51 protein-coding genes and 4 tRNA genes (2 of these 55 only partly in view) are annotated in these 57671 nt (G+C 53.3%); 21 read left to right on the top strand and 34 right to left on the bottom strand.

The annotated features are described in order from the left end of the window. The 3 genes from LPB67_RS03865 to LPB67_RS03855 form a co-directional block, all read left to right on the top strand. Positions 1-4992: the 3' portion of an RHS repeat-associated core domain-containing protein gene (locus tag LPB67_RS03865; RefSeq protein WP_262835738.1), read on the top strand. 243 nt of this gene lie to the left of the window's left edge; the window shows 4992 of its 5235 coding nt (coding positions 244-5235); its start codon lies beyond the left edge, outside the window; its stop codon occupies positions 4990-4992. Between the two features lie 3 nt (positions 4993-4995). Then, on the top strand, positions 4996-5424 hold the full coding sequence (locus LPB67_RS03860) for a hypothetical protein (protein WP_262835737.1): 429 nt from the start codon (positions 4996-4998) through the stop codon (positions 5422-5424). Positions 5425-5611: 187 nt separating this feature from the next. Beyond that, positions 5612-6325, top strand: coding sequence for a type VI secretion system Vgr family protein (locus LPB67_RS03855; protein ID WP_262835736.1), 714 nt, complete (start codon positions 5612-5614; stop codon positions 6323-6325). Positions 6326-6391: 66 nt separating this feature from the next. Here the strand turns inward: LPB67_RS03855 and LPB67_RS03850 are convergent. The 14 genes from LPB67_RS03850 to LPB67_RS03785 form a co-directional block, all read right to left on the bottom strand. After that, positions 6392-6467: transfer RNA gene (locus tag LPB67_RS03850), tRNA-Glu, on the bottom strand. 148 nt (positions 6468-6615) lie between these two features. Next, a tRNA-Ala gene (locus LPB67_RS03845) sits at positions 6616-6691 on the bottom strand. Positions 6692-6774: 83 nt separating this feature from the next. After that, positions 6775-8214 (bottom strand): glutamate--tRNA ligase, encoded by a 1440-nt coding sequence (gene gltX / locus LPB67_RS03840; RefSeq protein WP_410482694.1) that lies wholly within the window; start codon positions 8212-8214, stop codon positions 6775-6777. 291 nt (positions 8215-8505) lie between these two features. Next, positions 8506-9363: a formate dehydrogenase accessory sulfurtransferase FdhD gene (locus LPB67_RS03835; protein WP_262835734.1), complete on the bottom strand. Its 858-nt coding sequence runs from the start codon at positions 9361-9363 to the stop codon at positions 8506-8508. A 124-nt stretch (positions 9364-9487) separates the two neighbouring features. Beyond that, positions 9488-9826, bottom strand: a complete 339-nt coding sequence (locus tag LPB67_RS03830) for a hypothetical protein (protein ID WP_262835733.1) — start codon at positions 9824-9826, stop codon at positions 9488-9490. Between the two features lie 11 nt (positions 9827-9837). Further along, positions 9838-11016 (bottom strand): formate dehydrogenase subunit gamma, encoded by a 1179-nt coding sequence (locus LPB67_RS03825; RefSeq protein ID WP_262835732.1) that lies wholly within the window; start codon positions 11014-11016, stop codon positions 9838-9840. Positions 11017-11026: 10 nt separating this feature from the next. Continuing rightward, on the bottom strand, positions 11027-11257 hold the full coding sequence (locus LPB67_RS03820; RefSeq protein WP_262835731.1) for a hypothetical protein: 231 nt from the start codon (positions 11255-11257) through the stop codon (positions 11027-11029). Beyond that, on the bottom strand, positions 11257-11895 hold the full coding sequence (gene fdh3B, locus LPB67_RS03815; RefSeq protein ID WP_262835730.1) for a formate dehydrogenase FDH3 subunit beta: 639 nt from the start codon (positions 11893-11895) through the stop codon (positions 11257-11259). Before fdh3B ends, LPB67_RS03820 begins: the two co-directional genes overlap by 1 nt. An 18-nt stretch (positions 11896-11913) precedes the next feature. Next, the gene (locus tag LPB67_RS03810; RefSeq protein ID WP_262835729.1) at positions 11914-14874 is read right to left on the bottom strand and encodes a formate dehydrogenase subunit alpha; all 2961 of its coding nucleotides are present in this window, start codon (positions 14872-14874) and stop codon (positions 11914-11916) included. 15 nt (positions 14875-14889) lie between these two features. Then, on the bottom strand, positions 14890-15084 hold the full coding sequence (locus LPB67_RS03805) for a hypothetical protein (RefSeq protein WP_262835728.1): 195 nt from the start codon (positions 15082-15084) through the stop codon (positions 14890-14892). Positions 15085-15392: 308 nt separating this feature from the next. Further along, a complete protein-coding gene (locus LPB67_RS03800) occupies positions 15393-16007 on the bottom strand; it encodes a molecular chaperone (RefSeq protein ID WP_262835727.1) in 615 nt (204 codons plus the stop codon). 14 nt (positions 16008-16021) lie between these two features. Beyond that, positions 16022-18106 carry a 4Fe-4S binding protein gene (locus tag LPB67_RS03795; RefSeq protein WP_262835726.1) on the bottom strand — a complete coding sequence of 695 codons (2085 nt, stop codon included), beginning with the start codon at positions 18104-18106 and terminating at the stop codon, positions 16022-16024. After that, positions 18103-18750: a DUF3306 domain-containing protein gene (locus LPB67_RS03790; RefSeq protein WP_262835725.1), complete on the bottom strand. Its 648-nt coding sequence runs from the start codon at positions 18748-18750 to the stop codon at positions 18103-18105. Before LPB67_RS03790 ends, LPB67_RS03795 begins: the two co-directional genes overlap by 4 nt. Beyond that, positions 18751-19272, bottom strand: a complete 522-nt coding sequence (locus LPB67_RS03785) for a DUF3305 domain-containing protein (RefSeq protein WP_262835724.1) — start codon at positions 19270-19272, stop codon at positions 18751-18753. A 53-nt stretch (positions 19273-19325) separates the two neighbouring features. Here LPB67_RS03785 and LPB67_RS03780 point away from each other — a divergent pair, with 53 nt between their 5' ends. From LPB67_RS03780 to LPB67_RS03765, 4 genes are all read left to right on the top strand, one after another. Continuing rightward, entirely contained in the window at positions 19326-20228 is a 903-nt protein-coding gene (locus LPB67_RS03780) for a pseudouridine synthase (RefSeq protein ID WP_262835723.1), read from the top strand. Positions 20229-20338: 110 nt separating this feature from the next. After that, a tRNA-Pro gene (locus tag LPB67_RS03775) sits at positions 20339-20415 on the top strand. Between the two features lie 117 nt (positions 20416-20532). Continuing rightward, positions 20533-20609, top strand: a tRNA-Pro gene (locus LPB67_RS03770). Between the two features lie 82 nt (positions 20610-20691). Next, positions 20692-21369: a hypothetical protein gene (locus LPB67_RS03765; RefSeq protein WP_262835722.1), complete on the top strand. Its 678-nt coding sequence runs from the start codon at positions 20692-20694 to the stop codon at positions 21367-21369. 12 nt (positions 21370-21381) lie between these two features. Here the strand turns inward: LPB67_RS03765 and ribD are convergent, their stop codons facing one another. After that, positions 21382-22482: a bifunctional diaminohydroxyphosphoribosylaminopyrimidine deaminase/5-amino-6-(5-phosphoribosylamino)uracil reductase RibD gene (gene ribD, locus LPB67_RS03760; RefSeq protein ID WP_262835721.1), complete on the bottom strand. Its 1101-nt coding sequence runs from the start codon at positions 22480-22482 to the stop codon at positions 21382-21384. 16 nt (positions 22483-22498) lie between these two features. After that, positions 22499-23587, bottom strand: coding sequence for an iron-sulfur cluster carrier protein ApbC (gene apbC, locus LPB67_RS03755; RefSeq protein ID WP_262835720.1), 1089 nt, complete (start codon positions 23585-23587; stop codon positions 22499-22501). Between the two features lie 323 nt (positions 23588-23910). Here apbC and metG point away from each other — a divergent pair, with 323 nt between their 5' ends. The 3 genes from metG to LPB67_RS03740 all read left to right on the top strand — a co-directional run bounded on the left by metG (position 23911) and on the right by LPB67_RS03740 (position 28518). After that, positions 23911-25989 carry a methionine--tRNA ligase gene (gene metG / locus LPB67_RS03750; RefSeq protein WP_262835719.1) on the top strand — a complete coding sequence of 693 codons (2079 nt, stop codon included), beginning with the start codon at positions 23911-23913 and terminating at the stop codon, positions 25987-25989. A 6-nt stretch (positions 25990-25995) separates the two neighbouring features. Next, positions 25996-26475 carry a GNAT family N-acetyltransferase gene (locus LPB67_RS03745; RefSeq protein WP_262835718.1) on the top strand — a complete coding sequence of 160 codons (480 nt, stop codon included), beginning with the start codon at positions 25996-25998 and terminating at the stop codon, positions 26473-26475. Between the two features lie 219 nt (positions 26476-26694). Then, on the top strand, positions 26695-28518 hold the full coding sequence (locus tag LPB67_RS03740) for an aminopeptidase P family protein (protein ID WP_262835717.1): 1824 nt from the start codon (positions 26695-26697) through the stop codon (positions 28516-28518). 328 nt (positions 28519-28846) lie between these two features. Here the strand turns inward: LPB67_RS03740 and LPB67_RS03735 are convergent, their stop codons facing one another. Both LPB67_RS03735 and LPB67_RS03730 read right to left on the bottom strand, forming a co-directional pair. Beyond that, positions 28847-30151: an ATP-binding protein gene (locus LPB67_RS03735; RefSeq protein WP_262835716.1), complete on the bottom strand. Its 1305-nt coding sequence runs from the start codon at positions 30149-30151 to the stop codon at positions 28847-28849. Positions 30152-30210: 59 nt separating this feature from the next. Next, positions 30211-30906 (bottom strand): response regulator, encoded by a 696-nt coding sequence (locus tag LPB67_RS03730; RefSeq protein WP_262835715.1) that lies wholly within the window; start codon positions 30904-30906, stop codon positions 30211-30213. Positions 30907-31118: 212 nt separating this feature from the next. Here LPB67_RS03730 and LPB67_RS03725 point away from each other — a divergent pair, with 212 nt between their 5' ends. From LPB67_RS03725 to LPB67_RS03715, 3 genes are all read left to right on the top strand, one after another. Continuing rightward, positions 31119-32393, top strand: a complete 1275-nt coding sequence (locus LPB67_RS03725; protein ID WP_262835714.1) for a hypothetical protein — start codon at positions 31119-31121, stop codon at positions 32391-32393. 130 nt (positions 32394-32523) lie between these two features. Further along, complete coding sequence (locus tag LPB67_RS03720) at positions 32524-33324, top strand: MipA/OmpV family protein (RefSeq protein ID WP_262835713.1); 801 nt, start codon at positions 32524-32526, stop codon at positions 33322-33324. Positions 33325-33333: 9 nt separating this feature from the next. Then, positions 33334-34068 (top strand): hypothetical protein, encoded by a 735-nt coding sequence (locus LPB67_RS03715; protein WP_262835712.1) that lies wholly within the window; start codon positions 33334-33336, stop codon positions 34066-34068. A 122-nt stretch (positions 34069-34190) separates the two neighbouring features. Here LPB67_RS03715 and LPB67_RS03710 read toward each other — a convergent pair whose 3' ends face one another. From LPB67_RS03710 to LPB67_RS03700, 3 genes are all read right to left on the bottom strand, one after another. Beyond that, positions 34191-34583 carry a VOC family protein gene (locus tag LPB67_RS03710; RefSeq protein ID WP_262835711.1) on the bottom strand — a complete coding sequence of 131 codons (393 nt, stop codon included), beginning with the start codon at positions 34581-34583 and terminating at the stop codon, positions 34191-34193. A gap of 69 nt (positions 34584-34652) precedes the next feature. Then, on the bottom strand, positions 34653-36767 hold the full coding sequence (locus LPB67_RS03705; RefSeq protein WP_316685079.1) for a sensor histidine kinase: 2115 nt from the start codon (positions 36765-36767) through the stop codon (positions 34653-34655). Continuing rightward, positions 36716-37420 (bottom strand): response regulator transcription factor, encoded by a 705-nt coding sequence (locus tag LPB67_RS03700; protein WP_262835710.1) that lies wholly within the window; start codon positions 37418-37420, stop codon positions 36716-36718. Before LPB67_RS03700 ends, LPB67_RS03705 begins: the two co-directional genes overlap by 52 nt. 259 nt (positions 37421-37679) lie before the next feature. Here LPB67_RS03700 and LPB67_RS03695 point away from each other — a divergent pair, with 259 nt between their 5' ends. Together LPB67_RS03695 and LPB67_RS03690 are read left to right on the top strand one after the other, a co-directional pair. Further along, positions 37680-38987 carry an SPFH domain-containing protein gene (locus LPB67_RS03695; RefSeq protein WP_262835709.1) on the top strand — a complete coding sequence of 436 codons (1308 nt, stop codon included), beginning with the start codon at positions 37680-37682 and terminating at the stop codon, positions 38985-38987. A 2-nt stretch (positions 38988-38989) separates the two neighbouring features. Beyond that, complete coding sequence (locus LPB67_RS03690) at positions 38990-40420, top strand: hypothetical protein (protein ID WP_262835708.1); 1431 nt, start codon at positions 38990-38992, stop codon at positions 40418-40420. Between the two features lie 164 nt (positions 40421-40584). On the opposite strand, the gene phoR is transcribed toward LPB67_RS03690, so the two are convergent. From phoR to pstS (LPB67_RS03655), 7 genes are all read right to left on the bottom strand, one after another. Then, positions 40585-41889, bottom strand: a complete 1305-nt coding sequence (gene phoR, locus LPB67_RS03685; RefSeq protein ID WP_262835707.1) for a phosphate regulon sensor histidine kinase PhoR — start codon at positions 41887-41889, stop codon at positions 40585-40587. A 165-nt stretch (positions 41890-42054) separates the two neighbouring features. Then, complete coding sequence (gene phoB / locus LPB67_RS03680) at positions 42055-42744, bottom strand: phosphate regulon transcriptional regulator PhoB (protein WP_262836156.1); 690 nt, start codon at positions 42742-42744, stop codon at positions 42055-42057. 11 nt (positions 42745-42755) lie between these two features. Further along, complete coding sequence (gene phoU / locus LPB67_RS03675) at positions 42756-43466, bottom strand: phosphate signaling complex protein PhoU (RefSeq protein ID WP_262835706.1); 711 nt, start codon at positions 43464-43466, stop codon at positions 42756-42758. A gap of 193 nt (positions 43467-43659) precedes the next feature. Further along, positions 43660-44457, bottom strand: coding sequence for a phosphate ABC transporter ATP-binding protein PstB (gene pstB, locus LPB67_RS03670; RefSeq protein WP_410482693.1), 798 nt, complete (start codon positions 44455-44457; stop codon positions 43660-43662). Positions 44458-44473: 16 nt separating this feature from the next. Then, positions 44474-45370 carry a phosphate ABC transporter permease PstA gene (pstA, locus tag LPB67_RS03665; protein WP_262835705.1) on the bottom strand — a complete coding sequence of 299 codons (897 nt, stop codon included), beginning with the start codon at positions 45368-45370 and terminating at the stop codon, positions 44474-44476. Next, positions 45367-46311: a phosphate ABC transporter permease subunit PstC gene (gene pstC / locus LPB67_RS03660; protein WP_262836154.1), complete on the bottom strand. Its 945-nt coding sequence runs from the start codon at positions 46309-46311 to the stop codon at positions 45367-45369. The genes pstA and pstC overlap by 4 nt, the downstream gene beginning before the upstream one ends. Before the next feature lie 265 nt (positions 46312-46576). After that, positions 46577-47593: a phosphate ABC transporter substrate-binding protein PstS gene (gene pstS / locus LPB67_RS03655; RefSeq protein WP_262835704.1), complete on the bottom strand. Its 1017-nt coding sequence runs from the start codon at positions 47591-47593 to the stop codon at positions 46577-46579. A gap of 380 nt (positions 47594-47973) precedes the next feature. Between pstS (LPB67_RS03655) and ppk1 the strand changes: the two genes are divergently transcribed. From ppk1 to LPB67_RS03630, 5 genes are read left to right on the top strand one after another with little or no spacing between them, the layout of a single operon-like run. Beyond that, entirely contained in the window at positions 47974-50064 is a 2091-nt protein-coding gene (ppk1, locus tag LPB67_RS03650; RefSeq protein ID WP_262836153.1) for a polyphosphate kinase 1, read from the top strand. Between the two features lies 1 nt (position 50065). Continuing rightward, on the top strand, positions 50066-50548 hold the full coding sequence (gene sixA, locus LPB67_RS03645) for a phosphohistidine phosphatase SixA (RefSeq protein ID WP_262835703.1): 483 nt from the start codon (positions 50066-50068) through the stop codon (positions 50546-50548). An 8-nt stretch (positions 50549-50556) separates the two neighbouring features. Beyond that, on the top strand, positions 50557-50748 hold the full coding sequence (locus LPB67_RS03640) for a hypothetical protein (RefSeq protein WP_262835702.1): 192 nt from the start codon (positions 50557-50559) through the stop codon (positions 50746-50748). 33 nt (positions 50749-50781) lie between these two features. Then, entirely contained in the window at positions 50782-51150 is a 369-nt protein-coding gene (locus LPB67_RS03635; RefSeq protein ID WP_262835701.1) for a VOC family protein, read from the top strand. A gap of 33 nt (positions 51151-51183) precedes the next feature. Continuing rightward, positions 51184-51501 (top strand): hypothetical protein, encoded by a 318-nt coding sequence (locus tag LPB67_RS03630; protein WP_262835700.1) that lies wholly within the window; start codon positions 51184-51186, stop codon positions 51499-51501. Between the two features lie 90 nt (positions 51502-51591). Here the strand turns inward: LPB67_RS03630 and LPB67_RS03625 are convergent, their stop codons facing one another. From LPB67_RS03625 to LPB67_RS03615, 3 genes are all read right to left on the bottom strand, one after another. Beyond that, positions 51592-52434 carry a UDP-2,3-diacylglucosamine diphosphatase gene (locus LPB67_RS03625; protein ID WP_262835699.1) on the bottom strand — a complete coding sequence of 281 codons (843 nt, stop codon included), beginning with the start codon at positions 52432-52434 and terminating at the stop codon, positions 51592-51594. Continuing rightward, positions 52431-53198 (bottom strand): GNAT family N-acetyltransferase, encoded by a 768-nt coding sequence (locus tag LPB67_RS03620; RefSeq protein ID WP_262835698.1) that lies wholly within the window; start codon positions 53196-53198, stop codon positions 52431-52433. Before LPB67_RS03620 ends, LPB67_RS03625 begins: the two co-directional genes overlap by 4 nt. A 158-nt stretch (positions 53199-53356) precedes the next feature. Next, positions 53357-53869 (bottom strand): hypothetical protein, encoded by a 513-nt coding sequence (locus tag LPB67_RS03615; protein WP_262835697.1) that lies wholly within the window; start codon positions 53867-53869, stop codon positions 53357-53359. 201 nt (positions 53870-54070) lie between these two features. Between LPB67_RS03615 and pstS (LPB67_RS03610) the strand changes: the two genes are divergently transcribed. Beyond that, positions 54071-55123 (top strand): phosphate ABC transporter substrate-binding protein PstS, encoded by a 1053-nt coding sequence (gene pstS / locus LPB67_RS03610; protein ID WP_262835696.1) that lies wholly within the window; start codon positions 54071-54073, stop codon positions 55121-55123. Positions 55124-55149: 26 nt separating this feature from the next. Here the strand turns inward: pstS (LPB67_RS03610) and LPB67_RS03605 are convergent, their stop codons facing one another. The 3 genes in view from LPB67_RS03605 to LPB67_RS03595 are tightly spaced (at most 8 nt apart) and all read right to left on the bottom strand, a layout consistent with a single transcriptional unit that may run on beyond the window. Beyond that, complete coding sequence (locus tag LPB67_RS03605; RefSeq protein ID WP_262835695.1) at positions 55150-56505, bottom strand: MFS transporter; 1356 nt, start codon at positions 56503-56505, stop codon at positions 55150-55152. After that, positions 56502-57485 carry a PfkB family carbohydrate kinase gene (locus LPB67_RS03600; protein WP_262835694.1) on the bottom strand — a complete coding sequence of 328 codons (984 nt, stop codon included), beginning with the start codon at positions 57483-57485 and terminating at the stop codon, positions 56502-56504. The genes LPB67_RS03605 and LPB67_RS03600 overlap by 4 nt, the downstream gene beginning before the upstream one ends. A gap of 8 nt (positions 57486-57493) precedes the next feature. Next, positions 57494-57671 carry the 3' portion of an alpha-amylase family glycosyl hydrolase gene (locus tag LPB67_RS03595; RefSeq protein ID WP_262835693.1) on the bottom strand. 1808 nt of this gene lie beyond the right edge of the window, so only the last 178 of its 1986 coding nucleotides appear in the window; its start codon lies off the right edge, out of view — the gene reads right to left on this strand; it ends in the stop codon at positions 57494-57496.

Raw genomic sequence — 57671 nt, 5'->3', positions numbered from 1 at the left:
AGTGGCACCGTGGGCAAACGTGTAGAGACCAAAGAGGCCAGCTCTACCAAGGGGGCAAACGGCTCAAAAACTATACAGGAATCTCGCATTGTCTGGGCAAATGATAAAAATACCATCGCACGCATATTTGAACGTAAAGTGCAGGCGGCACGAACTCGACTTGAAACAATCGCTGATGAAACACGAGCGGAATTAAAAAACAGCGCACAACATTACAAAGACAATATATCGGCAGATCTTCACGCAGCGAGCGGCAAAGCCGTGGATACTGGTGGAAAAATCATGGCAGGCAGTGCGACGCTGGGTGTCGCCGGAGGTGCAGTCGCCTTGACGGGCGTCGGAGCACCTGTTGCCGCTGGCATGGAAGCGGTAGCAGCGACGGGCGGTACGATCGGAACTGGCGTGACTGCCGCCGGTGCAATCGGTGAAACAACAGCCACCGTACTCGATCAGGCATCGGATTACGTCCTCACCGGCAAAGTTCCGGACCTCGTCGTAGCTGCCACAGAAATGACCGTGAATCTAGTCGAGAATATCGTTTTAAAAAAAACACAAATTGGCTTCACTTTTTTGAAACGCTTCCTTGGAAAAAAAGCACAACCGGGCAAACCACCAACTCCCAAAAAACCGCCAGAGAAAAAAACCGATCATCACGGGAATGATAAGGACGGCAAAGACGGTGGCAAAACAAAGAAACCCAAAGAAGAGAAAGCCGATAAACCCTCAGATTGCTGCCCTAAAAATGCAGCGCCTGGTGGGAAGCCTAGCAAAAGCAGTCGCCCTGTACATTTTGGTACGGGTGAAGAGATTTTGTCGCAAACTGACTTTGTTATTGAGTCAGAAATACCCATCGTTTGGACACGTACCTATCGCTCAGGCGCAGAGGCAGAAGACTGGGGTCTCTTAGGTACGCGTTGGGCAACACCGTTTACGTCTAGCTTATCGGTATCGACGCAAGGCATTGTCTTTCATGAAGATACAGGACGTGCGCTGCGTTTGCCGCTAATAGTAGCAGGACAAGAACACGATAGTCGGTCAGAAGGCTTCACTTTACGGCGCGACAGCGACACGCAATTTACCCTCATCTGGCGCGATGGCAGCACCGATACGTTTATACTTGGCCTAGATAGTTGGTTACCGCACGGTTACGACGGTATCAATGCGATGCTAGTAGCGCGTGCGCCGTTGGCGACCAAGCGCTATTACCTCAGTCGTAGTGCTGCGCGCAACGGCAAAGGGATTAGTATAGAACGCTACCATGATGCCAAACCGGGAGAGGTCGTATTACGTCTGCGCAGTGATGCAGGCCACGTCGTTGAGGCGTTATGTGAGAACGATCTTGATACCCGCGAACCAGCCGTCAGCAGCACGCCAAATCTAACTGAACAAGTTGCGCAAGTCACACGAGTCCCCCGTATTGGTCGCATAGAAGAAGTACGAATAGACGGTTCACGTCTCTGCCACGTCACTTATCGCTATGAAGCAGAGTCTGCCCCTGCCCTAGATGAACCAACATCGGCATGCACAGCAGTGCAGACACCTGCACAGTCAGCCTTCGCCCAATTACCACGACGTACTAATCTCGTGGCGCAAACCAATCTTTTAGGTCAATCACGCAGCTACACCTACCAGCACCACCTACTGGTGCAATACACTAATTACAATGGTTTTACCCACAGTTTGGTATGGATCAGCCTTCGCGCCTTGCGCGAGCGGTGGGCTGGTAATCCGCTCAATGATGAACAACTCGCCCAACGTTTCCCGATCACCCTAGACAATAGTTATCAAGCACGTGCCATTGCTACCACGACGGCGGATGGCAAAGACCAGGTGCAAATTGCTTATCTCGATAACGATACCACGAGGGTGACCGAGGCCGATGGTGGCATACTCGAATACACCTTTAATTCAAAATGGTTAGCTACCGATGTGCGCCGCGTCTCAGCCACCAGTTCCCGCTCATTAGGTCGGCGTGAATGGGATGCCGACGGTATGCTGACCGCCGATATCGATGCACAAGGTAATGCCACCCGCTACAGCTATGACACCGCAGGCAATCTGATTACCGTCACCGATGCCCGCCGCCATCTCACCCGCATCGAGTACGACCAACACAACCAAGCGATTGCAGTAACCGATGCGCTCGGCCACACCACCCGCCGTCGCTTTGATGAAGCTGGGCGGATTGTAGAGAGCACCGATGCACTGGGCCACAGCACTAAATACCATTACGATCAACGAGGGCGTTTAGCTACTTTAACCGACGCCAATGGCGGCGCTAAGCAACTGACCTACGATGCCGCTGGCCGCCTTACCGCGTATAGCGACTGCTCCAACTACACTAGCCATTATCGATACGATACCTATGGCCGTTTAATTGGTAGCATTGATGCCTTAGGCAATATCAGTCACTATCACTATGATGCTTTAGGTCGCGTCACCAGCATCACCCATCCTGACAAGAGTACCGAAACTAACAGCTTCGATGCAGAAGGCAATCTCACCGCGCATACGGATTCTAAAGGGCAGATTACGCGCTACCGCTACAACGGTCATGGACTACCTATCGAGCGGATTGATCCCAAAGGCCAAACCCTAGAATACCGTTACGACCAAGCCCTGCGCTTAATCGAATTAATCAATAGCAATAATGAATCCTATCTGTTTAGTTACGATGCCGAAGGCAGGCTTATTAGCGAAACCGGCTTCGATGGCAAACTCACTAGCTACACTTACGACAGTACCGGGCAGCTCATCGCCAGCGATTGCAATGGTCAACATACTGATTATTTACGTGACAGCCTGGGTCTGTTGCAAGCGAAGAGCAACCTTGAAGGCAGTGTGCGCTACGCCTACGATGCACTGGGCAGACTCACTGCGGTGGTATCCAGCCAAGCGCAGCAACGCTTCATTTATGATGCGGTCGGCCAATTAATTGAAGAGCGCAGCACCTATAACCTGCTTGCCCCTCACCTACTCTTGACTCCGGCAGATTCGGCACAAGCTGAGACCGCGATATCAGGAACGGCCTTTACGCTGACGCATAGTTATGATCCATTGGGCAATCGCCTGCAAACTACGCTACCGAATGGACGCACAGTTGACACCCAGCGTTACGGCTCAGGTCATTGGCACGGCACTCTATGGCAAGGTAATGCGATCGTCGATCTGGAACGTGATCACCTGCACCGTGAGACAACAAGGCAACTCGGAAAAAGTAATGGCCAGAGTGGTTTAAGCAGCACGCGCACTTACGATCCGCAATCCCGCCTGAGCAGTATCACGCTGAAGCGCGGGCAACAAAGCCTGCGCGAACGTCAGTATACCTATGACCTCACTGGTAACCTGACGCAAATCACGGACACCCAACGTGGCAACACCCTGTATCGCTATGACCCATTGGGGCAGTTGCTATCCGCCGTGCAGCCTAGCTTATCCGAGAAGTTTGCCTTTGATCCGGCAGGTAACTTACTCGATACAGCATCGCTAGAACAAAACAATGCAACGGCGAATCCTCAATTCAATCCAAGTGATAACCTTAATACACACGCCGCGCAACTCACAGAACAACCCGCCCCTGGCGTCAGCAGAAAACCGCCACAACTCGCTAAGGTCACCCACAATCTGCTCAAAAACTATCTGGGCACTACCTACGAATACGACGTACAAGGCAATACTGTCGTCAAGCGTATGTGTGCCATTCCAAGTGCCAATCAAGCGGCCACGTTGGAGCTGGAATACGATGCAGAAAACCGTTTAATTTTAGCCACGCGCTCGTGGGACCAGACGAGGCAAATAGCGCACTACCATTACGACACCTTCGGTCGGCGTATTGCCAAGCAAGTGACAGAGCTCCCTCAAGATACCGAACAATCCAATAATGCTAATACAGCCGCAACCGCAGCTACGACTAGCACGACCTTCTTCGTGTGGGATGGTGATGTTTTAGTTCAGGAAATCGGGACGAATAAAACCATCACCTATCTGTACGAACCAGCGAGCTTTGTGCCGTTGGCGCGAATAGAATCCAACGACGATGTACATAGCTATAAGGTAGACACTACGCATCTGCGTCATGAAACTCAGTGGGATTTGCCGCTAGATAAACATGATCCGGCTGAGCACATCAAGGCCTTTCAATCGCATCAAGAACAAGAGAAAGAACAGCGTTATCAACTACAACGGCAACAGCGACTGGCACAGGCCAATGAAGATGCGATTAACGACCATATTTATTACTATCACTGCGATCATCTCGGTACGCCATTAGAACTCAGTGATACCGATGGCAAAATTGTCTGGTCAGCCCGCTATAAGGCATGGGGACGTATCCTGCGTTATGACGTCAAAGACGTCGCGCAACCGCTGCGGTTTCAGGGGCAGTATGAGGATGAAGAAACGGGACTGTATTACAATCGGCATCGATACTATGATCCTGATGCGGCGCGGTTTATTACGCAAGATCCGATTGGGTTGTTGGGTGGTGAGAATCTGTATGCTTATGCTCCTAATCCTACGGCGTGGATTGATCCGTTAGGACTAGCTAAAAGTAAAGGTGGTTGCGATCCTTGTTGCGGGAAGAACCCGGCGGCCACAGCGCGTTCATGGCAAGGTACAAAACCTTACGATGGAGTTGATTCATACTCAAATATGGTAGTAAAAAAGGGAACCGTTCTGTACACACTTTACCCGCATGGAAATGCACCAGGTAATTATTTGGTCAAAGGTTCAACCGTAATTGGTTCTGCATCAGCACGGGACTACAATGACGCTCTTCAAGTTGCTCACAAAGATAACTGGGACAGCCCAAACGCAAGAGATATGCGAACAAAAGTACATGCGTACGTATTAAATAAAGATACATGTATGGCTGTTGGTTCCACAGAAAAAAATCCCCATTTAGGATCAGGAGGGGGAGTTCAATATTTCATTGAGAATAGTGATAAAGGCAATTTGATCGATACTGGAAAAATTATTAGTTTTAAAAGGTAATTTATGAACATTAAATTTGATTTTTCCGATGGTAGTGTATTTATTGAGTCACAAAAAATTAATGTAGACAGCCTTGGAAAATCATCTTTCCCTGTATCTGAATCGAGATCAATTTCAAATTCTATGAAAGGAAATGAAAAGGAGTGGCATTTCAATCAGGCATTCACTACCTTGAGCACTACTGGATCACTTGTCGTCAGGGGTACACAAGAAAAAATCTCTTCTATTTGTTTTCTATTTGATGAGATAAATTTTTTTGAGAGCAGTATTTTGGAATCAAAAATCATTAAAAGATTCGAAAATAAATATGACATTAAGGTCATAAGTTCACATCCTAGTATTGCTGAAATTGGGTCCTTTTATTGGGGAAAAGCTTGGTTTTCGTATGATCCAAAACAAGGTGACATAAATCTGTGCATTACATATATTTAGCCATGTAGGGTGAGCACGGTGTGGTTCCCTCTCTAATTAGTTCACCAACACGTGAATATCAGGCAGCTGTTACCCGATCCTAGTTCGGGGCAATGGTGTTCAGAAACGCAACCGACAAATTTTTTTTACAGGCTCCGCATCTGACAAATCCGTTGCCACTCAAACCACTGCCCCCTATTTAAATCCTATGAATCCATTCCTAGACCTTCTCAGCAACCGGCAAACCAATCGCTTGTTACGCTTGTCGTTTCCCAACCAGGATGGTCCCGACGATGCACAACTCTTGCCGCAGGTGTTGAATGCCAGCGAACATGTTTCTAAGGATTTTGATTTTTTAGTCGAGCTGATTTCCGACAATGCGGAGCTCGAATTAAAACAGCTCATCGGTAAAATGGTCACCATTGAACTGGTACGGGAAGACGGTACGCTGCGCTACTTCAATGGCTATGTGTTTCGTTTCAGCCTGGATCATGTGGACGGCAGTCTGGCGTATTACAAAATGCAGCTCTGCCCCTGGTTAGCCTATCTCAGCCAGCGACATGATAACTATCTGTTCCACGGCAAGTCTTTACAAGACCAGACCGAAGACATCTTCGCAGACTACCCGATCAGGGACAGTGAACTCAGGATTCAAGGCGCAGACCCCGTCATGATCGATGCCTGCCAGTTTGCCGAGAGCGATTACAGCTATCTGCATCGGCGCGCCAAATCGAACGCTACGAATCTGAATGAAATGCAGTTGAAAAAACTAGCAAACATAGAAATACAAACCGCACAAGCGAAAGCCATTAGCCGATTGAAGGAAAAAGATATACGTAACGTGACCGAAAAAATATTCGATCGATTGAAACTAGATAGGGGAAATTTGAAAGAGCTTCTGCGGAAGCTTGTTGACACATGAATCCTTAACCCAACCGATTTAACATGCAGCCTTAACTGCACATTAATATCGACCGGGTGGATAAGCTGGCGTCCCCAAGGGGATTCGAACCCCTGTACTCACCGTGAAAGGGTGATGTCCTAGGCCTCTAGACGATGGGGACAGTGATCTGTCCGTGTTACTGACCTGTGTTTCTTTACTGCTTGATTCACTGTTTCGCAATCAAGCAAGACCGAGATTATATACTGCTTTTCGTATTATTGGCAAGTGCATTTCTTCACATTAACCAACTTGCTGCAACAACCGATTACTGGTGGAGGTGAGCGGAATCGAACCGCTGACCTCTTGCATGCCATGCAAGCGCTCTACCAACTGAGCTACACCCCCCAGAACAGAAACGAGATTATAGGGGCAAGGCCGTACTATGTAAAGCCCCTTTGATTTCCTTCTTTAATTTTCCTCTTTGAATTTTACCGGGCAACGGAACTCAAACGCTGAAGCACGACATCGCGACCGAATAACTCGACAACGGCATCGATCGACGGCGTTTGCAATTGACCGGTGAGCAGCAGGCGTAAAGGCATGGCGAGTTGCGGCATCTTCAAGGAAAACTGCGCCAGGGTTTCTTTCATCAATGCGGACAAGGCTGCTTTATTCCACTCAACTGTTTTACAGGCTGCTGCGTAATGCGCGAGTGCTGGCAAGACAGCGTCCGTGATGTGCTGCTGGCGCAGTTCTGCGTCGGCATTTGGCTGGCGATAGAACAGCATCGCTGCTTGTGCCAATTCATTCGTGGTGTTGGTGCGTTCTTTCATCAGACCAATGACCGCTGCCAGTTCAGGTGCATTGGCAAACTGGGCGCCGTCTTTTGCCATTTGCATGCGAACCAAGTCCGCCAGCCGGTGATTGTCAGCCGCCTTGATGTAATGATTATTGATCCAGGCAAGTTTTTCCGGATTGAATTGGGCTGGCGAACTGGATAAATGAGTCAGATCGAACCAGTTACACATCTGCTCCATCGAAAAAATCTCGTCGTCGCCATGACTCCAGCCCAGGCGTGCGAGGTAATTCAACATCGCCTCAGGCAAATAGCCTTTATCCAGATAATCCATGACACTGACTGCATCACGCCGCTTGGAGAGTTTTTGCCCATCGGTGCCGAGTATCATCGGTACGTGGCCGTAATGCGGCAAGCTCGCGCCTAATGCATTCAGGATATTGATTTGACGCGGCGTATTGTTCACATGGTCGTCACCGCGGATCACATGGGTAATTTGCATATCCCAATCATCGACCGCAACGCAAAAATTATACGTCGGCGTACCATCCGGCCTAGCGATCACCAGATCATCGAGTTCGCGGTTACCGATGGTGATTTGTCCTTTAACGACGTCCAGCCAACTGACCTCGCCATCCAAAGGATTTTTGAAACGGATCACTGGCTTGCGATCGGCCGGGATTGCTGGCAAGGTCTTGCCAGGCTCGGGACGCCAGGTGCCGTCGTAACGCGGCTTCTCGCCACTAGCGCGCTGACGCTCGCGCATCGCTTCGACTTCTTCCGGTGATGAGTAGCAATGGTAGGCAGTGCCCTCTGCCAGCATTTTTGCCAGCACTTCGCGATAGCGGTCCATTCTTTGCATCTGATAAAACGGACCTTCGTCGTGTTGTAAACCTAACCAGTTCATGCCATCCAAAATTGCCTGCACCGCCTCGGGCGTCGACCGCTCCAGATCGGTGTCTTCAATACGCAAGACAAAAACGCCACCAAAATGGCGGGCAAACGCCCAGCTGAATAAGGCAGTACGGGCACCGCCTACATGCAGATAGCCAGTTGGACTAGGTGCGAAACGGGTACGGACAGGCTGAGAGGATGCGGATGCGGTTGAGGTAGTTGACACAGGGGTACTCATTAGGTGATGCGTTTGCCATGCACAAAAAACTCATGGCAAAACGGTAAAAGTTAAAACCAGCATTTTACCGCCTTCGCTGCATGCTTGATACCGTCACGATGAAGGTAACTTCTAAAAACCCCATACGCGAGCGCATCGCGTCGTTTTGTCGCGAAATCTCAAAGCCCCGCATACGATGGTATGGCTGCACCTAGAGTGGGCAACTCTGCCTGGCGCTGCATCGCGATTAAAGGGGTTTTAGAAGTCCCCTGAATTGCGTCTGGCTAACGCCAGCCTTTGCTCAAACTTTGCTCAGGCTTTGACCAGTTGCGCCTCGTTGGCGGGCTCAGCAAAATCCAACTGAAACACCAGCCTTTGCGGATGGGTCAGCAATAAAAAATGTCGCCCGGTACAACGGGAAAACAAACTCATGCCGACTTGCTCGGCGACTCTGTGCCCCATTTCGGTAGTACCAGAGCGAGATAGCAGAATTGGGATGCCCATCTGTGCGCCCTTGATCACCATTTCAGAGGTCAGACGTCCGGTGGTATAAAACACCTTATCGCCGCCCGCCATGCCGTCCAGCCACATTTTTCCGGCGATTGCGTCAACCGCATTGTGACGTCCGACGTCCTCGACGAAATACAGCAAATCGCCCTGCGCGGAGAACAGCGCGCAACCATGCACAGAACCGGCTTTTTTATAAATCGACGGATGCACCCGTATGGTGTCGACAATCCGATATAAAGCCGACTGACTAAGCCTGGCATCGACGGGTAAATGGATCTGATCCACTTCATCCATCAGATCGCCGAACACCGTCCCCTGACCGCAACCGGTGGTGACCACGCGCTTGGCTGTGCGCTCTTCGATCTGCGCGATACCGTGATGGGAAGTCACTGCTGCTGCACCGACCTCCCAATCGACTTGCACCGAGGCCAGTTCATCAATCCTGCGCACCAGACGTTGATTGCGCAGATAACCGAGCACCAGGGCTTCCGGGTTGCCTCCCATGGTCATCAGCGTCACCAGCTCACGCTTATCGAGATACACCGTTAGTGGCCGTTCAGCTGGAATAGAGATGGTCGAAACACGGCCACGCTCATCCAGCACCTGAACTTCTTTGGTCAGCGCCACCTGCGATTGCGTTAGCTGCGGAAGAAGTGGCATAGCTTGCTTTTCAATGCGGAAGAATTTGCCTTAAAAGCATACTCCCTCCTGGTATTTTTCAATTACACAAGATACATGTGCGGACTGGGCAGATAATTTTGACTTTTAAAGGGAGTATATGAAATTATTTCTTAACGGCCGGTGCATTGGCAGGGATGCTCACTGCCGCATTCGAAGCGGCAGGGGTCGCCGCTGCCGCTGTCAGCGGCGATACATACGCACCCGGATCAGCGCAGGCTGGCGTGGCTACCGGCGGTTTTTCAGCAACTGCTTTGGTTTTCAAATAATGTGCAGCAGTGCGGTCCTGGGCTTTGCATAATTGAAATGCAGCGACTTTATCCGACCAAGCCGTTTTAGCTTTGGCTTCATCGGCTTTGGCTTTAGCCTCATCATTTAGCGCCGGTAATTTGGCAAAGCAAGCACCCGTCATCAGTGCCGCGCATAAGAAGACTAATTTTTTCATTGTTGACTCCGTCAAGCGTTCAAAGTCGAGGTGGCAGCATTCCCGGGCGCTGCAGTAGCGGCAGGTTCGCTGGTCCGTAGCCGTGGAATTTTTCCATTTTCTATGTCTGCATACCACAGATCATGGTGTTCTTTGGCCCAGGAATCATCGACATAACCGGTGCGCATTGCCTCATACGCGCCTTCCATACCCAGGGTGCCCAGGTAGATGTGACCAATCACCATTGCAGCAGCCAGCAAGGCCGCAACGATATGAATAACGCTGGCAAGTTGCATCACAGCGCGCGTGTATTCAAAATTCGGCACCAGCATGTCGAGCACAAAACCGGAGCCCGTCACGATCAAGCCAAAGAATACGACGACACCCCAGAATACGACCTTTTCGCCGGCATTGAAACGATGCGAACTCACATGTTCGCCGCTCAGCAAACCACCGAATTTCGCAAACCATTTGATATCAGTCACCGTAGGCAAGTTATCTTTGACGAATTTCACAAAGAACAAAATAATCGAAACGCTAAATACCGGACCGATGAAGTTGTGAATGTTCTTGCATAAAAAAGCCAGCCAGCCAAACAAGGTCAGGCCGAATACCGGCATCAGGACATGCTTGCCAAACAGCATGATCATGCCGGAAATCGCCAGCGACACAAAACTCAAGGCCATCGTCCAGTGCAGGGTTCTTTCACCCGGTGTGAAGCGCTCAATCAGCCGGCCGGTGCGCGGCTCCGACAACTTGACCTGACCACGGATCGAGTACACGCCAATCACCGCCGCCAAGGCTAACAGGATCAGCCAGCCGCCATATAAGGTCAAAGGTCCATTCCGGTACTGGCGCCAGGCTTCGCCCGCAGTCACTGCTTTTGTCTGACCTGGAAACTGGGTTTTTCCCTGTATCAGCACACCGGCTTCCAATGCCGGCAAACTCGAATAATTTTTTTGCCCGTCATTGACGATGCGAAAAGTCGGTGCCAGGTTGCCCGGCTGATCCTTGGTTCGCTCGGCCTGATTTTGCTTCAGGATATCGATCGATTCAATCCCGCCCAATTTATCAGGCAACGGCGCAATCGCTGCCGAAGCGGCTGCTGGCGCAGGATCCGGGACCGCTTGGTTTTGTGCGACTGCATCACTGGCAGGAGCTAAAAACAAACTACCGGCAACAATCGCTAATGAGGCAAATACCTGTTTCATGCCTGCTCCCTCAATTCGTTTTAGCGTACTCGTTCTGATTCTGGCCGCGCGCACGAATTTGCGCGTTCCAGCTAGTCTGGTCACCAGGCGTCCAGCCTTTTGCCACGAATTCGTTTTTGGCGCCGTGCCAAGGCTTCTCGGCATCTTTTTTATTGTTCGCCAGCGACTGATTGCGCTCACCGCAAGCACTCAGGCCAACCGCCAGCGCCGTCGCAACGACCAATGCAGATAAGGTTTTCATCACTTCACCTCAGTGACAGGCTCAGTTACAGGTTTTGCGTCTTGATGTGGGGTTTTGCCATAGGCTGTGCCCCAGCCGAATACCTCGCTGCCTTTACCGCGCTTGACTACCCGGGTGCGGAAAATATCGGCTATCACATCGCCATCGCCACCCAGCAAAGCCTTGGTGGAACACATCTCGGCGCACAACGGCAATTTGCCTTCGGACAGGCGGTTGCGGCCATACTTTTCAAATTCTTTTTCCGAGCCGTCTTCTTCCGGACCACCGGCGCAGAAAGTGCATTTATCCATCTTGCCGCGCAAACCGAAGGTGCCGTTCGATGGGAACTGCGGCGCGCCAAACGGACAGGCGTAAGAGCAATAACCGCAACCGATGCACACATCCTTGTTATGCAGGACCACGCCTTCGTCGGTACGATAAAAACAATCGACCGGACAAACCGCCATACATGGCGCATCGGAGCAATGCATGCAAGCAACCGACATCGATTTTTCTTGCCCGACGACGCCATCATTGACGGTGACGACCCGGCGACGGTTCACTCCCCAAGGCACTTCATGTTCGTTTTTACACGCTGTCACGCAGCCATTACACTCAATACAACGCTCTGCATCGCAGATAAATTTCATTCTAGCCATGTCGATTCCCCTATGAAATTACACTGCGATTTTTTCAATATTGCAGATGGTGGTCTTGGTTTCCTGCATCATCGTGACGGAGTCGTAACCGTAGGTGGTGGCGGTATTCACCGCCTCGCCACGCACGATAGGCATAGCCCCCTCAGGATAAAACTCTTTCATATCCTTACCTTGCCACCAGCCAGAGAAATGGAAAGGAATAAACGCGGTATCGACGCCCACCCGCGGTGTGACCATCGCCTTGACCTTGATACGCGCACCGGTCGGCGTGACCACATGAACATATTCACCGTCGCGGATACCGCGGTCGGTGGCCGCTTTCGGATTCATCTCGACGAAGTTCTCCTGTTGCAGCTCGGCCAGCCACGGATTCGAGCGGGTCTCTTCGCCGCCGCCCTCGTACTCAACCAGGCGACCGGAGGTCAGGATGATAGGGAATTTCTCGTACAATTTTGCTTCGACGTTTTTCTGCTGCACTGACTTATACAAAGTCGGCAAGCGCCAGAAGGCCTTCTTGTCATCGTGCGTAGGATATTTAGCCACCAGATCGGGACGGGTGCCGAATAAAGGCTCGCGATGCAGCGGCACCGGGTCAGGAAAATTCCATACCACGGCACGCGCCTTGGCGTTACCGAATGGATGGCAACCGTGCACCTTCATGACGACACGCTGGATGCCGCCGGACAAATCGGTCTTCCAGTTTTTACCTTCGGCAGCCTTTTGTTCGGCCTCAGTCAAATCGCTCCACCAGCCGAGTTTTTTCAACAGGATATGGTCGAATTCGGGATAGCCGGTCGTGATGTCGGCACCGAGTGAATGCGAGCCGTCTTCTGCCAGCAGACTCACGCCCTCTCGCTCGACACCGAAATTCGCGCGGAAGTTACCGCCGCCATCCATCACATGCTTGGAGGTGTCATACAAGTTCGGCGAACCGGGATGCTTGAGTTCCGGTGTGCCATAACATGGCCATGGCAAGCCGAAATAATCGCCGGTGATGTCATAGCCGGTGATCGGATCCTTGCCGCCTTTACACCTCAAAGTTTTTACGTCAAACATATGCATATTGCGCATGTGTGACTTCAGGCGTTCCGGTGACTGACCGGTGTAGCCTATGGTCCAGGCGCCGCGATTGATTTCTTGCAGCATCGATTCCGGTTCAGGCTCCATCATGCCGCCCTTGCCTTTGACCAGTTTTAACTTGGCGACCAGTTCTTTGGCGAAACCGAGTTTTTCTGCAAGCTGGTACATGATCATGTGATCGGTGCGCGACTCGAACAAAGGTTCGATGACTTTTTCGCGCCACTGGATGGAACGATTCGACGCAGTCACTGAACCGGATGTTTCAAACTGTGTGGCAGCGGGCAGCAAATACACTTCACGCTTGGGATTGAGCTCCTGACCGTCTGTTTTCATCGCGGCCATCGCCGCTGTCGCAGACGGGTAGGGATCGATCACGACCAGCAGGTCGAGCTTGTCAAACGCCTTTTTCATCTCCAGACCGCGGGTCTGCGAGTTCGGCGCGTGGCCCCAGAACACCATCGCTTTGACGTTGTTTTCCTGATCGATGAATTCATTTTTTTCGAGCACCGCATCGACCCAGCGCGACACGGTGGTGCCGGATTTTTCCATCATGGCCTGCGATGCGAACTGCTTTTTCACCCACTCGTAATCCACGCCCCAGACCGCGCACCAGTGCTTCCACGCACCGGCTGCCAGGCCGAAATAGCCGGGCAATGAATCGGGATTCGGGCCGACGTCGGTCGCTCCCTGCACATTGTCATGGCCACGGAAGATATTGGTGCCGCCGCCAGACTTGCCGACATTGCCGAGTACCAGTTGCAACAGGCATGAAGCGCGGACGATTGCATTACCGATCGTGTGCTGCGTTTGTCCCATGCACCAGACTACCGTGGATGGACGATTCTTTGCCATGGTCTCGGCGGCCTTATACACTTCAGCTTCTGGCACGCCACAGGCTTCTTCTACTTTTTCGGGCGTCCACTTCATGACTTCGTCTTTGACTTTTTCCATGCCATAGACCCGGTCGCTGATGTATTGCTTATCTTCCCAGCCATTCTTGAAGATGTGGTACATCATGCCGTATAAGAACGGGATATCCGAGCCGGAACGCAAACGAATGTATTGATCCGATTTCGCCGCGGTACGGGTATAACGTGGATCGACCACGATAACTTTGCAACCGTTTTCCTTGGCATGCAGCAAGTGCAGCATCGAGACCGGATGCGCCTCCGCCGCATTGGAGCCGATATACAAGGCCGCCTTGGAATTTTGCATATCGTTGTAGCTGTTCGTCATCGCACCATAACCCCAGGTATTGGCGACGCCGGCGACTGTGGTTGAGTGGCAGATACGGGCCTGATGATCGGTATTATTGGTGCCGTAAAACGAGACGAACTTACGCAACAAAGCCGCTTGTTCGTTATTATGTTTGGATGAGCCGACGAAGAACGTCGAGTCCGGGCCGGAATTCTTTTTGACTTCCAGCAACTTGGCGGAAATTTCATTCAGAGCCTGGTCCCAACTGATGCGCTGATACTTGCCATTGACCAGCTTCATCGGATATTTCAGGCGGTATTCGCCATGACCGTGCTCGCGCAGGGCCGCACCTTTGGCGCAATGGGCGCCGAGGTTGATCGGGGAATCGAATACCGGCTCCTGCCGCACCCAGACGCCGTTTTCCACTACCGCATCGACGGCGCAGCCGACTGAGCAATGGGTGCAGACGGTGCGGCGCACCTCGATCTTGCTGCCCTCGCCTTTTGCCGCATCGGAGGCTTTGGCTTTTTGGATCAAACCCAGCTGCGACGCTGCGATACCGGCGCCGACGCCGATGCCGGAACGTTTCAAAAATCCCCGCCTGTCCATCGTCGGCAATGCGCGCGACAAACTATCTGCAAGACTGGAGGAAAAACGATTTTGTGCACGCGATCCCGCGTCGCCCTTACGAGTCAGCAACATGGCTTCACTCCGCTATCAGATGGTGGTAGTACGATAATATTTTTTGATGTGCGTGGTCAGCCGGTAACCATCGCCTGCCGGTTCTGCAGCAGCATTCACGTCGGCAGAATGATGTTGAACCGTCGTTACGGTTTTGGTGGCGACCAGGGCGACGGCAGCACCGAGCCCCAAACCACCGAGCAAACTGCGACGCTTGATTTTCTGTTCCATACTTGCCTCTCTTCAAAGCACCCAACATCAGGAAGAGACCAATATCAAAAATTATGCCTGGGATGTACCGCTTGGACCGCTATGACTCAGGCACATCGAAAAGAACATACAAAAGACCCACTGTGTATGCGATTGATTTTTGTCTTGTCTCCAAATTTTTGTCAGCTTACCACGCAGCAATTACTTAAGACTTACCTTGAACCCATAATGACACGTAATAATACGCTTTTTAAGAATGAAATATTTTCACTATTCAAAACAAGCATATAGAAACCCGTATTCCACTATTTTGAGTTTATTGTATACAACTACGTCATATCAAAGGCCTGCATTTCCACTTCAAAAAATGCCCTGGCTAAATTAGCGGTCGCTGCATAAAAAACCGCTGACGGATGCGCCGTTACCGCATCGCACAATTCCAACACCCAGGCTTGCATATGTGCGCCGAAGAATTTTTTCTGGCTGGCAATATGCGCTTGTAGAATATCCTCCGAAGCTATCAGGTAGCGCATCACTTCACACAGCGAAGCAATGTGATCCTCGGTTTCCACCACGCTCTCGATTCTCTCCAAGCCCATTTGCGCCAGATCGGTACGTAATGCCGCCAAAGGTTTTTCCATCAGGAAGCCGCTGATGTAATACGAGCCGTACAACATCACTTCAGGCTTGCCCACGCCGATAAAAAGCTGTTCGTATTCCTCCCTGACCTGCTCGGCATTGGCAACGCGCGCGGTCTGCACCAGACCGCTCCAGGCCTGGCCTAGCACACCCTCGCCCTGAGTTTGCGCCGCAGACAAGGTGTTTAACAAGGATGCAGAAGGCGGGGCATAAAACAGGGTCGCCAGCAAACCGTATAAATCGGCTCTGGCAGTTTCTTCGCCCTGGTCGGCTGTTTCAAATTGGATCGATTGGCTGCTTGTCATTTTTATCGTTATAGTCAATGCGGGCGTTGTAGTTCACTGGTTTTCATCATATCGATGACGCGGCAATCCGAGCACATTTTTATCCTGTCGAGATGTCCTGAAAAAGCGCCGTGCGTCGCCAGCTTGGCCAACATATTCTCTATCATCTGCCCGGTAGCGAAAGGCTTCTGGCAGCGTATGCAATGGTAGGGCTGCGCTTCATTCAATACGGTCGCTTGTTTAGTCGACTCAAGCAAAGAGAGTCGCGGTATCAGTTGTATGGCGTTCTCAGGACAGGTTTGTTCGCACAATCCGCATTGCACGCAATTGCGTTCGATAAACCGGACTTGCGGCGAGTTTGCGTTATCCATCAAGGCCGACGATGGACAAGCGCCGACACAGGACATACACAAGGTACAGGCATCTTTATTGATCGTCACCGCGCCGTAGGGGGCACCCGCTGGCAGGGCAATCTGCTGCGGTTCGAGCGGTGCATTTTTTTGCAGGTGGTCGATCGCAAAATCGAGGGTCACGCGCTTGTCTTGCGCCACATTGTAGCTGGCCGCGCTTGCCGGTATCTGCACAGCAGAGGCTGATGGCAAGGCATGCAGGGCGGTCTCCAGCGAGGCTGCACTCCTTACGTCGATTAAATGAAAATGTTGTCCGCCATAGCCAAAGCCATTAAGTATGGCTTGAGCGATATCGATCTGTTGCTGCAATGCCTGGCGGTATTCCGGTGCCTCCTCATCCGTCAGCATGATCGCAACCGCGTTTGCGCCATAGGCAATCGCCGTAAGCCACAGATCGATACCCGTTGACGCTGTGTGATGCAAGGCCAGCGGCAACACCCGCGCTGGCAAACCGCGTCCGCCTGCTTTGGCATTTTGCCCGACCCGTTGCAATAAGGCGGCTCCCGCCTCTTTGCTATGCAACAGCAAGACAGCCGCTTTCCCACCCGCTTTGGCGTAAGTGCTTAGCATGGTTTTGATATGCAAACCCGTATCCGGTGCGCGCATATAGGTATAACTCATGGCGCCGGTCGGACATACCGTGGTGCAGGCACCGCAACCGGCGCACAGATTCGGATTCACCTGAATCTTGTCGCCTGCCGGCGTAATTGCCGCTGCCGAGCAAACATCGATACACGCACTGCACCCAGTCTTGCCACTGCGACTGTGCGCGCATAGCTTGTCTTTGTAGACGAAGAACTTGGGCTTTTCAAATTCGCCTATCATCTGCGTGAGTTGCAATGAGATGGCAAATTGTTTGTCCAGATCCTGACCTGGCGCAAAATAACCTTGCGGCAGTTGGTGCATCGTCAGCACAGGCTGGGCGGACAAATCTAAAATCAGGTCAAATTCTGCCTTACGATCGCGCGCCATGCGGTCAAAATCAATCGCACCAATGACGCCGCATGCCTTCACGCAATCGCGGTGCGATTTACATTTAGTCAGATCAATCTGATAATTGAAATCAATCGCGTTTTCTGGACATACTTCCACACAGGCATTGCATCGGGTACAGGTTTCCAGATCAATCGGATTCGATTGCTGCCAGTTGACTTTGAATTCCCCCAGCCAGCCTGCAATCCGGATATGCGTGCCGGAAAACACGGGGAAATTCCTCTCCGCCAGACGCTCATCGCTATTCTGCGTGTCGGTCAACAGGACGTTGACATCCATTTGACCCGCCAGCCTGCTGGCCCAGGGTAAAGCCTGCCCGGCGGTGCCGATGATCAACAGATTGCCATGCGATTGATAGCTGACGGTCGGCACCGGCTCCGGCACCGGCAAAGCTGCCACGGCCAATAGCGCCGCTATTTTTGGTATGGCCGATGCAGATTCCTTGCCCCAACCCGCCTGCTCGCGGATATTCACGAAGCGGATGGGAGCGACCGATTGTTGTGCCAGTTCAGAGAACAGCGCCCGCTCCTGCGTGCAGGCGACAACGACATCGTCGACGCCTTTGACGGCTTCCATATAGCTGCCGACTTCACGGCGGCACAGCATATCGTGAACCTGGATTGACTGCGCGCCCAGCGCTCTCGCCAGGGCTTCACCCGACGTTGTATCGAGAGGCATCGTTTTATTGCAACTGCAGACTTTAAATTGCGTACTCATTCTGGATCCGGTGTCTCTTCTATCTTGATTTTATTTGGATTGACTGAGCCAGGTCCACTCAGGTCGTGGTCTGCGCTTACTGGAATAAGGTTATCCAGTAAGTCTGACGGTACCGGCAAAGCAAACTGTTGGCTATCCAGCTCATTTCCTATGGCTGTATTTAGCAAATTGTCTTCCTGGCTGGCCGCAGTGCTTGCGCCTGGTACCAGTACGAGTTGTTCTGAAGGATTGATCAGTTCCTGGAGTTTCTTTTGCAGATGTCCCAGCGGATCAAGCAAGGCTTTTCCATGCAACAACGCTTCCAGCATGCCTGGCGGCATCGGGTCCGGCGTGTGGTAGTCGTCGATATAGATATCCAGCCTGTCCATGATATTGAAATGCGGATTCGAAAATAGTTTCTTCATTGCCGAGCGCTTGACATCCTCATCGACACCTGAGCTCATATAGGCCGAAAAATCCGATTCATGATTCAGCTTTTCCACATCTTGCATGGTCGGCAGTGCGGCCGGTATTTTTTCGTTTTGCTGGCTAGCTGTCTGATTACTTATCGGACTTAAAGGTGCAGCAGCATCCCCGTCTGTCAGCGCATCTGCCGCCACAGATTTAGCCTTGGTCCAGCGGTTAAAAAAATCCTCGGCAGCCATTTAACTACGACCTCTGTTGAGTTCGGCACGCGCCATTTTATCGACACCAACACCGCCTTCAAAAGACGGATGCTTACGTTTTTTCTTCACTTCCGGTTCGTAATATTCCTGCGTGTACTCCGCTAGCCAGGATGCGATATCGCTTGCCACAGGCAAGGTGTCTACTTGCTCGCTGCCATCCATCCAACGCGCGGCCTCGTTATACGACAAGGTGATCGATTTGGGGATGGCAATTTCTTGCCCATCGAACTCTTCCAGTCGCCACATCACGAACCAGCAAGGCGCATCCGAGCTGAGATTCAAAAAATAACCGGGCGCTTCGTCGGCATACAATACGATCTCAAAACCGGCAAACAACCAGTGCATTTCTTGCTCGCTGGCGCGCAATTGCCTGGTTGATGGCCCCGGGACATCGGGCAAGACATCAAGCAGTTGCCATTGCAGCGACTGCCAGCGATTACTCAAGGTCTGGCGCTGCATCACGATGCTGACTTTAAACGGCAGGTGGCTTGTTTTATCCATGGTGCTAGTATTGCAGACTAAAGAAAGTTTCGTCCAGAGAATAAAAATCATCAATGCATCCTACTCCATTAACAACATCACCGCTGCCCATGCGTAATGGCGTCGCACCGAGTTATCTCTGGTTGCCGGAAGGTCAGTGGTCCGATTTATTGGATTTTTTAACCCGGCAATTTCCCGATGTGAGCGGGCAGCAATGGTTGTCGCGGATTGCGCGACGGGAGGTAGTCGATCAACATGGCGCGATATTGCAAGCGCATAGCGCGGTAAAACGCGGCATGTGTATTTTTTATTACCGCGAAATCGATGATGAAACGCCGATCCCTTTTTCCGAGGTCATCCTGTACCGCGACGATCACTTGCTGGTTGTCGATAAACCCCATTTTTTGCCGGTGACGCCTGGCGGACGATTTTTGCAAGAGACTTTGCTGGTGCGTTTAAAAAAACAAACCGGCAATCCGCACCTGACCCCCATACACAGATTAGACCGGGAAACTGCCGGGGTGATTTTATTTTCGCCAGCACCGTCAAGCCGGGGCGCTTATCAGGCTTTATTCCAGCAACGCAAAGTCGATAAAACCTATCATGCGCTGGCGCCGCATTTGCCGGATCAGATTTTTCCCTTGATTCATCGCAGTCGCCTCGAAGACGCGGAAAAATTCTTTGTCATGCAAGAAGTCGCGGGCGAGCCGAATTCCGAAACCAGGATCTGCGTCATTGAACATCGCGGCGCAAACGATTTATATGAATTAAAACCCGTGACCGGCAAGCGGCATCAATTGCGCGTGCATTTAGCCAGCCTGGGGGCGCCTATCGTGAACGATACCTTCTACCCGGTTGCCCTGCCTTGCAGAGGCGATGATTTCTCGGCGCCGCTGCAATTGCTGGCAAAATCTATCGCCTTCACAGACCCGATTAACGGAAAATATAGACAATTTAATAGCGCGCAATCCCTATAATTTTGAGGATTTTTGCCTGCCATCATGACAGGCAATGCCACGCAAGCACAGCGTCCAGGTATGACAAAGGTGTTGACAGCCCGGTTGCGGCGCGCTACTATATTGGTCTTCGGAGTGTGGCGCAGTCCGGTAGCGCACCTGGTTTGGGACCAGGGGGTCCAAGGTTCGAATCCTTGTACTCCGACCAAATTTTAAAAGACCGTCAGGTTTAATCATCCTACGGTCTTTTTTCAATTTATATGTACTTATAAGCACAGAGTCAGTTTTAAGATTCGTATGATGCAATGCGAATCGATGCAAGTTTCGGAGTGTGGCGCAGTCCGGTAGCGCACCTGGTTTGGGACCAGGGGGTCCAAGGTTCGAATCCTTGTACTCCGACCAATTTAGAAGGATCATCGAGTTTTACTTGATGATCCTTTTTTTGTTTTTCGGACGTATTTACCGCTTTCTTGTGAGCTTCCCTATGTTACGAACCACTCTCGTTGCGCTCGTCTTTTTCTTTCCCTGCCTGACATGCGCTGCCGGAAATGCCGATCCTTTATGGGAGCGCGCATTAAGCATCACGCATGCGGCACAAACGCTGATCGCGGGTGAAGTCGCCACCAATACCGAAGTATTCGATAAGCACAATCAAAGCCAGGAAGTGACGCATAAAAAAGTCCGCTTAAACGGCTGGAAAGACGGCCAAGCCATCTGGGAGGTAATCTGGCTGACAGAGGCGCAAAAAAGCGGCCTGGCCAATGTCAAGTTCCCTCTGAATATTGCGGAGCATCCCGACTACGCTCTGTTCAACGGCGAAGTTGAGCGCGCGGAAAAAATCGCGCTGGACAACAGGAACTGCATCGTTTTTCTGGTTAAGGGAAAACAGAAAAAATTATCGTTTAAAGCCAAAGTCCTGATTGAAGAAGCCAGTGGAAAACCGCTGAAAGTCGATTACGATCTGGAGGGTATTCCGATGGCAAAGAGCATGACTTATTCGATCAATTTTGCGGCGGACGAGCAAGGGCGCTGGCTGCCCAGCGATGCGATCATGAATGCGACGATTTCGGCGATTTTTACTCACTTCAACATCGTCAGCAAACAAAGCTTTAAGCAATGGACTCTCCGTCCAGTCGCGGCATCCTCAGGCGCTGCATCCTGATAAGCAGCGTGTTTAAAACCGCGCCAAAATCCTGAGTGCGTCGCCGATCTGCCTGACTTCATGAAACACCACTTGTCTCGCTTCGGCGATTTTTTTGAGTTCGGGAATATGGAAAAACCCGGCGCCATCGCCGAGTATTTTGGGCGACAGATAGACCAGTAATTCGTCCACGCAATGCTGCGCCAGCAAGGCGCCATTTAACGTGGCGCCTGCTTCGACATGTAATTCATTGATCTGTCTGCGGCCTAATTCCAGCAGCAAGGCAGGCAGATCGACCCTGGCTTGCGCATCAGGCAAATGCAGAATTTCTGCGCCCTTTGCAGCAAGTGCCTGCTGCCGGCTCAGGAAAGCCTGGTCTTTATCTTGGGCGCAGACCAGGATAGTGCTGCCGTCTTGCAGCAATTTTGCTTCGGGCGCGATACGTAAATGCGAATCGAGCACGACTTTCAAAGGTTGCCGGGGCGTCGCTACGGCACGCACATTCATTTGCGGATCATCAGCCAGCACCGTGCCGATACCGGTCAAAATCGCATCGGCACGGGCGCGCCATTGATGGCCGTCGTCGCGCGCATCGCTTGCCGTGATCCATTGGCTCTCGCCATTCGGCAAAGCGGTTCTGCCGTCCAAACTGGCCGCGACTTTCATGCGCACCCAGGGCATGCCGGTTTCCATGCGCTTGAAAAAGCCGATATTCATTTCCCGCGCCTGCTGCGCCAGCAAACCGGATTCGACGTGTATCCCGGCATCCCGCAGCATCGTCAAGCCGCGTCCTGCAACTTGCGGATTGGCATCTTGTACCGCCGCCACCACTCTGGCAATACCGGCATCGATCAATGCATTCGCACAGGGCGGCGTGCGGCCATGATGGCTGCAAGGCTCCAGCGTCACATAAGCTGTCGCACCGCGCACATCCCGGCCTTGCGCCGCAGCGTCGCGCAGCGCCTGCACCTCGGCATGCGCCTGGCCGACCGGCTGCGTCCAGCCACGGCCTATCACCTGTCCATCTTTGACGATGACGCAACCTACTTTGGGATTCGGCGATGTGGCGATGGTGGCGCGGGAAGCGAGCTCCAGCGCCATTTGCATGAAGGCGGTATCGATTTGAATGTCCATCCTGGCGCTCAACACATCAGGTATTCTGCACCGTGATGGTCGGGAATTTGCTGCTCATGTCTTTGGCTTTTTCCGCCACCTTGATCGCGAGTTTGCGGGCGATTTCCTTGTAAATCAACGCAATCTTGCCATCAGGATCGGCAACGACGGTGGGTTTGCCGGAATCTGCCTGCTCACGGATCGCCATCGTCAGCGGCAAGCCGCCGAGGAAATCAACGCCGTATTCCGCACACATTTTCTGCCCGCCGCCTTCGCCGAAGATCGACTCTGCATGACCGCAATTCGAGCAGATATGGGTACTCATGTTTTCCACAATACCGAGAATAGGAATGCCTACTTTTTCAAACATCTTCAGACCCTTGCGCGCATCGAGCAAGGCGATGTCCTGCGGCGTGGTGACGATCACCGCACCTGTCACCGGCACTTTTTGCGACAGGGTCAACTGCACATCGCCAGTCCCCGGCGGCATGTCGACGATCAGGTAATCGAGATCGCGCCAGTTGGTCTGTTCCAGCAATTGCTGCAAGGCCTGGGTCACGATAGGACCGCGCCATACCATAGGTTCATCCGGATCAATCATGAAACCGATACTCGATACTTGCAAACCGTGATTCTCAAGCGGCTCCATGGTTTTGCCATCGATGGTCTCGGGACGACCGGAAATCCCCATCATCATCGGCTGCGAAGGACCGTAGATATCGGCATCCAGAATCCCGACCGCAGCCCCTTCCGCCGCCAATGCCAATGCCAGATTCACCGCAGTCGTCGATTTGCCGACGCCGCCCTTGCCGGACGCGATGGCGATAATGTTTTTTACATTCGGCATCAGCTTCACGCCACGCTGCACTGCATGCGCGACGATCTTCACATATACATTGACGCTGACATTGCCGATGCCAGCGACGGTACGCACCGCCGCAATCACGCTTTTACGGATCAGGTCGATCTGGCTTTTTGCCGGATAAGCCAACTCCACGTCGAGCGTGACGTCTGCGCCATCGAGCTGGATATTTTTTGCGGATCTGGAAGAGATCAGGTCTTTATTGGTATTCGGGTCGATCACCAGGGATAAGGCGGTTTTGATATCTTCTACAGTAGCAGTCATGCAAATCTCCATTGAATTTTCGCCAGTCTAGCGCAAAACGCCGGGCAGAACCGGATAGCCCTGCAGTGCAACGGAGTTTTTTGCATGAGTTTTGTTTTCCTGGGATAAAACATTGCCGAAACGAAGCCGCAATATCCATGCGCCTTTCCAGACATAAATCAGCCGTAAGGCGCACCAGTATTGCGGATACTGTATTCAAAACTGAAATATCGCTGCAACTAAGCCTGGCTTGCACCGCTCAGGATTCCAACACCCTCGTCCTGCCGCTGCTTTCGCTGTTAAAATACACGCCCCTTGTTCGTTTAATTCAAAGACCGCCAACCATGACCCGCAAGCTGTTCGTTACCACTGCCCTTCCCTACGCCAATGCACCGTTCCACCTCGGCCACATCATGGAATACATCCAGGCTGACATCTGGGTCAGGCATCAGCGAATGTCGGGTAACGAAGTGCATTTCGTCGGCGCCGACGATGCGCACGGCGCACCGATCATGATTGCCGCAGAAAAAGCCGGTATCACGCCGCAAGAATTCGTGGCGCGCATTGCGGCCGGCCGCAAGCAATATCTCGATGGTTTCCACATCACTTTCGACAACTGGCATTCCACCGACGGCCCGGAAAACCATGCGCTGTCGCAAGACATCTATCGCAAGCTGAAAGCCGCCGGCTTTATCACCAGCAAAACGATCGAGCAGTTTTTCGACCCGGTCAAGAACATGTTCCTGCCGGACCGCTACATCAAGGGCGAATGCCCGAAGTGCGGCGCCAAGGATCAGTACGGCGATTCCTGCGAAGTCTGCAGCGCGGTATATGCCCCGACCGAAGTCAAGAATCCCTACTCGGTCTTGACCGGCGCGACGCCGGTGATGAAATCGTCCGAACATTTCTTCTTCAAATTGTCCGATCCCCAATGCGTAGCCTTCCTGCGTGAATGGGCGCTCAAAGACCACCGCCTGCAATCCGAAGTCGCGAACAAATGCAAAGAATGGCTGGAAGGCGACGGCGGCCTGGGCGACTGGGATATCAGCCGCGACGCGCCTTACTTCGGTATCGAGATCCCCGATCAGCCCGGCAAATACTTCTACGTCTGGCTGGATGCGCCGGTCGGCTATCTGGCGTCGCTGAAAAATTACTTCGGCAAAATCGGCCGTGACTTCGACGCTTTCATGGCCGACACTAGCACCGAACAGATTCATTTCATCGGCAAAGACATTACCTATTTCCACACGCTGTTCTGGCCCGCCATGCTGAAATTCTCGGGCTACAAAACGCCGGACAATGTGTATGCGCACGGCTTCGTGACCGTCTCCGGCGAGAAGATGTCGAAGTCGCGCGGCACCGGCATTTCGCCGCTGCGCTATCTGGAAATCGGCATGAACCCGGAATGGCTGCGCTATTACTTCGCGGCCAAGCTCAATGCCAAGGTCGAAGACCTGGATATGAATCCCGATGATTTCGTAGCGCGCGTAAATGCCGACCTGATCGGCAAATACGTGAACATCGCCAGCCGCGCCGCTGGGTTTATCACCAAGCGTTTTGACGGCGCGATCGTGACCGACTGGGCAACGGCGGACGATGCTTTCATCAATAATCTGCGCAAGGTAGCGCCGGACATTCAGGCTTATTACGAAACGCGCGACTTTGGCAAAGCCCTGCGCGCCATCATGGATCAGGCCGACATCATCAACGCCTATGTCGATGCGAATAAGCCTTGGGAACTCGCGAAACAGGCTGAGAATGATGCGAAATTACAGGAAGTCTGCAGCCGCCTGCTGGAAGCGTTCCGCATCCTGACGATTTTCCTGAAGCCGGTATTGCCGCAACTCGCAGCGCAAGTCGAGGCGCAATTGCAGATCGCGCCTTTGCAATGGTCGGATGTCGCAACACCATTGCCGCATCGGCATAAAGTGCTGCCGTATGCGCACCTGATGCAGCGTGTCGACATCAAGATTTTCGATCAGTTGTTCGATGCGCCGACTGAAGTCGCTGCTGCGCCATCGGCGCCGCCAACGGAAGGAGAAATTGTAAAAAACAGCATCGAAAGCATTGAAGAACTGGCTCCCGAAATCAAGATCGACGACTTTGCCAAAGTCGATCTGCGCATCGCCAAAATCGTCCATTGCGAACATGTCGATGGCTCGGATAAATTATTACGCCTGACGCTGGACGTCGGCGAAGGCCGCACCCGCAATGTGTTTTCCGGCATCAAATCGGCGTATCAGCCGGAACAGCTGATCGGTAAATTCACGGTCATGGTCGCCAATCTGGCGCCGCGCAAGATGAAGTTCGGCATGTCCGAAGGGATGGTGCTGGCGGCCTCTGCTGCCGATGAAAAAGCCAACCCGGGCCTGTACATTCTGGAAGCCTGGCCGGGTGCCGAGCCAGGGATGCGGGTACGCTAATCTGCCATGCAGATCGCGCTCAGAAAAGCGACGCTGGCAGATGCGCAACTGATTGCGCATCTGACCCGTTCTTGCTGGGCCGAAAAAGTCGCTGCCACATCGAGCGGGCATCATGAAGATAGCGAGCGCGTCACACGCGACCTGATACAGGGCGGCGGCTTTGTGTTGTCGGTTGACAAAGAGCCCGCCGGTTCGGTGCGCTGGCTGCCACTCGATGCTGGGAGCAATGTCTGGGAAATGCTGCGCATGGGCGTGCTACCGGCGTTTCGCGGTCACGCTCTTTCGCAATATCTGCTGGAAGCCGTGGTCCATGCCGCGCAAGCCGCGCATGTTGCCGAGCTGCGTCTGGGCGTGCGTCGCGATCAGCCGCGCTTGCTCGCTCTGTATGCGGCGCATCGCTTCGAAATCGCGCCTGAACTTGGATATTCGCACGCCAATCCGAATGAACCTGCACCGAATGTCATGCGTCGTTATTTACGGAATTAAGCCAAATCATTCGCCGTATTCGACCAAATACAAAACAAACTTGGAAGTTGCTCCAGCAGTGCGGAATTAAATATATCTACGATATACTGACGCTCTTGTTTCGCGTTTTTGTTTCGCCTTGGAATCAGGATTTATCCCTGCTAATTCCCGATTCACGGCAGTTTCGCACTTGTTTCGCTCTCACTTCACCCTAACCTCATCCATCATTGCGTCGCTCATATGAATAGTCCACTCAGCCCAGCCGCCGTCACGTCCCCTATCCCTGCCCGCCTGGTGCAACTGCGCGCCGCCATGCAGACCGCCGGTCTGGATGCCTACATCATTCCATCGGCGGATCCGCATCTGTCTGAATATTTGCCGGGACATTGGCAAGGACGTGAGCATTTTTCCGGTTTCACCGGCTCGGTCGGTACGCTGGTGGTCACTGCCGACTTCGCCGGTCTGTGGGTCGATAGCCGTTACTGGAGTCAGGCGGAGCAAGAACTGGCGCCGACCGGCATACAGATGATGAAAATCGCCTCGGCTGCGGCGACCTTGCATATCGACTGGCTCGCCAGCAATCTGCAGGCAGGTCAGACCGTCGGTGTGGATGGGGCGGTATTGGGCTTAGCGACGGCGCGCCTGCTCGGACAAGCCTTGCAAACCAAAGACATCCGGCTCGATACCGGCAAAGACCTGTTGCAAGGCATCTGGCCGGATCGTCCAGCCTTGCCGCAAGCCGCCATCTATGAGCACCTGGCACCGTATGCGGTGATCAGCCGTCAGGATAAACTCGCACTCGTGCGCGAACAGATGCGCGCTAAAGGCGCCGACTGGCACTTCGTTTCTACCGTCGATGACATCGCCTGGATCTTCAATCTGCGCGGTGCCGACGTCAGCTACAACCCGGTGTTTGTCGGCCATGCCCTGATCAGCCAGGACAGCGCCGCCCTGTTTGTATCCGAGGGCAAAGTCCCCGCCGCGCTGGTTGAGATCCTGGCGCAAGATGGCGTGTATCTGGCCGACTATGCAAAAGCTGCGGGCGCTCTTGCCGCATTGCCTGCGGGCAGTAGCTTATTGATCGATCCGCGTCGCATTACGTTCGGCTTCCGTCAGTCCGTGCCGGCCTCGGTCCAGGTCATTGAAGCAATCAATCCATCGGTATTCGCGAAATCCCGCAAGATGGCGCAAGAAGCGCAATTCGTGCGCGAAGCGATGGAACAAGACGGTGCAGCGCTGTGTGAATTCTTTAGCTGGCTGGAAGCATCCCTAGGCAAAGAACGCATCACCGAACTCACCATCGATGAGCAGATCACTGCCGCCCGCGCACGTCAGCCACATTTCGTCTCGGCCAGTTTTGGCACGATTGCCGGTTTCAACGGCAATGGCGCCATGCCGCACTATCACGCGTTGCCCGAATCGCATGCGGTCATCGAAGGCAATGGCCTGCTGCTGATCGACTCCGGCGGACAATATCTGAACGGGACCACCGACATCACCCGCGTGATGCCGATCGGTGTAGTCTCGGCCGAACAAAAACGCGACTTCACGCTGGTGCTGAAAGGCATGATCAATCTGTCGCGCGCGCAATTCCCCCGCGGGACTTTGTCGCCGATGCTGGATGCGCTGGCCCGTGCGCCGATCTGGGTCGAGGGCATCAACTACGGCCACGGTACCGGCCACGGCGTCGGTTATTTCCTGAACGTGCATGAAGGTCCGCAATCGATTTCCGGCGCGATGCCAGAAGCGCATACCGCGATGGAAGCCGGCATGATCACATCGAACGAACCGGGCATCTATCGTCCGGGCAAATGGGGCGTGCGTATCGAAAACCTGATGCTGAATATCGTCGGCCATCAAGGCGAATTTGGCGAATACCTTAAATTCGAAACCCTGACGCTGTGCCCGATTGATACGCGTTGCATCGATCTGTCGGTGATGCGTGAAGATGAGATCGACTGGCTCAATGACTACCATGCGATCGTGCTGCAACGCTTGTCGCCGCGCGTCAGCGGTGCGGCCAAAGCCTGGCTGGAGCAACGTACACAAGCGATCAGAAAATAATATTACCAATAGGTCTTACGCAAAAACCAAAACCTCTCACCACCGAGGCACAGGGACACAGGGAAAAGCAAGAGAAGTCGATCCCGTGACGTATTGATATTAAAACGAAGCCGCAAGCCGGGTGCGCCTGTTCGCACGGAATGCTGCTGAAAGCCGCATCCAGCCTGCGGCTTCAATGTGACTGGTGGAAAGCAGTTGGCCGTTTTGCGTAAGTCCCAACTAAGTATTGATAAGCTACCGTGAATATCATAGTGCCGTGCGCCGCTGTTCCTCAGCATCGCACGGCATGCGTTTTCTCCGCCGGCATTAGTTGTGTTCAGCCATCACATCATCCCAGAACCACAATAAATTTCGCGCCGCCCAAAGCCGACTCATCTACCACGATGCTACCGCCATGCAGCTGGATCGCCTTTTGCACGATAGCCAGCCCCAGACCGAAGCCGCCGGTCGCACGGTCACGGCTACGATCGATGCGATAAAACGCCTCAAAAATCCGGCTACGCTCGGCTGCAGGAATACCGGGTCCATTGTCCTCGACCACCATGCTTATTCTGTTGGCGCCGGATCGTTGCGCCGATAGCCGTACCACCCCATTGCCATACTTGATCGCATTGCTCAACAGATTACCCATCGCCCGCGCCAGCAAGCGGCGGTCGCCGTTCAGCTCCCCCAGATCATCGGCCAACTCCAACTGGATATCCTGGCCGGTCAATTGATGTTCCATCGCGTGCAGGCAATCTTGCAGCATGCCGTCCAGTGCGAATGGCTGACGCTTTAAGGCATGCTGCTGATCGAGCTTGGTCAGATCCAGCAATTCATTGACCAGCGCATTCAGTTCAAGAATATCCTCTTCCATTGCCGCAATGCGGGTCGCCTGCACTGCCTGCGGCGCCTTGCGCAATAATTCCAGGCCGAATTCCAGACGGGCGATCGGCGTGCGCAATTCATGCGAGACCGAATGCAATAAATTCTTATGCGTCTTCAGCAGCAGATCGATGCGGCTCGCCATCTGATTCATGCAATCCGCCAGCGGATGCAGGCTGGAACTGTCGCTGAGCCGGATGCGGGTGGTCAGATGCCCCTGGCCAAACTCGTCGGCGACTTTGGATAATTGTTGCAGGCCGCGCCAGTGCGAACGCGACCAGAAAGCGATAGGCAACAACAAAAACAATGCCACGATCGCATAGCGCAGCGCCTCCATCTTCAGCACGACGCCGACATCAATCGGCAAGTCGCTGGCATGAAGCACGTCGTCGGCACTGCCTGCGTATTTGCCGTCGGTGAGATCGACCCGGCGATAAAACGATTTGCCGGCGATATCCAGCACCACCGCGCCGCGTTGCAAGGCATTCCGCTGACTGGCATCCAGTGCGGCTTGCGCTTGCGGCAAAGGGATCAGGTCGATCTTGAGATTCGAGACTTCCCTGACCTTGTTCAGGCGCTGCAACCATTCATCCGCCGGGGCTTTGTCGATGTATTGTTCCAGCAGGAAAATCTGACCGGACACCTGGCGCAAAGCAATCTCTTCCAGCGGATCGCCAAACAGCCGGTTAATCGCAAAATACACGGCAAACGAGGCCAGCGTGATCGCCAGCATGACCAGCACGAAAAATCGCCAGAAAATCCGGTTCATGGCTTCATGCATCCTCGGTCATGCTCAAGCTGAGCATGATAGCCTTAAGCATGCTGCGATCATGTGGCAGCTTCCCAGGCGGAAGGGCTGAACAGATAACCCTCGCCCCATACCGTTTTGATGCGCGCCGCAGCGCTGTCGTCAAACTTCTGGCGCAGCCGCGAAATCGTGTTGTCGATGCTGCGATCCAGGCCGTCGAACTCTATCCCGCGCATGGCTTTCAGGATGTCATTGCGCGACAGCACAGTGCCGGCCGCTTCTGCCAGCAGCAGCAATAATTTGAACTCGGGGCTGGTCAGCAGCACAGCCTGCCCGCGCCAGTGCACGCTGCGGTCGGCCTTGACGATACGCAAGGCGCCGAACGCCAGTTCCTTGCCTGCTGGTGCCGCAGGTTCCGCCCGGCGACGCAACAAGGCGCGCAATCTCGCCAGCAAGACGCGCGGCTGTACCGGTTTATTGATGTAATCGTCGGCGCCCTGCTCCAGACCGGATACTTCATCAAAAGTATCTTCACGCGCCGTCAAAATCACCAGCGGCACCTGGCTGACATTGCGGATCTGCCGGCACACCAGCATGCCGTCCAGTCCGGGCAGCATCAGGTCCAGCACCACGATATCCGGCTGGCTTTGGTTAAATCGGGCCAGCGCCGTGTCGCCGCGCTCCACCACATCGACGGTGAATTCATACTCCTGCAAATACTCCACCACCAGCTGCGCGAGTTTCGCGTCATCTTCGACCAGCATCAATTTGTACATAAACGCCTCCAAGCTCCGCATTGTATAAGCGTCTGCGCCTGGATGTACAGGCAGAAAATCGACAAAACAACGTCGATACGCCGTCCGTACAAATTCATGACAATTCAGCGACGTTTCAAAGAAGATTTATTTTATTGCACAAACTATCATGCGCTGACTCTTCATTTTTCATCCACGCACAGGAGCATTGCCAATTGAAATCCGACCGCCTCATGAGCCTTAACCTCAGCCGCTATCTCAGCCACCATCTCAGCCTCAGCCTGCTGACCGTCATGACATTCCCTTTGTTACTCAGCGCCTGCGGGGGAAGCAGTTCCAGCGACGGTAAAACGCCGCTGCTCAGCATCAGCGGCACTGCCGCCACCGGCATGGCGATTGCCAACGCCGACATCAGCGCCAAATGCCGCAGCGGCACCGGTTCGGCTAAAACCGGCAGCGATGGCAGCTACCAGGTCAGCGTTCCCAACGGCACGCTGCCCTGCGTATTAGAAGTCACGAACCCAGCCGACGGCAAGAAACTCCACGCCATCAGCATCAACGGCAGCCTGGCGAATATCACGCCCTTAACCGAACTGTTATCAACGCGCCTGATGCGTGTCGACATGGCGACGGTGTTCAGCAGTTTTGATGCCGATGCCATCGCCAAAAGCGTGACCAGCGCCAGTATCAAGACCGCACAGGGCGACGTCACAACTGTATTAAAAGGGATTATCGATACCAGCACGCTGGCAGACTTCTACAGCACGCCGCTGAAACCTGCCACCAGCAGCAACCCAGGCGGCGGTGATGCGCAAGACAAATTGCTGGATAGCCTGAAAGCCAAGCTGACCGGCACCCAGTTCACCCAGACCCTGACCCTGCTGAGCAAAGCGGAAGCCATTGGTCAGCCGCTCGCCAATCCCGACGCCACGTTTGCGCCGACGCTGGAGATCCAGCCCGCCAATGTCCGGCTCGCGGTCGGCACTGCACAAAGTTTTAGCGCCGCCATCAATTATCCGAAAAATACCTACTACCTGCGCCAGCCGGTGAACTGGAAAGTGCTTGAAACCGATGGCGGCAGCATCGACCTCAACGGCCGGTATACCGCACCCGCCACCCCCGGCGTATATCATGTCAAACTGCAGCGTGACGACTTCCCTAACCTGAGCGTGCAAGCCACGGTCACGGTGGAAGCCAGCAGTAATTTCAATTTCATCCCGGAACTAAAAGTCCCGCAAAAAACCCTGACCCTCGCTGCCGGCGCACGCTATCATTTCAGCGCCTCGATCAACTATGCGCCACATGTGTTCTATCTGGTTGAGCCGATTGCCTGGAGCGTCGTGGAAGCCGACGGCGGCAGTTTCAACCTGCCTTCGCCGGCCGATTTTGCCCTGGGTGACATCGGCATGTATTACAGCGCGCCACTAAAGCCCGGCGTCTATCACGTCAAAGTACAGCGCACCGACTACCCGGATCTGAATGCCGTGATCGAGGTCACAGTACAGTAAGTCGCGACGACAGGCATTACAATGTCGATCCTGGATCGATCGGCACCCGCTTAACATCCTGCTATTCGCTGACTGAATGCCATTCTGATTGCCTGTAATGCCTGTGACGAACCGAGATACCTGATCCGCCATGAAAAAATTCTTGCTCATTGCCCTTACTGCCTTATCCGGCAATTCGTTTGCCCAGTCGCTGGCGGCGAACCTGATGCCGGATGGCAGCCGGGATGTTTTTGTCGGCCTGGCAATCGCCGCCGCACCGCATTACGAAGGCCGGCAAGAACGTAAAGTGAGCCTGATGCCTATCATGCAGATGCAATGGAGTAACGGGATTTTTATCGCCGATCCTTACACCGCAGGCATGCATTTATCAAACCGGCCGGACATCGAATTCGGCCCGCTCCTGCAATACCAGCCCAGCCGCAGCGCCAGCGCGGCCGAAAAAGCCGCCGGTGCCAGCGACATCGGTGCGGCGCTGAATGCCGGCGGATTTTTCAACTACTACCTGAACGATAAGCTCAGGCTGAATTCGAGTCTGCTCTATGCAAACGGTGGCGAGTTGTCAGCTAAGTTAGGCCTGCAAAAAATCTTCGGCCAAATCGCACCGCATCACACGCTCGCCGTATCCGGCGGCATCGTCTGGGCCAATCGCGACTACGCGGAAAAATATTTCGGCATCTTGCCATCGCTGGCAGTCAGCGACTCCGGTAATCCCGGGCTGTTACCAGTCGATAAAAACCGTAACGGCTACCGCCCGTCGGCTGGCATCAAAGACCTGCATCTGGGGGCCAACTGGAACTGGGAATTGAATCACCGCCTGCTGCTGAGCTCGGGCGTCTCCGCCGTCCATCTGACCAACAGCGCCGCCCACAGCCCCTTGGTCGAGCAACGCAATTACCTGACTATCCATAGCGGTTTAGCTTATCGTTTCTGACGCCAGTCCATGACCATCCAAGCCTCATTCCTGTTCATCGCCTTGCTGTCAACCAGCGGAACTGCCGCTGCGCAGAGCTCTGCTGCCGGCGCGGCAAACCGGCAGACGACCGAAGAACGCGAATGGATCAGCTATCGCAATACCTATCGCAGCATGATCTGGTTTGAAAAATACGGCAAGCCCAAGAATTTCATCCAGCAGCATTACCGGATTATTCCCAAAGACAAAAACGCCAGTGTGGAACAGCTGAAGCTGAGCCTGCACAGCCGTTCACTGCAGCTCGATCTGCCGCTGGACGCCTATGGCCGCGCCAATCTCCCCTTGATCAAAACCGCTTATGATGAAAATGCCGAACTCAGCTTAAACCGCAAACTGGACGCTTATTATCGGCAAGCCTGGATCTCCATCATCAGCCGCCCTGACGGCCTGTACGACGCCAGCGATTTGCGCACCGCCTGCAATCAGGCGCTCGACTACCTGCGCTACATCGGCGATGCCACCGTCGGCAATAAAAAATGCACGGGAATTAAATTCACTTACCTGCAAACTGCCGGGGACGCGGTACTCAAATTTAAAAGCACGGGGCAGTCATCGACCTGGGCAGAAGTCACCGACCAGCAAGGCGCAGCGATCAGCCGTGCCGGCAACTACCAATCCATCACCTACCAGTTCGCCGCCTGGTCGCCGCAAGGCCAGATCCTGACCAGCAGCGCAGCGCTGGCGATTGATCCGGTTTTTGAATAGCGCTGAGTGTGGCCAGTGTCGGCAGAGTAATCAATTCACAACAGAACCCGCACTATCCATGCGCCTCGTGGCGCGATATGCGCTGAAGAAGCGCATGGATAGTGCGGATTACATTTCGAAGCTCAGGTCGCCTGAGAAAAATTCAACTCAACACCGATCCCAGCCGGATCAGTTAAAAACAATTGCACTTGCTGCGTCTCCGGCACCGTATTCACGGTGTAGGAAATCCCGAACAACTCAAGCTGTGCTTTGGTCTGCACCAGATCCTGGCAAGTGAAGGCGATGTGATTCAGGTAGCCGGTCGTCGCTATCGTATTCGCATCGCTGACAGGCAAGGCGGTCGCCTCCGATAAGTGGATGATGCTGCTGTCACCCGCATACAGCCAGTAGCCCTGCGATTGAAATGCCGGGCGATGCCCCGTATGCAAACCCAATACGCTGCAATAGAAATCCCGCACGCGCTCCAGCAATTCGGACGGGGCCTTGATATTGATATGGTTGATCGCGCTAATCATGCTGTCTCGATTCCGGAATTGACGATAAAAAGAGGCTTAAGACTGACACAAAGATATACACAGGGGCAATCAATGCGCCCTCTGCAAACTGAGTACAAAGCTTACACCATCATGCGTATTCTGCGCATTGATGGTTCCGCCCATTTTTGCCATATAGGTCTTGGCCACAAACAAGCCCTGGCCGCGATTGCCATGCGCGCCGGAGTCTTGCTGATCAGAGACGCCGTATTCAAAAATCTTGTCCAGCATATCGGCCGGAATATGCGGGCCGGTATTATGGATCGCTATCGTGACGCCGGTTTCACTGGTCAGCAACGTGATGCTAATCGGACTCTCTGGCACGCGATAGCGATCCGCGTTGCGCAATACATGGGTCACCACATCCTCCAGTGAATAATCATCGGCCCTGACCATCACCGTCTCTGCGCCGCCGCTAAATTCGACGTTGGCAATCCCGACGCAAGGCGCATTGCCTGCGACGTTATGCAGGAAGGCGGTAATGTCGATACTGGTCACTTGCAGCTCAGTCGATTGAAACGCTTCGCTCGGCGAGGCGCTGCCATACAACACGCGTATCGCTTGCTGCATGCGGTGGATATAGCGGCTGCTCTGATCATCGGCTGCGCCATGCAGCGCCATCAGGGACTGCAAAGGCGACATGATCTCGTGGCCAACCGCATGCCACATTTGTTTCTCTTGCTCGGCACGTATGCCCTCGCGTTCTACATCTTCTTTAACTCGTCGCAGCAAGTCATGCAGGCAGCTCGCCAGCACGCCCAGTTCATCGTCCCCGCGCAAATCGCCCAGCTCGAATTGCTGCAAACCGCCGGTGCCTTTGACCGTTTTCGATAAAGACGCGGCGCGCTTGGTCAGCACGGTGATCTTACGGATAATGCTGATCTCCATCACCAGCCAGGTGAAAAATAGTGCCAACAGCATCGCGCCGACAAACCAGGATACGCGGGTCGCCACCACTGCCAGGCTTTTACTCACACTGCGCAGATCGCCTTTCAGCACGACTTCATAACTATCCAGCGCCGTGGTGATTTGGTCGCGGCTCTCCAGCGGCGTATCGTAGTCATCGACAGGCAAACGGCGAATCAGGCGCGCCAGCGCATTCCATGATTCATTCTCTTGCTCGACTTGCCCGCTCAGATTGACCAGCTCCTTGCCGCCGGACAGCTTGCGTATGCGCACGGTCTCGCCCGGCAATAATTGACTTTGCAAATCGTTTAAAGAAAATGGTGGGGTCGGAGTCCCTTTCTCACTATCGAACAAGGCCTCATTACCGTCCGGCGCCAGTACCGCGATCCGAACCTTGATCTGATCCAGATCCTCGGGCGGCCAGACCGGGCGTTTTTTCTCGAACAAGGCGTCTTGCCAGACCGCGATCGGCAGGCGCAGGGAATAGAACGAGGTCTTGCTGCAGTTGCTGTCCTGATCGTCGAGTTCGGCCTGGTTGCAATTGGCGTTTTGCCAGATCCAGCCGCGAAATTCTTTGACCGGTCGCGCATTCGGTTTATCGGCTTCGCCGCTCCAGAAACCGGTCAGGCGGCCGCGCAATCCTGCCGATTTTTTCCCGGCGTCCGCCATCTTTTCAAATGGGGCGATCCATTGATAAGTCTGCCCGCGCAAGCTGACGCTGACCTGCATCCTGTGCGCCTGCGCAAGCCTCTCATCGCCACGCAGATGCGCCACCAGATCGGCGCTATTGAAACTGCCTGCCGCATAGATGTAGCCACCGGCCCAGGGATTATTGCCGATTCCCAGGCAGAGCGAGCCGCTGCTGCCGTATTGCACCAGGCAACCGGACATCGCCACCGCCTGCTGTACCTTATTCTGGTCATCGAAATCGAGGGCTGAAAACGGCAGCAGTAAGGGATGCAAGCCCTCGCCACCCTTCTCCGCCGGCGGATTCAGCAACGCCAATTGCCCGGCCGGGTGGCGCAAGGTCGAGAGAATCTGTTCGCGGGTTTTGGCAAAACTATGCTGATAATTTTTGTAGCTGAGTTGCTTTTCCTGTTGCAGCACCGAGAGCGCCAGCGCCACCGTGGCGATCGCCAGCAGCAGGAATGCGGTGCGGAATAACAGCCGCAGGCGATACGGCGCGAGTGCAGAAAAAAGCGCTCTCATCACTTGCCGTCCACCCAGCGAAAGCCGCGCATAGGCACGTTCTCTATGCATTCAAACGCCGGATCAATCTCGCGGAAAGCATCGCGTATGGTACTCACATGCTTGCGGATATTGTCGCGATTGCGACCGCTCTTCACGACTTCATACAAATCATCATACGACACCACCTGACCGCGGCTCGCGAACAAGGCAGCCAGAATCCGCTGTGCCGTCAGCGGCAGATTAATCCGCTGGCCGCGCCAGATCGGACTGCGCTGGCGCAGCGGGTCCATCGCCAGCTCATCGATGGCTTCGACTTGTTTGCCATTGTCCTTATGCTGTTTGCGTTCCTTGACTGCGCGCAGAATTTCTAAAAAAGTGTCGATAAAATCGGCTTCTTCAAAGGTTGCTTTTTGCAGATAATCCCAGGCGTCCAGCGCCTTCATGATGCTGCGGTAAATCGTTGCCGGCATCGCCGACACCACCAGTACCGGCGTGGCCTGGCTCTTGTTGATGACATTGATGATGGCAACGCCGGCATGACGCTCCCGCCCCAGTTCGATATCCAGCACCACCAGGTCGTAGGTCGCGCGCGCCAGCGCCGCCTCGGCATCGTCACGGCTAAACCACTGATCGACCTGGATGCCGGGCTTCGCCGATTCTATCCAGGATTTGAGTTGATTGCTGGTCGGCAGATCGTCTTCGATTACGGCTACTTTTAGCATGTTGTGCTGCTCCTGCCTGGTTCTGATCTCTGATCACCGAAGTATCCACGCTTTCGGCGCAAAAGTCATATGGCTGGCTGTGAGTTTTTACTCACACGCTCTTCCGCCGCTTCCGCTGACGGAGCAAGCGCTCAGGAGCGATGAAGATACTGGCACGGCTGCCTCGTTGATTCTTCCGCTCGCTCAGTCGCATGATGTGTCTCAGGGAACAGCAGCGAATAGGCGCAGCGCCCGAACCAAAACTTCATAGGAGAATGCCATGTCTGACCGTATCAAAACCATCGTACAAGCCATCCGTTCCACATTATCCAAAAGCATATCCGGTATGCGCAATATTTCCGGCGGATTCGCGAATACAATGTCCGGCAGCGTTTCTGATGGCATCAAGACTCACGGCGGAAAAACTGTCAAACGCCTTGCAATTCTGGCCGTCATCGGCGCCGCGGGCTACGCAGTGGTGCAACATCCGCCTATCCAAAAAATAGAACGCGGTGACGTCGGTATCCGCATCAACCAACTGACCGGCGTCTCGGAAGAAATGCGTGCTGGTACCGTGATGGCGATCCCCGGCATCCATGAATTGCGCCGTTACTCCCTGCTCGATCAAACCTACCGTCCGGTGAAAAGCGCTAAAGCCAATGGCGAAGCGCCTTTCCAGTCGATAGAGGGTTTATCAATCGGAGTCGACCTGACGATACGTTATGGGCTCGATCCCGCTAAATTGACAGGCATGAGCAAAAACCTGCCGCAAGATATCAATGGCGAAATCGTCGAACCCGCAGTGCAAGGCGTGATCTACAAGGCCTTCACCCGCTACACCGTAAGGGAGATTTTTTCCAGCAAACGTCAGGAAATCCAGCAATTGATAGAAGCCGAACTCAAGCCCAAACTCGCCGCAGACGGCATCCTCCTGCGTAGCGTGATGATGGGTAAAGTGGATCTGCCAGCCGATTACAAAGTCGGCATGGAAAAACTCCTCGCAGAAGAATTAGAAAGCGAAAAAATGCGTTACACGCTGGAGCTGAAAGGTAAACAAGTGCAACAAACCGCGCTCGAAGCCGATGCAGAAAAAATCCGCCGTGAAAAAAATGCAGAAGCCGCCGCCAGCGAGCAGATCATCGCCGCCAAAGCACAGGAAGAAGCGATGAAACATGTGCTGCCATTCAAACAGAAGCAAATCGAACAAAGGCAATTTGAAGCCGAAGCGGAAAAAATCTCGCGCATCAAAACCTCAGAAGGCTCAGCCCAGGCTCGCATCATCGAAGCCGCTGGCGAAGCGGATTCACGCCGCAAACTGGCAGACGCCGAGGCCTATCGCCAGGACCTGGTCGGCAAAGTCGCCAGCGCCCAACTGGAACGCGATGGCGCGCTGTTAAGCAAGCACCCATTGCTGATCCAAAAAACCATGGCCGATAAATTGTCCGACAAGATTTCTGTGATCATCGCACCAACGCCAACAGATGGCAGCTTCATCGGCGCCGCTTTATTGGGTGCGGGAAAAAATCAGCAAGCCCAGTTACAGACGCAAACAGAGACACAAACAACTGCCACTGAAGAAAGCCAATAATCATGTTAGCTGCTGCCATCACCGTCCTTGCCATCGTGACCCAGGATCAAGCGCAATTGCGCGCCTCGCCCAAAGACAGCGCGCAACAGCAAGCTGTGCTCTGGCAAGGCGATAGCCTGGAAATTCGCGGAGAAAAACTCGACTACCTGCAAGTCTACGATCACCGCCGCGAGCGCGCCGGTTATATCAAGGCCAGTCAGGTCAGGATAGTCTCGACCAAACCCGACGATGCGCCGGAACTGTTGTCCGTCGTACGCTTCCTGCGCGACACGCCGGGGGCCGAAGCCCTGGGTATTGCCTACACCGCCGCCTTCCTGAAAGCCGCACCGGCCCAGGCGATCAATGCCGAAGCCTTCGATGCCCTGGGCGGCATGGCAGAACGCCTGGCGCGCCGCGCATCCAGCAAGACCGTCAATCCAGCGGTCAGACAAAGCGAGACGCAACTCTCCGCGCATCTGGAAGTTGCGGCCTATTACGGCGTCAACCTGAAAGGCATAGAACGTGACGGCCGCATCCAGCTCTGTTACGACGGCGAAGCCTTCCGTCGCGTGCTGGCGATGACTGCCAGTCAGACGCAAAAAGCCAAAGCCGCGCTGGCATTGACACGCCCCGACTGCATCGATCCGGCTACGCGGCCGAGCGAGCGCAGCAGCCTAGATCTGTGGCGCGCCGAGGTACTCGATCGGGTCGATATCAGCGAATTGCCCGAATATCAGAAAAACCGCATCCGCATGCGCCGTGCCGGCGTCTGGTCCAGCATTGCGTTTCAGCGTCAGCGCAAAGGCGAGAACAGCGTACCCGCAGCGAATCGTGCCTTGACCGAATTGGCCGGCGTGAATAAGAGCGAAATGAGCGACGAGGACCTGCTCAGTTATGCCGAGGCAGGCGTACGCACAGGCAGCATGCGCTGGGCCGCAGAACCGGCGCCGCTGCCCGCATCAGGCGACAGCAAAACCCTGCGCATTGTCACCACTCCGGGACAAGCCGGTGAAACCTGCGTCGCACTGCTAGACGCCAAGCACGACATTAAAACCCCGCTGGCACAGCGCTGTACCTATAGCCTGGTATGGAACGCCTCCGCCAGAAGCAATGCGCAACATACCGCACTGACCCTGGCAGTACAACCGATGGATAGCTGGCGCGAGATGTGGCTATTCCATCAAACGGGCAAAGACTGGGTCATCGATGTGATCCCGCCAGCCGCGGCGGAACCGGATTTGGGTTATGCAGAATTTGCCGGTTGGGTGCCGGGCACCACCAAGCTATTGATGGCAAGAGAAGCGCGTATTGACGGTCGCTATAAGCGCAGCTTCGAAGTAGTGAGCGGCGAGTCTTTACTGGTAGAGCGCTGGGCCGACAATCCAAGTTCTTTAAGCCTGTTCTATCGATGGCAAGATCCGGTGTGGAAAAAACAGACGATCAGTTTGCGGTGAGTCTAGGCGGGTTCAAGGTGAATTTTTTCCCGGCTGAATTCGTCAGCCATCTATCAGAAATCCCCTCTCCCGCTTGCGGGAGAAGGGATTTTAAAGCCCTTCTCAGCATCATTGGCTGTAATTTCAATCTTAACGCTTGGCTCTTTTTAACTCATCCATGCAAATCAGAGCAGTTCATCCGGTACCACCGCCACCGCCGGGAATTGTGCACAGAATTTACTGCCGACCTCGGGTATCGACTCAATCATCAGGCTCGCCTTGTGGCGCAATAAAACATGCTTGACAATCGCCAGTCCCAGGCCGGTGCCCTGGGTTTCGCGCGAGCGGCTTTTATCGACGCGATAGAAACGTTCTGTCAGTCGGGAAATATGTTCGGCGCTGATGCCTATGCCATTATCTTGCACGATGAATTTCGGACCCTGCGGCAGATTCTTCCAGATCAGTTTGATTTCGCCATGCTCTGGCGTGTAGCGAATCGCATTGGTTACCAGATTGGTCAGGGCGCTGCGTATTTCATCGGTGCTGCCGAGAATATTCGGGCCGTCGAATTCCAGCGTGACGGTGTGACGGCCGGCGGATAAGGCATGTGCCTCTTCAAGTATCTGCTCCAGCATGGCGCGCATGTCGATGCGGTCCGGGCGCATCGGATAGTCCATCGATTCCAGACGCGTCAGGGTCAGCATATCCTCGACCAGACGCTGCATGCGATCGCCCTGCTCTGCCATCAATTTCAGATGCGACAGGCGAGTCGAGGCATCGAGATCCGGCTGCAATGAAGCGATCTCTAAAAAGCCGTTGATCACGGTGAGCGGCGTACGCAATTCATGGGAAGCATTCGCGATAAAGTCGCGGCGCATCATGTCGATCCGTTCAGATTCGGTGACGTCATGGGTCACCAGAATCTGTCTGCGGTTTTCAAACGGGATAATGTGGACGATCAGCTTGCGTTCGCGGAACGATAAGGTCAGCGGCACGTCATAGCGACCAAGGATGATGTAATCCATGAACTCAGGACTGCGCACCAGATTGGTAATTCGCATACCCTTGTCTTGTTTCAGGCTCAGGCCGAGATGACTTTCTGCGGCGGGGTTGCACCATTCGAGAAACAGGACATCGTCCATGATCACGACGCCATCAGGTAACAAGGTCATGGCCTGGCGAAAGCGCGCCAGCCATTCGGCCAGCTCGGTCTGATTTTTCTCATCGCCGCGGCGCAGGCGATACAAGCGGGAAAACACTTCGGTCCAGGCGCCCCAGCCATCCGGCAAACGGGAAATATTCGGTTTATCCAGCCAGTCCGATAAGCGCAGCAGAAAAAATAACTGCACAACGATCAGAACGATCACGCCGATCACGGCAAGGATTAAACCGGGTATCGGACCCCATACGAAACCAGCCGCAGCGGACAGACCCAGCACCACCAGAATACGCACGGCGGCAGAGATCCAAAAAATTAAGTGAGGATGCATTGACTAGCCTAAGTAAACCCAAGAGAAAGATACTCTCCCCCTGTATATTTCAATCCACCAACAATAATGTGCGGATTGGGCTATTTTTTATTCATTACGGGGGGAGTATCTCAAAATTCCATGACAATAAAGCGAGATCCGGAGCAGCAGCTTAAAGGGGCGGATCTACTTCTCAGACAACATGTATCCGACGCTGCGCACCGTTTTAATCAGCGACTCCGCATTCTTCAATACTTTACGCAGACGCAGCACATGGACGTCTACTGTGCGTTCTTCGATCACGACATGGTCGCCCCAGACTTTATCGAGTAACTGGCTGCGCGAGAATACGCGCTCAGGATGCGCCATGAAGAATTTCAGCAGCTTGTATTCGGCATGACCGATATCGATTTTTTGCTCATCGATCTTGACCGTGCAACTGACCGGATCCAACACAACGGAACCGGCGGCCAAGGCGCTTTGCGCATGCTCAGGACTCTTGCGACGCAATAGCGCTTTGATGCGCGCCGTCAATTCCCTGGGCGAAAACGGCTTGGTCACATAATCGTCGGCACCATGATCGAGGCCGGCGATCTTGTCTTCTTCCATGCTTTTTGCGGTCAGCATGATCACCGGCACTTCGTTCAACTGACGGTCGCCACGGATCTTGGACAAGAGACGCAAACCGCTCTGGTCTGGCAGCATCCAGTCGAGCAGCACCAGTTGCGGCGTGCGGCGCTGAATGAATTCCCAGGCCTCTGCCGTGTTGTTCACCGCGTAGGTGTTCCATCCGCTGGCACGCAAAGTAAACGTCACCAGTTCGACGATTGCGGGTTCATCTTCAACGATGAGAATTGTAGTCTTGTCAGCAGCCATCATAGAATGAATTAGTTACTTTGCTCTTGTTTAGTCGCTACATAATCGGAGTGACGGATATCTTTACCCTCGACGATATAGATCGTGTGTTCTGCGATGTTTTTGGCATGATCGCCAATCCGCTCAATCGCCTTGGCGACCCATAAGGCATCCAGTGTCGAAGAAATCGTGGTCGGATCTTCCATCATGAAGGTAATCAGGTTACGCATGATGGAGCGAAAATCGTTATCGATCAGAGCATCCTGGGCAATCAGTTGTACCGCCTTGGCTTGATCCAGCCGCGCAAATGCATCGAGTGACTGATGCAACATGTCGCCGACACTCGCCGCCAGGACGCGCACCGCATCATAGCCATTGAAGAGCGCGACTTGCTTACGTGCCAGACTCGCATCGCGTGAAATGCGGGCAATCTTGGTCGACTCGTCGCCAATCCGCTCCAGATCGGTAATCACCTTGCCAGTCGCCATCACGGTACGCAAATCATTCGCGGCCGGCTGACGCTTGACGATCAGGTGGCTGCACATATCGTCGAGCATGACTTCCAGACGGTTAACTTCCAGGTCGGACTTAATCACTTGCTCGGCATGTTCGGCATTACCGGTGCGGAAGCACGAAATCGCATCATGGAAATGACTCTCCACCAAACCACCCATCAACAAGACTTTGGAACGAATCGTTTCCAGATCATTGTCATACTGTTTTGAAGAATGTTCGCCTGTCACGGTCTGCTCCTAAATGTGCAATTTTTTGCTTAATTATTCCGATTATTTTCGGTGTTATTGTCAAGTGCGATGTGCTTCTGGAAATTCAATTACCGGGATGCAGATCAAGGCACAAAGCGCAGCAATACGCCGGTATTGCGGGCATTTGTAACGCCGATATGCGCCCGGGAATTGGATTTACGGGAATACATGACTAGCCGAAACGACCCGTGATGTAGTCCTGCGTCTCTTTTTTCACAGGATTCATAAAAATCTGGTCGGTCTCACCAAATTCCACCAATTCGCCCAGATACATGTACGCCGTGAAGTCCGAGCAGCGCGCCGCCTGTTGCATATTGTGCGTGACGATTGCAATGGTGTAATCCTCTTTCAGCTCATGGATCAGTTCTTCGATCTTGACGGTTGAAATCGGATCCAGTGCAGAAGTCGGCTCATCCAGCAACAGCACATCGGGCTTGACTGAGACGCCACGGGCGATGCACAAACGCTGTTGCTGACCGCCGGACAAACTCAGGCCGCTCTTGTTCAGCTTGTCTTTGACCTCAGTCCACAGCGCAGCTTTTTTCAAAGACCATTCAACGCGTTCATCCATCTCACCTTTGGACAGATTCTCATACAGGCGCACACCGAACGCGATGTTGTCGTATACCGACATCGGGAACGGTGTCGGCTTCTGGAACACCATGCCGACTTTAGCGCGCAACAAGTTGATGTCTTGCTTCGTATCAAGAATATTTTTACCTGCGTACATGATCTTGCCTTCGGCACGCTGGCCTGGATACAGATCGTACATACGGTTCAGGGTGCGCAGCAGAGTCGATTTACCGCAACCGGACGGGCCGATAAAGGAAGTGACTTTTTTGTCGCGGATATTCAGGTTGATATCGCGCAGGCTGCGAGTCGCGCCATAGAAAAAATTCAAACCTGAAATTTCGATCGCCATTTTGCTATCTGTCATCGATGCTGCCGGCTCTGTCATGGTCATTGTCATTATGGTTTCCAAGGAATTAGTTCTGAACTTTTTGGTTGAACATGGTGCGTGACAATATATTCAGTCCCAACACACTAAAGGTAATCAGCAAAGCGCCGCCCCAGGCCAGCTCGCGCCAGTTGTCGTAGGGGCTCATGGCAAACTGGTAAATCACGACCGGTAAATTCGCCATCGGTTTATTCATATTGCCGTTATAAAACTGGTTGTTCAGCGCAGTGAACAACAAAGGCGCGGTCTCTCCGGAGATACGTGCCACCGCCAGCAAAATCCCGGTCACGACGCCCGCTTTGACCGCCCGCAGACGTATCAGCAATGCGACTTTCCAACGCGGTGCGCCGAGTGCAAAAGCCGCTTCACGCAAACTCGTCGGTACCAGACCCAGCATATTGTCGGTCGTACGAACCACCACCGGAATCGCGATTAAAGAGATGGACAGACTGCCGGCCCAGCCGGAAAAATGTTTCACGTTATACACATAGATCGCATACACGAACAAGCCAATCACGATCGATGGCGCGGATAACATGATGTCCGTCACGAAGCGAGTCACCCCGCCGAACCAGCTCTTGTCGCCGTATTCGGCGAGATAGATGCCCGCCAGGATACCGATAGGCGTGCTGATCAGGGTCGCAAAACCAACCATCATGAAACTACCGACAATCGCGTTCATCAAACCGCCGCCATCGCTACCGGGAGCCGGTGTAGTTTCCACAAACATCGCCAGACTGATCGCGGAGACGCCCTTGACCAATAAGGTGGCCAGAATCCACATCAGGAAAAACACACCCAGGGCCATCGCCAGCGAGGACAGGGCAATACCTATTTTGTGCATCAGGAGCCGACGCTTATAAACCGGATTATCCGGGGAAGAATTTAACGGCAAAAGCTTAGGCGCCATATAGTTATCGCTCATTTTGCACCTTCTTTTTTACTTAAGCCCAACAGCATCAACTTGGCAGCCGACAACACGACAAAGGTAATCACAAACAGAATCAGTCCGAGCAAGAACAGCGACGAGGTATGCAATACCGTCTCAGCCTCAGCGAATTCATTCGCCAATGTGGAGGCAATACTATTGCCCGCTGCGAACAGCGACCAGGATAATTTATGCGCATTACCGATCACAAAGGTAATCGCCATGGTCTCGCCCAAGGCGCGCCCCAGACCCAGCATGACGCCACCGACGACGCCGATCTTAGTGTAAGGCAACACGATTTTGCGCACCACTTCCCACTTAGTGCAGCCTAGCCCATACGCAGATTCTTTCAGCACCGGCGGGACCACTTCAAACACATCGCGCATCACCGACGAGATGAAAGGAATAATCATGATGGCCAGAATCACGCCCGCCGCCAGAATACCGATACCGATCATAGGGCCGGAGAACATCGCGCCGATCACCGGCAATTGACCCAAGGTCTTATGCAGTGCGGGTTGTATATATTCAGAGAACAAGGGAGCAAACACGAACAGGCCCCACATGCCGTAAATAATGCTTGGCACACCGGCCAGCAATTCAATCGCGGTCCCGAGCGGACGCTTCAGCCAAGGCGGGCAGATTTCCGTCAAAAACAAAGCGATACCGAAGCTGACCGGAAAAGCGATCAGCAGCGCGATCACCGAAGTCGCCAGGGTGCCGACAATTGCGATCAAACCGCCGTATTTATCATTCACCGGGTCCCACTCAATGGTCGTGATGAACGCCGGGCCAAATTCCTGCATCGCAGGCCAGGCGCGGATAATCAGGGAGATGATGATACCGACCAGCACCATCAACACAAATAAAGCGAAGCTAAATGTCAGCTTGTGGAATAAAAAATCTTGCCATTGCTGGCGTCGCATGACTGCCACCATATTGATCTCTGCCGGTTGCGCCGGAATCGTATCCTGCGAATGATTCTGGAGAGTGCCAGGACTGGCGGGAGAAGTGGGCGTGGACATGGCGATCGAAGGTTGTTGTATCTGCATGGAACACAATTCCAATTTATTAGAGGACTTCTGGAACTATGGACAAAGTGGACACCGCTCTCGACTGCGGCATCCACTTTGCTTTGCACGACTTATATGAGGTTACTAATTACATTGCTTGCATTGCTGCATCAAACAAAAAGGCAATTGATTACCAGACGGCTTTGCCGGCAGCATCTTTAATTTTTGCTTTCCAGCCGTCTTCGATCAATTTCACTACTGGCGGAGGCAAAGAAACATATTCCAATTCGGTTGCCATTGCGCCGCCGTTTTTAAATGCCCAGTCAAAGAACTTCAATACTTCTTTACCTTTTTCAGCATCTGCCTGCGCCTTGTGCATCAGGATGAACGATGCGCCAGTGATAGGCCAGGTAACTTTGCCCGGCTGGTTCGTCAGCACCAGGTACATGCCTGGTGCTTTTGACCAGTCCGCGCCTGCTGCCGCAGCTTTGAAATTCTCATCATCTGGCTCAGCAAATTGACCATCCGCGTTTTTCAACAAGGTGTAAGTCATTTTGTTACGCTTGACGTAAGCATACTCAACATAGCCGATTGAATTCTTGATACGTTGTACGTTGGCGGCAACGCCTTCGTTACCTTTGCCGCCCAAGCCGACCGGCCATTTGACTGCGGTGCTGGCGCCAACCACGGTCTTGAATTCAGGGTTAACTTTAGACAGGTAGTCGGACCACAAGAAAGTCGTGCCGGAACCGTCAGAGCGATGTACTACGGTGATTTCTTCTGCTGGCAATTTCAGACCCGGGTTGATGGCGGCGATTTCCGGCGCATTCCATTTCGTGATTTTACCCATGTAGATAGCGGCCAATACATCGCCGGTCATTTTCATCTTGCCTGGCGCGATGCCTTCCAGATTCACCACCGGTACTACGCCACCGATGATCGCCGGGAATTGCGTCAAGCCTTCTGCTTCCAACTCTTCTGCCTTCAAAGGCATATCGGATGCACCGAAATCGACTGTCTTTGCTTTAATCTGCTTGATACCGCCACCGGAACCGATAGACTGATAGTTGAGACCGTTACCCGTTGCTTTTTTATAAGCTTCTGCCCATTTGGCATAAATAGGATAAGGGAAAGTTGCACCTGCGCCTGTCATATCGGCGGCTTGAACTGCTGAAACTGATGCTGTCGCAGTAACAAATGCGATCATCAAAGATGTAAAGAGTCGATTAAGTTGCATATTCACCTCAGGGTTAGATAACACGTAGCTACCTGAAAGCCAGTCTAAAATTACTGCGACTGATCCAGACTGCTGGTTTATAACTAATTTATTACGAATCGAACTGTACGAGTCAAATATGACAGGATTATGACGCACATTAATATTTGATGAAATATCTAAATAATATGTCATTAATTGTCATAAAATTGTCATATTGCTTCTTTACAATCTCAATTTACTAATATGACGGTCTTTGTGACACGCGAGCAAACATGCAAGATCAGAAAGCCCCCAACCCGCCCGTGGAATCAGTGGCAACGCCCGCCGAACCGACTGAGCAAGACATCACCGTTAAGCCGGCGATTCCTATGACGCCTCACACGGAACTGCCGCGATCAGCGATTTTCCTGGACCGCGAGATGTCACAAATCGCTTTTAACTGGCGGGTGCTGGCGCAAGCGGAAGACAAAACGATTCCTTTGATGGAGCGTTTGCGTTACTTGTGTATCGTCGGCAGCAATCTCGATGAATTCTTTGAAGTCCGGGTAGCCAGCCTGCTGGCGCAGAACACCGTCGATGGCGAACTGGCGCAACATCCCGCCTTCGTCGCCATGATGGACAGGATTAATAAAGAATGTCATGAACTCGCCAAGCGTCAATATGAAGTCCTGAACCAGGAAATTCTGCCGCAACTGGCACGCAAGCGCATCCACCTGTTACGTCACACCGATAGAAATGAAGCGCAAAGAGCCTGGGTCAAAACCTATTTTGAGCGTGAAGTCAAACCGCTGCTGACCCCAATCGGTCTCGACCCCGCCCATCCTTTCCCCCAGGTTGTTAACAAGAGTCTTAACTTCATTGTATCGCTGGCAGGCAAAGACGCCTTCGGCCGCGGTACCGCGATTGCGATCGTCAAAGCACCGCGCGTCCTGCCCCGTGTGATCAAGCTGCCGGATGAGTTATCGGATAAAGGCTTATCGTTCTGCCTGCTGTCCTCGGTGATCCACGCCCACATCGGCGACCTGTTTAATGGGCGGGAAGTGCTCGCCTACTCGCAATTTCGGGTGACCCGCGACAGCGATCTGTGGGTCGATGAGGAAGAGGTGAAAAATCTGCGGCATGCCTTGCAAGGAGAATTGCAGACCCGCCAGTTCGGCGCTGCAGTGCGCCTGGAAGTCGCCAAGAACTGCCCCGACGATCTTGCGCATTTTTTACTGTCGCAGTTTTCACTCGATCAGGACCGGCTGTATCCGGTCGATGGCCCGGTGAATATGGTGCGCCTGTCTGAGCTGGTCGATCACGTCAAGCAGCCTAACCTGCGTTTCCCGCCGTTCTCTGCCAAGATCAATGCCAAGTACACGCACGCCGATATCTTCACCCTGCTCGGCAAGCAAGATATTTTATTGCACCATCCTTTCCAGCCGTTCCAGACGGTAATCGATTTCATCCGCTCGGCGTCGCTCGATCCTGCGGTCGTGGCGATCAAGCAGACAATTTATCGCACCGGCATGAACTCAGATCTGATGGAGTCGCTGATCACCGCGGCACGCCAAGGCAAGGAAGTCACCGTCGTGGTCGAGCTGATGGCGCGCTTTGATGAAGAAGCGAATATCAACTGGGCCGATCGTCTGCAACGCGCCGGTGCGCAAGTCGTGTACGGTGTGGTCGGCTTAAAGACCCATGCCAAATTAGCGCTGGTGATCCGTCGTGAAGAAGGCGGCTTATTGCGCCATTACGCGCATCTGGGCACCGGCAACTACCATCCCTCGACCACCAAGTTCTATACCGACTTCGGCCTGCTGACCGCCCATCCTGCGCTGGCGGCCGAGGTCAATGAAGTCTTCATCCATCTGACCGGGCTGAATAAGCCGAAGAAGCTCGAATACCTGTGGCTCGCCCCATTCGCCCTGCAACCGCAGATCATCAAGGCGATCCGTAACGAAGCCAAGATCGCCCGCTCCGGCAGACCGGGACGCATCATTGCCAAGATGAATGCCCTGCTCGACGAGACCGTGATCCGCGCCCTGTATGCGGCCTCAGCCGATGGCGTCAAAATCGACCTGATCGTGCGCGGCGCATGCGCCCTGCGTCCTGGCGTGCCGGGCTTGTCGGAAAATATCAAGGTGCGCTCCATCATCGGACGTTTTCTGGAACACAGCCGCATCTATTATTTCCGCAATGACCTCGAACATAATGTGTATCTCGCCAGCGCCGACTGGATGAGCCGCAACCTGTTCCGCCGTATCGAAGTCGCTTTTCCGGTATTAGATAAATCCCTGAAAAAACGCGTGATCACCGAGGGTCTCGATCCCTATCTGAAAGACAATGTCAACGCCTGGACCCTGGACAGCGAGGGCGATTACCATCGCAAAAAAGCCCGCAACAAGCAGACCTCCCTCTGCGCCCAGCAAAGCCTGATGCAGCGCCTGGGCTCCTTATCAGAGACGGACGGCGACTAAGATGGACCTGATCCTGTGGCGACACGCAGAAGCAGAACTGGCCGCCCCCGGCATGCCGGACAGCGCCCGCAAGCTGACGGGCAAAGGGATCAAGCAAGCGAATAAAATGGCTTACTGGCTAGACAGCAATCTGCCGGAGACTTGCCGCATCCTGGTCAGCCCCACGGTCAGAACCCGCGAAACCATGGCGGCGCTCGACCGCAAGTTCAAAGTCATCTACGAAATCGGCCCCGAAGCCGATGCCGACGCCCTGCTGCTGGCCGCCAACTGGCCCAACAGCCGCGAGCCGGTACTCATCGTTGGCCACCAGCCCACCCTGGGCCAGGTCGCCGCCCGCCTGATCGCGCCGACACAACATGACTGCTCGGTACGCAAAGGCAATGTCTGGTGGATCAGCCAGAAGCAGCGTTCCAAAGAAGACAGCGCAGCAGGTGTACAAACCTACCTGAAAGCGATCATGGCGCCGGATTTGGTGGTGAAGTAATTGGCTTTGTGGCGACGCTGCTGCGCCGTCTACCTTTAAATATCAAACATGTAGGATTGGTACGACTTGCAGGTATTATTAAAATAGCATACGTAATCAGTAGGTACGCCATGCGCAACATCGCAGCTCCAGATGAATTACCTGTCGTCAAAACATCCGACAGCGGTGCGCATGGCGCACTTTACTTTGATGGTCAATGATGATGGCAGTTGATGTAGGAATAAGGATCGACTATGCACTTCCAGAGCATTCCCGTTTTACGCATCTTCGATGAAGAAAAAGCGAAGCAATTCTATGTCGATTTTCTCGGCATGAGTATCGATTGGGAGCATCGGTTTGAGGAAAATTTCCCCATCTATATGCAGCTATCGAGAGACAATTTAGTATTTCACCTGAGCGAACATTCCGGCGACTGCACACCGGGCAGCAAGGTATTCGTCAATACGCCGGACATCGACGGACTGTACAAAGAATTGTCAGAAAAAACGTATAAATACAATAAGCCCGGCATTGAAATCGCAGCGTGGGGCGATAGAACCATGACCTTGACGGATCCGTTTTCCAATAAGATTCTGTTCAATGAAGTTAAGGTGAGCAGCTAAGCATTCATCGACTAAATTGAAGGAAGCTTCGTAATGAACGATTTTTTGATGGAAAGAAACTGGTACGCAGTATCACCAGATGGTGTCGGCGCTGAACTGAACTTGTGTATTGCGGCACCGCTAAAGAATCATATTGACTGGTGCTGCGCCGTATCGCTTGGCGTACTCGACACACATCCATCGACGATTTATGGAATTGATAGCTGGCACGCTGTACAAATGGCGATTTTATTTATTACGCGCAGAGTGACGCATTTTTCTGATGCTGGCTGGTTATTTTATTGGGACAAAGACGGTGAGCGGGTTATGCCATCTGCTCTGATTGACTCGGGATTACGTCAATTCACTTAATCCGATTTTTATCGTATTGACAGATACCCCGCACTATCCATGCGCCTTTGCGAGCATTTTCGGCTTGACAGGCGCATAAAATATAGCGGATCAGGCATTCACCAATTCTGGCTCCTGCGCCAATACCGGATGATTGACCTGCATGATGTCGTGCCAGCTGACCAGGCGCAATTCGCCGCTAGGCTCTTCTACCAGCGCCGACAAGCTCTCTACCCAGTCGCCATCGTTACAGTACAAGACACCGTCGATATCGCGGATTTCCGGTTTGTGGATGTGGCCGCAAATCACGCCGTCGAGGTCGCGTTTACGTGCCTCATCGGCCAGGGCGTTTTCAAAAGAACTGATGTAGCTGACGGCATTCTTGACCTTGAGCTTCAGGTATTGCGAGAGCGACCAATACGGCAGGCCGGCGCGGGCGCGCCAGTTGTTGAAGACCTGATTGAATTTCAGGATCACGGTGTACAGGCTGTCGCCAACGTAGGCCAGCCATTTGGCGCAGGCGATCACACCATCGAAGCGATCACCGTGCAGCACTAGCATGCGCTTGCCTTGCGCGGTCACATGGACCAGTTCGTCCCTGACCTTAATGCCGCCAAAATCGAGGTCGATGAATTGACGGATCGACTCATCGTGATTGCCGGGAACGAAGATGACATTAGTTCCCTTCTTGGCTTTTTTCAACACGGTTTGCACCACGTTGTTGTGGGTCTGATCCCAGTACCAGCGACGCTTGAGCTGCCAGCCGTCGATGATGTCGCCGACCAGATACAGCGTCTCTGATTCGGTCGCTTGTAAAAATTCGAGCAAACGTGCAGCCTGGCAACCGGTGGTTCCTAAATGCAGATCAGATATCCAGATGCTACGGAAACGTATGACATCTTTTTTACTGGTTTTAAACAACTTCTGATTCAGGAAATGGTCGCCAGGCTTCATTTTGCTAACTCCTCAGTACCGTAGTGCTTGGCATAGCGATCGTCGAGATTCGACAAGGGCAACATCACGAACAAGTCGGCGCAATGAAAATCAGGATCCCATGCCGGTTCGCCGCAAACCCAGGCACCCGCCCGCAGATAGCCTTTGAGCAACGGTGGAATACGGGCTTCATGGCTGGCATCCATTTCCTCATACGGAAACGGCAACAGCGGCGTGACGCGATATTCCAGAGGAGAGAAATCGGCCTCTTTAAAATTGCGATAAATCGCGGCGGCATTATGCCCTCCGTCGGTCAGGCTGATGCTCGCGCAGCCGATCAGGTGTGAGCAGCGCTCACGGCGCATATACGCCGCCAGGCCAGCCCATAGCAGCATGATGACAGCACCGCTGCGATAGTCGGGGTGGATGCAGGCGCGCCCGGCTTCGGCGATGCTGCCGCGGATATTATGCAGGCGGGATAAATCGAATTCTGTTTCGGAATAATAGCGACCGATGTGACGGGCGGCATTCGGGCCAAGAATGCGGTAAGTGCCGACGACTTTGAGGGTCTTGGTGTCGCGCACGATCAGGTGATCGCAGTGTTCATCAAATTCATCTTTGTCGAGGCCATCAGGATTACTGAGTGCCGATAAACCCATCGCTTCGATAAAAACCTTGTAGCGCAGACGTTGTACTTCTTTGACTTCTTTGGCGGTGCTCGCCAGACTCAGGCTGAGTTTAGAAAAACTGGGATTGGCATCCGCAGGTATCGTGAGTAATCTCATGCATCGTCCTTTTTGTGTTTAGCATTTTGACGGACGAAGATTAAATCAGGATTACTTCAACAAGATGACAGTTTGATGTCGGTTTTATGACAAGCAAAAATACAACAGGCCCGCTTGATGGGCGGGCCTGTTGTAACGGTGAAACATCGCAGAAAAGCTTATTTATCCTTCTTAGGACGCCCGGCCTTCAATGGTGCAAGCGCGTTGATCAGGGTCTTCAGCTCGACGACATTGGCCTTGTTCAACAAAACCAGGCCGATACGCAATAATTGGCTTTTCTTCACTTCGACGCCAGCGCTCAAACAGGCTTTCTTCACCCTACTGAGTACTTCGTATTCCGACTCTGGCATGGTGAAGCTGTCACGTACCAGTTTTTCTTTTTTGATCTTGTCCTTGACCGGTGCAGCTGCCACAGCTTTAGCAACGGCTGGTTTTGCCGGGCTGGCCTTAACTGCGACTTTTGCCACAGGTTTAGCCTTGGCAGCAGATTTTTTAACGATCGGCTTTGCGGCTGGCTTAGTTATTGATTTAACGGCAGGACTGGCGGCAAGTTTGGCAGCCGTTGCAATTTTTTTGGCAGGAACTACCGCAGTCTTGCCAACAGTCTTAGGAATAGGTTTAACAGCAGAATTAGTCGTCATCGCGACTTTTTTACTCGGGACAGTAGCCATAAACACCTCCATGAATTAAATATACAAATAATATAAACTATTTATCCTAAATTTACAAATTTGAAATTTTTCTTAATATATAAACAAATTAATCCATTTTAATGACCTGAACATGACAGATAGATTCACTATGCAGTCATAAATTTGAGCGATAATGCGTGCCGAATCCGTTATTTGCATCATTACCGCCATCTCAAACTCATGAAATCCTTTCGTCATTTAGTACCTGCACTCTGTATCTCCCTTACCTTCTCCCTACCCAGCCTCGCAGCAGCTTTAAACGGCGCGGGTTCCTCCGCAGCAGCGCCCTTGTATAACATCTGGTCACAAGCTTATGTGAAGAAATCGGGAGAAGCGCTGGATTACAAACCGGTCGGTTCTTCCGGCGGCATTAAGCAGATCAAAGCCAGGGAAGTCGATTTTGGCGCCAGCGACGTTGCAATGAATCCGGCAGATTTAAAAAAAGAACAATTGATTCAATTCCCGTCTGCGATTTCGGGCGTGGTGCCGATTATTAATGTACCGGGTATAAGATCCGGCGAATTAAAACTCACCGGCGAACTGCTCGCCGCAATTTTTTCGCGAAAAATCACGATGTGGAACGATGCAGCGATTACCTCGCTCAATCCCAACGTGAGTTTGCCTTCGAAAAACATTGAAGTCATCGTGCGCCAGGATGGCTCAGGCACCACCTATAACTATACCGATTACCTGAGTAAAATCAGCCCGGACTGGAAAGCTGCTTACAGCAAAAACTTCACTATCGCATGGCACAAGGACTTGACGCAGATTAAGGGAAGTAGCGGGATTGTGGCCGCGCTCAAGAAAACCCCGTATGCAATCAGCTATATCGATTACAACTACGTGTTGCAAGACAAGTTAAGCGCGGTTCAACTGAAAAACCGCGATGGAAAATTCTTGTCGGCGTCCGCAGAAAGCTTCGCGGCCGCCTTAAACGCCAGCCAATGGAAAACCAAGGCAAGCTTTGATGAAATGCTGACGGATAAATCCGGGCCGAATGTCTGGCCGATCACGATGGGCACTTTTGTAATCGTCCCGCAAGCATCTGCGACACCGGAAAAAACCATTGCCGTCTTAAAATTCTTTGCCTGGGGATTTTTGAACGGCGATCATCTGGTAAATAACGTGGATCTGGTGCGACTGCCTGATGCGATTCAGGCACGGGTGTACAAAGAGATGACCACCGTCACCGATAAGAGCGGCAAACCCTTGCAGTGGTCATTGCAGCAGTAGTTCAAGCCAGGCGGTTTTTCTATCGCCTAGACGGACTTATCCGCAACCGGCTGTAGTTTTACAAAACCGACTGCACACGCTGCGCAAATCAGCAATACGCCTGCCAGGCGGATCACGTTTTCAGGATTGCCGCCCAGCCAGCTCTGGTAATACAGCGGCAAAGTAAAAATCTGGATGATCATGGGGATCACGATAAACATATTGAAAATTCCCATGTACACGCCGGTGCGCTCCGCCGGTATGCTCCCCGCCAGCATCACATACGGATTACCCATGATGCTGGCCCATGCCATGCCGACACCTATCATCGGAATAAACAGCAAGGCCGGCGTGTGAATCCCCGGAATACTCAACATTCCCAAGCCCGCTATCGTCAGGCAAGCTGCGTGCGTGATCTTGGGACCATAGCGACGGGTGAATGGCACTAAAGCAAAAGCAGCGATAAAAGCGATGAAGTTATAAAACGCGCCGATCTGCCCATTCAGCAAGCCGGCTTCACGAAAGCCTTGCGAGGTCGGATCATTGGTCGCGAAGATCGTGCGGCCGAGTGACAGCATGATGTACTGCCAGTAGCAAAACATCGCATACCATTGGAATAATTTAACCAGCGCTAACTGACGCATGGTCGGCGGCATTTCCCTGATCGCCAGCACGACTTCCGCCAGGGTTGCGCGCCAGCCGCTGGGCTTGCCCTGCAATACGTTTATTTCGTTGGGACTCAATGGAATCTCAGGCGAGGTTTTAAGCGTCCACAAAATCGAGGCTATCGAAAATACGGCCCCGATCAGGAATGCCGCGATCACAATATGCGGAATGTGGTTGCCGTTCACCGCATCCCTGTTCATTCCCAGCAATACCAATACCGACGGGGTCAGGTAAGCGAGCGTCTGTCCAAGTCCGGTAAAGGCGCTCTGGGTCAGGAAACCGATCGAATGCTGGCTCTTATCGAGCTTGTCGCTGACAAAGGCGCGATACGGCTCCATCGTCACATTATTCGCCGCATCAAGTATCCACAATAAGCTCGCCGCCATCCACAAAGTCGGGCTGAATGGCATCAATAACAGGCCCAGACTGCACAGGATTGCACCGACTAAAAAATACGGCGTACGTCGTCCCCAGCGCGTTACGGTACGATCACTCATCGCACCAATCAGGGGTTGCACGATCAGGCCCGTCACCGGCCCCGCCAGCCAGAGGTACGGCAGACTGGCCTCATCTGCACCGAGATAGGTATAAATCGGACTCATGCTGCTTTGCTGCAGACCAAAACTGAACTGGATACCGAAGAAGCCAAAGTTCATATTCAGAATCTGCCAGAACGACAATCTCGGCTTGCGCGTCAGGCTATTGCGATGACGCTCATGACTGCTTGCTTGACTCATGCTGTGGCCCCCTTGCTGGCAATTTCAGTAGTCCATCTGGTTTGCCACTGCTGATAAAACATCGCATCACCCGCTACTGCACCACGCACGCCGCAAATAGCCGCCGCAAACTGATGGGCGCGCTGCAAAGTCAGCGCCAAGGCCCAGCCCTGCTGCAAACCGAGCAGAAAAATCGCCGAAAATGCATCGCCACCGCCGACGGTATCGACGACCTCTGTCGATATCTGCACTCCGTCATTGCTGGCGTATTCGCCATCCCGATCAAAATACGCATAGCCCCGCGCCCCCAGCGTAACAAGGATTGCGCGTAACTTGAACATGGTCATCAAAGCCGACATATCGCCTTGCCACGATCTGGCATCGGCCTTGGTGTCGAGACAGGTCTGGCCTGCATCCCCGAGATAAATGTTGACCAAAGTCAGCAATTCTTCTTCATTGATTTTGAGTATGTCCGCCGCATGCAAAGAACGATCGATCGTGCTCATGCTGACTTGCATCGCGCGCAAATTCAAATCCAGATATTTCAATGCACGGGTCTGTTCGAGTAATGCATACAAGGCGCTTCTGGAAGCCGCCATGCGCTGCGCCAGCGTTCCAAAATAGAAGAAACCCGCATCATGATCGGGACAAAGATTTTCCCGGACGGTCACCGCAGTGTCTGCATCGATATAGTCGTAGGCCTGCTCAGGCATTATCTCAAAATGATGACTCGCCTTATTCCCGTCGTCATCTTGCCTGACCTCGACCCGGCCGGTGGGATGCTGCATATCCGTTTGCATACCGTCTTGCTGCAAGCAGAAGCGTTGCATATCGCGTAGGATCAGGCACGCATTGGCGTCGCTTCCGATCCGCGAAATCATCAGGGGATTTGCGCCAAAATAGCCGAGCGTACGCGCCACGTTAAAAGCTGCGCCGCCCACCACTTGCTGATCAGGGAAATCATCGATCAGGGCTTCGCCAAAAATGACGATAGGTTTCATTTTCCGATTCACGCTATGACTCCGCTTGGGATTGGATGCTGCGGTTGGTTGGTCGATTGAATCACTTTTGTCAGCCAGACCTGCGACCAGGGTGGCAGGATCAGCGTATCAGAATAGATTGTTTGATCCAATTGATTGCACCAGCTAATGCGAGTCGTCTGCAAACCGGCTTGCGTCAGGCCGGCA

This window comes from Undibacterium sp. Jales W-56 (assembly GCF_025548535.1).
GTDB lineage: Bacteria > Pseudomonadota > Gammaproteobacteria > Burkholderiales > Burkholderiaceae_D > Undibacterium.
Note: the sequence above shows the minus strand (reverse complement) of the source record. Positions and strands in the feature narration are given on the sequence as shown.

Excerpts from the sequence above, each read along its gene's own strand:
- LPB67_RS03730 (WP_262835715.1), bottom strand. The coding sequence starts at position 30,906 with ATGTACAAATTGATGCTGGTCGAAGATGACGCGAAACTCGCGCAGCTG.
- LPB67_RS03700 (WP_262835710.1), bottom strand. The coding sequence starts at position 37,420 with ATGCTAAAAGTAGCCGTAATCGAAGACGATCTGCCGACCAGCAATCAA.
- sixA (WP_262835703.1), top strand. The coding sequence starts at position 50,066 with ATGGACCTGATCCTGTGGCGACACGCAGAAGCAGAACTGGCCGCCCCC.
- LPB67_RS03600 (WP_262835694.1), bottom strand. The coding sequence starts at position 57,485 with ATGAAACCTATCGTCATTTTTGGCGAAGCCCTGATCGATGATTTCCCT.
- LPB67_RS03715 (WP_262835712.1), top strand. The coding sequence starts at position 33,334 with ATGACCATCCAAGCCTCATTCCTGTTCATCGCCTTGCTGTCAACCAGC.
- LPB67_RS03785 (WP_262835724.1), bottom strand. The coding sequence starts at position 19,272 with ATGGATAAAACAAGCCACCTGCCGTTTAAAGTCAGCATCGTGATGCAG.
- LPB67_RS03810 (WP_262835729.1), bottom strand. The coding sequence starts at position 14,874 with ATGTTGCTGACTCGTAAGGGCGACGCGGGATCGCGTGCACAAAATCGT.
- phoR (WP_262835707.1), bottom strand. The coding sequence starts at position 41,889 with ATGCATCCTCACTTAATTTTTTGGATCTCTGCCGCCGTGCGTATTCTG.
- LPB67_RS03605 (WP_262835695.1), bottom strand. The coding sequence starts at position 56,505 with ATGAGTCAAGCAAGCAGTCATGAGCGTCATCGCAATAGCCTGACGCGC.
- LPB67_RS03725 (WP_262835714.1), top strand. The coding sequence starts at position 31,119 with ATGAGCCTTAACCTCAGCCGCTATCTCAGCCACCATCTCAGCCTCAGC.
- LPB67_RS03835 (WP_262835734.1), bottom strand. The coding sequence starts at position 9,363 with ATGCCACTTCTTCCGCAGCTAACGCAATCGCAGGTGGCGCTGACCAAA.
- LPB67_RS03830 (WP_262835733.1), bottom strand. The coding sequence starts at position 9,826 with ATGAAAAAATTAGTCTTCTTATGCGCGGCACTGATGACGGGTGCTTGC.
- LPB67_RS03690 (WP_262835708.1), top strand. The coding sequence starts at position 38,990 with ATGTTAGCTGCTGCCATCACCGTCCTTGCCATCGTGACCCAGGATCAA.
- fdh3B (WP_262835730.1), bottom strand. The coding sequence starts at position 11,895 with ATGGCTAGAATGAAATTTATCTGCGATGCAGAGCGTTGTATTGAGTGT.
- gltX (WP_410482694.1), bottom strand. The coding sequence starts at position 8,214 with ATGAGTACCCCTGTGTCAACTACCTCAACCGCATCCGCATCCTCTCAG.
- LPB67_RS03790 (WP_262835725.1), bottom strand. The coding sequence starts at position 18,750 with ATGGCTGCCGAGGATTTTTTTAACCGCTGGACCAAGGCTAAATCTGTG.
- LPB67_RS03635 (WP_262835701.1), top strand. The coding sequence starts at position 50,782 with ATGCACTTCCAGAGCATTCCCGTTTTACGCATCTTCGATGAAGAAAAA.
- LPB67_RS03825 (WP_262835732.1), bottom strand. The coding sequence starts at position 11,016 with ATGAAACAGGTATTTGCCTCATTAGCGATTGTTGCCGGTAGTTTGTTT.
- LPB67_RS03745 (WP_262835718.1), top strand. The coding sequence starts at position 25,996 with ATGCAGATCGCGCTCAGAAAAGCGACGCTGGCAGATGCGCAACTGATT.
- ppk1 (WP_262836153.1), top strand. The coding sequence starts at position 47,974 with ATGACGCCTCACACGGAACTGCCGCGATCAGCGATTTTCCTGGACCGC.
- LPB67_RS03625 (WP_262835699.1), bottom strand. The coding sequence starts at position 52,434 with ATGAAGCCTGGCGACCATTTCCTGAATCAGAAGTTGTTTAAAACCAGT.
- LPB67_RS03855 (WP_262835736.1), top strand. The coding sequence starts at position 5,612 with ATGAATCCATTCCTAGACCTTCTCAGCAACCGGCAAACCAATCGCTTG.
- LPB67_RS03705 (WP_316685079.1), bottom strand. The coding sequence starts at position 36,767 with ATGCATAGAGAACGTGCCTATGCGCGGCTTTCGCTGGGTGGACGGCAA.
- LPB67_RS03780 (WP_262835723.1), top strand. The coding sequence starts at position 19,326 with ATGCATCCTACTCCATTAACAACATCACCGCTGCCCATGCGTAATGGC.
- LPB67_RS03860 (WP_262835737.1), top strand. The coding sequence starts at position 4,996 with ATGAACATTAAATTTGATTTTTCCGATGGTAGTGTATTTATTGAGTCA.
- apbC (WP_262835720.1), bottom strand. The coding sequence starts at position 23,587 with ATGACTGCTACTGTAGAAGATATCAAAACCGCCTTATCCCTGGTGATC.
- LPB67_RS03795 (WP_262835726.1), bottom strand. The coding sequence starts at position 18,106 with ATGAGTACGCAATTTAAAGTCTGCAGTTGCAATAAAACGATGCCTCTC.
- LPB67_RS03720 (WP_262835713.1), top strand. The coding sequence starts at position 32,524 with ATGAAAAAATTCTTGCTCATTGCCCTTACTGCCTTATCCGGCAATTCG.
- LPB67_RS03740 (WP_262835717.1), top strand. The coding sequence starts at position 26,695 with ATGAATAGTCCACTCAGCCCAGCCGCCGTCACGTCCCCTATCCCTGCC.
- LPB67_RS03615 (WP_262835697.1), bottom strand. The coding sequence starts at position 53,869 with ATGGCTACTGTCCCGAGTAAAAAAGTCGCGATGACGACTAATTCTGCT.
- LPB67_RS03620 (WP_262835698.1), bottom strand. The coding sequence starts at position 53,198 with ATGAGATTACTCACGATACCTGCGGATGCCAATCCCAGTTTTTCTAAA.
- pstS (WP_262835704.1), bottom strand. The coding sequence starts at position 47,593 with ATGATCGCATTTGTTACTGCGACAGCATCAGTTTCAGCAGTTCAAGCC.
- LPB67_RS03710 (WP_262835711.1), bottom strand. The coding sequence starts at position 34,583 with ATGATTAGCGCGATCAACCATATCAATATCAAGGCCCCGTCCGAATTG.
- pstB (WP_410482693.1), bottom strand. The coding sequence starts at position 44,457 with ATGACAATGACCATGACAGAGCCGGCAGCATCGATGACAGATAGCAAA.
- LPB67_RS03820 (WP_262835731.1), bottom strand. The coding sequence starts at position 11,257 with ATGAAAACCTTATCTGCATTGGTCGTTGCGACGGCGCTGGCGGTTGGC.
- LPB67_RS03765 (WP_262835722.1), top strand. The coding sequence starts at position 20,692 with ATGTTACGAACCACTCTCGTTGCGCTCGTCTTTTTCTTTCCCTGCCTG.
- LPB67_RS03800 (WP_262835727.1), bottom strand. The coding sequence starts at position 16,007 with ATGACAAGCAGCCAATCGATCCAATTTGAAACAGCCGACCAGGGCGAA.
- metG (WP_262835719.1), top strand. The coding sequence starts at position 23,911 with ATGACCCGCAAGCTGTTCGTTACCACTGCCCTTCCCTACGCCAATGCA.
- pstC (WP_262836154.1), bottom strand. The coding sequence starts at position 46,311 with ATGGTGGCAGTCATGCGACGCCAGCAATGGCAAGATTTTTTATTCCAC.
- LPB67_RS03695 (WP_262835709.1), top strand. The coding sequence starts at position 37,680 with ATGTCTGACCGTATCAAAACCATCGTACAAGCCATCCGTTCCACATTA.
- pstA (WP_262835705.1), bottom strand. The coding sequence starts at position 45,370 with ATGAGCGATAACTATATGGCGCCTAAGCTTTTGCCGTTAAATTCTTCC.
- LPB67_RS03630 (WP_262835700.1), top strand. The coding sequence starts at position 51,184 with ATGAACGATTTTTTGATGGAAAGAAACTGGTACGCAGTATCACCAGAT.
- ribD (WP_262835721.1), bottom strand. The coding sequence starts at position 22,482 with ATGGACATTCAAATCGATACCGCCTTCATGCAAATGGCGCTGGAGCTC.
- pstS (WP_262835696.1), top strand. The coding sequence starts at position 54,071 with ATGAAATCCTTTCGTCATTTAGTACCTGCACTCTGTATCTCCCTTACC.
- phoB (WP_262836156.1), bottom strand. The coding sequence starts at position 42,744 with ATGGCTGCTGACAAGACTACAATTCTCATCGTTGAAGATGAACCCGCA.
- LPB67_RS03805 (WP_262835728.1), bottom strand. The coding sequence starts at position 15,084 with ATGGAACAGAAAATCAAGCGTCGCAGTTTGCTCGGTGGTTTGGGGCTC.
- LPB67_RS03735 (WP_262835716.1), bottom strand. The coding sequence starts at position 30,151 with ATGAACCGGATTTTCTGGCGATTTTTCGTGCTGGTCATGCTGGCGATC.